Origin of the sequence: Aliikangiella coralliicola, from assembly GCF_007004725.1 — a bacterium.
GTDB classification, from domain to species: Bacteria; Pseudomonadota; Gammaproteobacteria; order Enterobacterales; family Kangiellaceae; genus Aliikangiella; species Aliikangiella coralliicola.
The window spans coordinates 493,272-549,423 of the sequence record NZ_ML660163.1 but is presented as its reverse complement, the minus strand read 5'-3'; the positions used below and the strand labels follow the sequence as shown (position 1 = coordinate 549,423).

Annotated in this window: 67 protein-coding genes and 1 riboswitch (2 of these 68 only partly in view); of the genes, 58 read left to right on the top strand and 9 right to left on the bottom strand. The window is 40.9% G+C overall.

Going from position 1 to position 56,152, the window contains the following annotated elements; genetic code table 11:
• The 4 genes from FLL46_RS11130 to FLL46_RS11115 form a co-directional block, all read left to right on the top strand.
• Positions 1-4,924, top strand: the 3' portion of a protein-coding gene (locus FLL46_RS11130) for an FG-GAP-like repeat-containing protein (protein ID WP_142893585.1). It extends 2,366 nt beyond the left edge of the window; the window shows 4,924 of its 7,290 coding nt (coding positions 2,367-7,290); its start codon lies beyond the left edge, outside the window; it ends in the stop codon at positions 4,922-4,924.
• Positions 4,924-5,610 carry a hypothetical protein gene (locus FLL46_RS11125; RefSeq protein ID WP_142893584.1) on the top strand — a complete coding sequence of 229 codons (687 nt, stop codon included), beginning with the start codon at positions 4,924-4,926 and terminating at the stop codon, positions 5,608-5,610. The genes FLL46_RS11130 and FLL46_RS11125 overlap by 1 nt, the downstream gene beginning before the upstream one ends.
• 366 nt (positions 5,611-5,976) lie before the next feature.
• The gene (locus FLL46_RS11120) at positions 5,977-6,273 is read left to right on the top strand and encodes an antibiotic biosynthesis monooxygenase family protein (protein ID WP_142893583.1); all 297 of its coding nucleotides are present in this window, start codon (positions 5,977-5,979) and stop codon (positions 6,271-6,273) included.
• 86 nt (positions 6,274-6,359) lie between these two features.
• A complete protein-coding gene (locus FLL46_RS11115; protein ID WP_210418667.1) occupies positions 6,360-6,908 on the top strand; it encodes a nucleotidyltransferase family protein in 549 nt (182 codons plus the stop codon).
• Here the strand turns inward: FLL46_RS11115 and FLL46_RS11110 are convergent.
• Positions 6,905-7,228 carry a cupin domain-containing protein gene (locus FLL46_RS11110; RefSeq protein WP_142893582.1) on the bottom strand — a complete coding sequence of 108 codons (324 nt, stop codon included), beginning with the start codon at positions 7,226-7,228 and terminating at the stop codon, positions 6,905-6,907. The genes FLL46_RS11115 and FLL46_RS11110 overlap by 4 nt on opposite strands.
• A gap of 189 nt (positions 7,229-7,417) precedes the next feature.
• Between FLL46_RS11110 and FLL46_RS11105 the strand changes: the two genes are divergently transcribed.
• Complete coding sequence (locus FLL46_RS11105) at positions 7,418-7,783, top strand: cupin domain-containing protein (RefSeq protein ID WP_142893581.1); 366 nt, start codon at positions 7,418-7,420, stop codon at positions 7,781-7,783.
• A 14-nt stretch (positions 7,784-7,797) separates the two neighbouring features.
• Here the strand turns inward: FLL46_RS11105 and FLL46_RS11100 are convergent, their stop codons facing one another.
• Both FLL46_RS11100 and rapA read right to left on the bottom strand, forming a co-directional pair.
• Positions 7,798-8,211: a gamma-glutamylcyclotransferase family protein gene (locus tag FLL46_RS11100; protein ID WP_142893580.1), complete on the bottom strand. Its 414-nt coding sequence runs from the start codon at positions 8,209-8,211 to the stop codon at positions 7,798-7,800.
• 130 nt (positions 8,212-8,341) lie between these two features.
• Positions 8,342-11,209 carry an RNA polymerase-associated protein RapA gene (gene rapA / locus FLL46_RS11095; protein WP_142893579.1) on the bottom strand — a complete coding sequence of 956 codons (2,868 nt, stop codon included), beginning with the start codon at positions 11,207-11,209 and terminating at the stop codon, positions 8,342-8,344.
• Positions 11,210-11,453: 244 nt separating this feature from the next.
• Here rapA and FLL46_RS11090 point away from each other — a divergent pair, with 244 nt between their 5' ends.
• Positions 11,454-11,915, top strand: coding sequence for a DUF4442 domain-containing protein (locus FLL46_RS11090; protein WP_142893578.1), 462 nt, complete (start codon positions 11,454-11,456; stop codon positions 11,913-11,915).
• 258 nt (positions 11,916-12,173) lie between these two features.
• Entirely contained in the window at positions 12,174-12,680 is a 507-nt protein-coding gene (locus FLL46_RS11085; RefSeq protein WP_142893577.1) for a GNAT family N-acetyltransferase, read from the top strand.
• 108 nt (positions 12,681-12,788) lie between these two features.
• Here the strand turns inward: FLL46_RS11085 and FLL46_RS11080 are convergent, their stop codons facing one another.
• Positions 12,789-13,775, bottom strand: a complete 987-nt coding sequence (locus FLL46_RS11080) for a threonine ammonia-lyase (RefSeq protein WP_142893576.1) — start codon at positions 13,773-13,775, stop codon at positions 12,789-12,791.
• A gap of 197 nt (positions 13,776-13,972) precedes the next feature.
• Here FLL46_RS11080 and FLL46_RS11075 point away from each other — a divergent pair, with 197 nt between their 5' ends.
• The 5 genes from FLL46_RS11075 to FLL46_RS11055 all read left to right on the top strand — a co-directional run bounded on the left by FLL46_RS11075 (position 13,973) and on the right by FLL46_RS11055 (position 19,773).
• A complete protein-coding gene (locus FLL46_RS11075) occupies positions 13,973-16,039 on the top strand; it encodes a TonB-dependent receptor (RefSeq protein ID WP_142893575.1) in 2,067 nt (688 codons plus the stop codon).
• Positions 16,040-16,242: 203 nt separating this feature from the next.
• On the top strand, positions 16,243-17,214 hold the full coding sequence (locus FLL46_RS11070; protein ID WP_142893574.1) for a MipA/OmpV family protein: 972 nt from the start codon (positions 16,243-16,245) through the stop codon (positions 17,212-17,214).
• Positions 17,204-17,608, top strand: coding sequence for a DUF3019 domain-containing protein (locus tag FLL46_RS11065; RefSeq protein ID WP_142893573.1), 405 nt, complete (start codon positions 17,204-17,206; stop codon positions 17,606-17,608). Before FLL46_RS11070 ends, FLL46_RS11065 begins: the two co-directional genes overlap by 11 nt.
• Positions 17,609-17,760: 152 nt before the next feature.
• The gene (locus tag FLL46_RS11060) at positions 17,761-18,468 is read left to right on the top strand and encodes a response regulator (RefSeq protein ID WP_142893572.1); all 708 of its coding nucleotides are present in this window, start codon (positions 17,761-17,763) and stop codon (positions 18,466-18,468) included.
• A 3-nt stretch (positions 18,469-18,471) separates the two neighbouring features.
• Positions 18,472-19,773 carry a sensor histidine kinase gene (locus FLL46_RS11055; RefSeq protein ID WP_142893571.1) on the top strand — a complete coding sequence of 434 codons (1,302 nt, stop codon included), beginning with the start codon at positions 18,472-18,474 and terminating at the stop codon, positions 19,771-19,773.
• 60 nt (positions 19,774-19,833) lie between these two features.
• Here the strand turns inward: FLL46_RS11055 and FLL46_RS11050 are convergent, their stop codons facing one another.
• On the bottom strand, positions 19,834-20,451 hold the full coding sequence (locus FLL46_RS11050) for a hypothetical protein (RefSeq protein ID WP_142893570.1): 618 nt from the start codon (positions 20,449-20,451) through the stop codon (positions 19,834-19,836).
• A 305-nt stretch (positions 20,452-20,756) separates the two neighbouring features.
• Between FLL46_RS11050 and FLL46_RS11045 the strand changes: the two genes are divergently transcribed.
• From FLL46_RS11045 to rplQ, 34 genes are all read left to right on the top strand, one after another.
• A complete protein-coding gene (locus FLL46_RS11045) occupies positions 20,757-21,803 on the top strand; it encodes an ABC transporter ATP-binding protein (protein WP_210418666.1) in 1,047 nt (348 codons plus the stop codon).
• Between the two features lie 63 nt (positions 21,804-21,866).
• Entirely contained in the window at positions 21,867-22,637 is a 771-nt protein-coding gene (locus FLL46_RS11040) for an ABC transporter permease (RefSeq protein ID WP_142893569.1), read from the top strand.
• Positions 22,637-24,487, top strand: a complete 1,851-nt coding sequence (locus FLL46_RS11035) for an amidohydrolase family protein (RefSeq protein WP_142893568.1) — start codon at positions 22,637-22,639, stop codon at positions 24,485-24,487. The genes FLL46_RS11040 and FLL46_RS11035 overlap by 1 nt, the downstream gene beginning before the upstream one ends.
• A 92-nt stretch (positions 24,488-24,579) precedes the next feature.
• Complete coding sequence (locus FLL46_RS11030) at positions 24,580-25,599, top strand: sensor histidine kinase (RefSeq protein ID WP_168204129.1); 1,020 nt, start codon at positions 24,580-24,582, stop codon at positions 25,597-25,599.
• Complete coding sequence (locus FLL46_RS11025; protein WP_142893566.1) at positions 25,596-26,219, top strand: response regulator transcription factor; 624 nt, start codon at positions 25,596-25,598, stop codon at positions 26,217-26,219. The genes FLL46_RS11030 and FLL46_RS11025 overlap by 4 nt, the downstream gene beginning before the upstream one ends.
• Positions 26,220-26,428: 209 nt before the next feature.
• A riboswitch (cyclic di-GMP riboswitch) is annotated at positions 26,429-26,513 on the top strand.
• A gap of 178 nt (positions 26,514-26,691) precedes the next feature.
• Positions 26,692-28,005: a cyclic di-GMP phosphodiesterase gene (locus FLL46_RS11020; RefSeq protein ID WP_142893565.1), complete on the top strand. Its 1,314-nt coding sequence runs from the start codon at positions 26,692-26,694 to the stop codon at positions 28,003-28,005.
• 456 nt (positions 28,006-28,461) lie between these two features.
• The gene (rpsJ, locus tag FLL46_RS11015) at positions 28,462-28,773 is read left to right on the top strand and encodes a 30S ribosomal protein S10 (RefSeq protein WP_142893564.1); all 312 of its coding nucleotides are present in this window, start codon (positions 28,462-28,464) and stop codon (positions 28,771-28,773) included.
• Positions 28,774-28,887: 114 nt separating this feature from the next.
• Positions 28,888-29,520: a 50S ribosomal protein L3 gene (gene rplC / locus FLL46_RS11010; protein ID WP_142893563.1), complete on the top strand. Its 633-nt coding sequence runs from the start codon at positions 28,888-28,890 to the stop codon at positions 29,518-29,520.
• 14 nt (positions 29,521-29,534) lie between these two features.
• The gene (rplD, locus tag FLL46_RS11005) at positions 29,535-30,152 is read left to right on the top strand and encodes a 50S ribosomal protein L4 (RefSeq protein ID WP_142893562.1); all 618 of its coding nucleotides are present in this window, start codon (positions 29,535-29,537) and stop codon (positions 30,150-30,152) included.
• Positions 30,149-30,442, top strand: a complete 294-nt coding sequence (rplW, locus tag FLL46_RS11000) for a 50S ribosomal protein L23 (protein WP_142893561.1) — start codon at positions 30,149-30,151, stop codon at positions 30,440-30,442. Before rplD ends, rplW begins: the two co-directional genes overlap by 4 nt.
• A 16-nt stretch (positions 30,443-30,458) precedes the next feature.
• Positions 30,459-31,286, top strand: a complete 828-nt coding sequence (rplB, locus tag FLL46_RS10995; protein ID WP_142893560.1) for a 50S ribosomal protein L2 — start codon at positions 30,459-30,461, stop codon at positions 31,284-31,286.
• A gap of 14 nt (positions 31,287-31,300) precedes the next feature.
• A complete protein-coding gene (gene rpsS, locus FLL46_RS10990) occupies positions 31,301-31,576 on the top strand; it encodes a 30S ribosomal protein S19 (protein ID WP_142893559.1) in 276 nt (91 codons plus the stop codon).
• A gap of 9 nt (positions 31,577-31,585) precedes the next feature.
• Positions 31,586-31,918, top strand: coding sequence for a 50S ribosomal protein L22 (gene rplV, locus FLL46_RS10985; RefSeq protein ID WP_142893558.1), 333 nt, complete (start codon positions 31,586-31,588; stop codon positions 31,916-31,918).
• An 11-nt stretch (positions 31,919-31,929) separates the two neighbouring features.
• The gene (gene rpsC / locus FLL46_RS10980) at positions 31,930-32,622 is read left to right on the top strand and encodes a 30S ribosomal protein S3 (protein WP_142893557.1); all 693 of its coding nucleotides are present in this window, start codon (positions 31,930-31,932) and stop codon (positions 32,620-32,622) included.
• Between the two features lie 11 nt (positions 32,623-32,633).
• Positions 32,634-33,041, top strand: coding sequence for a 50S ribosomal protein L16 (gene rplP, locus FLL46_RS10975; RefSeq protein ID WP_142893556.1), 408 nt, complete (start codon positions 32,634-32,636; stop codon positions 33,039-33,041).
• The gene (gene rpmC / locus FLL46_RS10970; RefSeq protein WP_142893555.1) at positions 33,041-33,268 is read left to right on the top strand and encodes a 50S ribosomal protein L29; all 228 of its coding nucleotides are present in this window, start codon (positions 33,041-33,043) and stop codon (positions 33,266-33,268) included. The genes rplP and rpmC overlap by 1 nt, the downstream gene beginning before the upstream one ends.
• A complete protein-coding gene (gene rpsQ / locus FLL46_RS10965; RefSeq protein WP_142893554.1) occupies positions 33,268-33,528 on the top strand; it encodes a 30S ribosomal protein S17 in 261 nt (86 codons plus the stop codon). Before rpmC ends, rpsQ begins: the two co-directional genes overlap by 1 nt.
• A 124-nt stretch (positions 33,529-33,652) precedes the next feature.
• Positions 33,653-34,021, top strand: coding sequence for a 50S ribosomal protein L14 (rplN, locus tag FLL46_RS10960; RefSeq protein ID WP_142893553.1), 369 nt, complete (start codon positions 33,653-33,655; stop codon positions 34,019-34,021).
• Between the two features lie 11 nt (positions 34,022-34,032).
• Positions 34,033-34,350, top strand: a complete 318-nt coding sequence (rplX, locus tag FLL46_RS10955) for a 50S ribosomal protein L24 (RefSeq protein WP_142893552.1) — start codon at positions 34,033-34,035, stop codon at positions 34,348-34,350.
• Between the two features lie 28 nt (positions 34,351-34,378).
• A complete protein-coding gene (gene rplE, locus FLL46_RS10950) occupies positions 34,379-34,918 on the top strand; it encodes a 50S ribosomal protein L5 (protein WP_142893551.1) in 540 nt (179 codons plus the stop codon).
• Positions 34,919-34,928: 10 nt separating this feature from the next.
• Positions 34,929-35,234 carry a 30S ribosomal protein S14 gene (gene rpsN / locus FLL46_RS10945; RefSeq protein ID WP_142893550.1) on the top strand — a complete coding sequence of 102 codons (306 nt, stop codon included), beginning with the start codon at positions 34,929-34,931 and terminating at the stop codon, positions 35,232-35,234.
• Positions 35,235-35,252: 18 nt separating this feature from the next.
• On the top strand, positions 35,253-35,648 hold the full coding sequence (rpsH, locus tag FLL46_RS10940) for a 30S ribosomal protein S8 (protein ID WP_142893549.1): 396 nt from the start codon (positions 35,253-35,255) through the stop codon (positions 35,646-35,648).
• A gap of 11 nt (positions 35,649-35,659) precedes the next feature.
• On the top strand, positions 35,660-36,193 hold the full coding sequence (rplF, locus tag FLL46_RS10935; protein WP_142893548.1) for a 50S ribosomal protein L6: 534 nt from the start codon (positions 35,660-35,662) through the stop codon (positions 36,191-36,193).
• A 9-nt stretch (positions 36,194-36,202) separates the two neighbouring features.
• A complete protein-coding gene (gene rplR, locus FLL46_RS10930) occupies positions 36,203-36,556 on the top strand; it encodes a 50S ribosomal protein L18 (RefSeq protein ID WP_142893547.1) in 354 nt (117 codons plus the stop codon).
• Positions 36,557-36,566: 10 nt separating this feature from the next.
• Positions 36,567-37,073 carry a 30S ribosomal protein S5 gene (gene rpsE / locus FLL46_RS10925; RefSeq protein ID WP_142893546.1) on the top strand — a complete coding sequence of 169 codons (507 nt, stop codon included), beginning with the start codon at positions 36,567-36,569 and terminating at the stop codon, positions 37,071-37,073.
• Positions 37,074-37,076: 3 nt separating this feature from the next.
• Positions 37,077-37,262: a 50S ribosomal protein L30 gene (rpmD, locus tag FLL46_RS10920; protein WP_142893545.1), complete on the top strand. Its 186-nt coding sequence runs from the start codon at positions 37,077-37,079 to the stop codon at positions 37,260-37,262.
• Positions 37,263-37,264: 2 nt separating this feature from the next.
• Positions 37,265-37,702: a 50S ribosomal protein L15 gene (gene rplO, locus FLL46_RS10915; RefSeq protein WP_142893544.1), complete on the top strand. Its 438-nt coding sequence runs from the start codon at positions 37,265-37,267 to the stop codon at positions 37,700-37,702.
• A 39-nt stretch (positions 37,703-37,741) separates the two neighbouring features.
• Positions 37,742-39,079 carry a preprotein translocase subunit SecY gene (gene secY, locus FLL46_RS10910; RefSeq protein WP_142893543.1) on the top strand — a complete coding sequence of 446 codons (1,338 nt, stop codon included), beginning with the start codon at positions 37,742-37,744 and terminating at the stop codon, positions 39,077-39,079.
• Between the two features lie 26 nt (positions 39,080-39,105).
• Positions 39,106-39,219 (top strand): 50S ribosomal protein L36, encoded by a 114-nt coding sequence (gene rpmJ, locus FLL46_RS10905; protein ID WP_142893542.1) that lies wholly within the window; start codon positions 39,106-39,108, stop codon positions 39,217-39,219.
• Between the two features lie 150 nt (positions 39,220-39,369).
• Positions 39,370-39,726, top strand: coding sequence for a 30S ribosomal protein S13 (gene rpsM / locus FLL46_RS10900; RefSeq protein ID WP_142893541.1), 357 nt, complete (start codon positions 39,370-39,372; stop codon positions 39,724-39,726).
• A 6-nt stretch (positions 39,727-39,732) separates the two neighbouring features.
• Positions 39,733-40,119 carry a 30S ribosomal protein S11 gene (gene rpsK / locus FLL46_RS10895; RefSeq protein WP_142893540.1) on the top strand — a complete coding sequence of 129 codons (387 nt, stop codon included), beginning with the start codon at positions 39,733-39,735 and terminating at the stop codon, positions 40,117-40,119.
• A gap of 27 nt (positions 40,120-40,146) precedes the next feature.
• Positions 40,147-40,767 carry a 30S ribosomal protein S4 gene (gene rpsD / locus FLL46_RS10890; protein WP_142893539.1) on the top strand — a complete coding sequence of 207 codons (621 nt, stop codon included), beginning with the start codon at positions 40,147-40,149 and terminating at the stop codon, positions 40,765-40,767.
• Between the two features lie 19 nt (positions 40,768-40,786).
• Complete coding sequence (locus FLL46_RS10885) at positions 40,787-41,773, top strand: DNA-directed RNA polymerase subunit alpha (RefSeq protein ID WP_142893538.1); 987 nt, start codon at positions 40,787-40,789, stop codon at positions 41,771-41,773.
• A 168-nt stretch (positions 41,774-41,941) separates the two neighbouring features.
• Positions 41,942-42,340, top strand: a complete 399-nt coding sequence (gene rplQ / locus FLL46_RS10880; protein ID WP_142893537.1) for a 50S ribosomal protein L17 — start codon at positions 41,942-41,944, stop codon at positions 42,338-42,340.
• 27 nt (positions 42,341-42,367) lie between these two features.
• Here the strand turns inward: rplQ and FLL46_RS10875 are convergent, their stop codons facing one another.
• On the bottom strand, positions 42,368-43,129 hold the full coding sequence (locus FLL46_RS10875; protein ID WP_142893536.1) for a prolipoprotein diacylglyceryl transferase: 762 nt from the start codon (positions 43,127-43,129) through the stop codon (positions 42,368-42,370).
• Between the two features lie 337 nt (positions 43,130-43,466).
• Between FLL46_RS10875 and FLL46_RS10870 the strand changes: the two genes are divergently transcribed.
• The 4 genes from FLL46_RS10870 (at position 43,467) to FLL46_RS10855 (ending at position 46,570) form a co-directional block, all read left to right on the top strand.
• Positions 43,467-43,730 (top strand): type II toxin-antitoxin system HigB family toxin, encoded by a 264-nt coding sequence (locus FLL46_RS10870; protein ID WP_142893535.1) that lies wholly within the window; start codon positions 43,467-43,469, stop codon positions 43,728-43,730.
• Between the two features lie 15 nt (positions 43,731-43,745).
• The gene (locus FLL46_RS10865) at positions 43,746-44,162 is read left to right on the top strand and encodes a helix-turn-helix domain-containing protein (protein ID WP_142893534.1); all 417 of its coding nucleotides are present in this window, start codon (positions 43,746-43,748) and stop codon (positions 44,160-44,162) included.
• Between the two features lie 344 nt (positions 44,163-44,506).
• Positions 44,507-45,682: a DUF3667 domain-containing protein gene (locus FLL46_RS10860; protein ID WP_142893533.1), complete on the top strand. Its 1,176-nt coding sequence runs from the start codon at positions 44,507-44,509 to the stop codon at positions 45,680-45,682.
• 141 nt (positions 45,683-45,823) lie between these two features.
• A complete protein-coding gene (locus tag FLL46_RS10855) occupies positions 45,824-46,570 on the top strand; it encodes a DedA family protein (RefSeq protein ID WP_142893532.1) in 747 nt (248 codons plus the stop codon).
• Between the two features lie 179 nt (positions 46,571-46,749).
• Here FLL46_RS10855 and phaR read toward each other — a convergent pair whose 3' ends face one another.
• The 3 genes from phaR to FLL46_RS10840 all read right to left on the bottom strand — a co-directional run bounded on the left by phaR (position 46,750) and on the right by FLL46_RS10840 (position 50,046).
• Positions 46,750-47,217 (bottom strand): polyhydroxyalkanoate synthesis repressor PhaR, encoded by a 468-nt coding sequence (gene phaR / locus FLL46_RS10850; RefSeq protein WP_142893531.1) that lies wholly within the window; start codon positions 47,215-47,217, stop codon positions 46,750-46,752.
• Positions 47,218-47,499: 282 nt separating this feature from the next.
• Positions 47,500-49,428: an acetate--CoA ligase gene (gene acs, locus FLL46_RS10845; RefSeq protein ID WP_142893530.1), complete on the bottom strand. Its 1,929-nt coding sequence runs from the start codon at positions 49,426-49,428 to the stop codon at positions 47,500-47,502.
• A 225-nt stretch (positions 49,429-49,653) separates the two neighbouring features.
• Positions 49,654-50,046, bottom strand: coding sequence for a hypothetical protein (locus FLL46_RS10840; RefSeq protein ID WP_142893529.1), 393 nt, complete (start codon positions 50,044-50,046; stop codon positions 49,654-49,656).
• Between the two features lie 216 nt (positions 50,047-50,262).
• On the opposite strand from FLL46_RS10840, the gene FLL46_RS10835 reads away from it, so the two are divergent.
• The 8 genes in view from FLL46_RS10835 to FLL46_RS10800 are tightly spaced (at most 3 nt apart) and all read left to right on the top strand, a layout consistent with a single transcriptional unit that may run on beyond the window.
• Entirely contained in the window at positions 50,263-51,009 is a 747-nt protein-coding gene (locus FLL46_RS10835; RefSeq protein ID WP_142893528.1) for a beta-ketoacyl synthase chain length factor, read from the top strand.
• Positions 51,009-51,791 (top strand): lysophospholipid acyltransferase family protein, encoded by a 783-nt coding sequence (locus tag FLL46_RS10830; protein WP_142893527.1) that lies wholly within the window; start codon positions 51,009-51,011, stop codon positions 51,789-51,791. Before FLL46_RS10835 ends, FLL46_RS10830 begins: the two co-directional genes overlap by 1 nt.
• The gene (locus tag FLL46_RS10825; RefSeq protein ID WP_142893526.1) at positions 51,784-52,047 is read left to right on the top strand and encodes a phosphopantetheine-binding protein; all 264 of its coding nucleotides are present in this window, start codon (positions 51,784-51,786) and stop codon (positions 52,045-52,047) included. The genes FLL46_RS10830 and FLL46_RS10825 overlap by 8 nt, the downstream gene beginning before the upstream one ends.
• Positions 52,047-52,295 (top strand): acyl carrier protein, encoded by a 249-nt coding sequence (locus FLL46_RS10820; protein WP_142893525.1) that lies wholly within the window; start codon positions 52,047-52,049, stop codon positions 52,293-52,295. The genes FLL46_RS10825 and FLL46_RS10820 overlap by 1 nt, the downstream gene beginning before the upstream one ends.
• Entirely contained in the window at positions 52,295-52,855 is a 561-nt protein-coding gene (locus FLL46_RS10815) for a COG4648 family protein (protein WP_142893524.1), read from the top strand. Before FLL46_RS10820 ends, FLL46_RS10815 begins: the two co-directional genes overlap by 1 nt.
• Before the next feature lie 3 nt (positions 52,856-52,858).
• A complete protein-coding gene (locus FLL46_RS10810; RefSeq protein WP_142893523.1) occupies positions 52,859-54,229 on the top strand; it encodes an AMP-binding protein in 1,371 nt (456 codons plus the stop codon).
• Positions 54,229-54,567 (top strand): ApeI family dehydratase, encoded by a 339-nt coding sequence (locus FLL46_RS10805; protein WP_142893522.1) that lies wholly within the window; start codon positions 54,229-54,231, stop codon positions 54,565-54,567. The genes FLL46_RS10810 and FLL46_RS10805 overlap by 1 nt, the downstream gene beginning before the upstream one ends.
• Positions 54,568-56,152, top strand: the 5' portion of a protein-coding gene (locus FLL46_RS10800) for a glycosyltransferase family 2 protein (RefSeq protein WP_142893521.1). 122 nt of this gene lie beyond the right edge of the window; 1,585 of the gene's 1,707 nt are visible here — the first part of the coding sequence; it begins with the start codon at positions 54,568-54,570; the stop codon falls past the right edge of the window.

The window sequence follows — 56,152 nt, the reverse complement described above, 5'->3', positions numbered from 1 at the left end:
AGAAAAACATACCGCAAATATGAAAAATGCGGCTGGTGTTGATATCAATGGTGATGGCCGCAGTGATCTGATTTTTAAAGTTACCGATACAACGTCCACTTGCTATGTTAATGGTAACTCGGTGCCTGCGGGAAGCCGAAACGAATGTGAAAATGATATTGGCGGCACATGGTCTAGTTATACGACGACAAACTGGAAACTCTACACTTCCACTGGCACCAGCTTGGTTGAAAAACAGAGCCTCGGTAATTATGAAGATGTGCGGGTTGCAGATCTGAATGGCGATGGTCTGACAGATCTTCTTCAGTACAGTAGTTCAAGCAACTGGAGTTATCGATTATCGAATGGTCAGACTTTTTTGGGTAGTAAAAGCTTGCCTATAGGAGCCACTACCGACACATTTAAAGACAACAGCTATTTTATTGACCTGAACAAAGATGGTGCAGCTGATTTTCTTAAGGCGACGACCAATACTCACTGGGCCGTTTATTTGAGTGAATATAAAAATGCTGAGGAAGTTCAGTATATTTCGCGTGGAACCTTAACTCGTGAAGCCGATGCGGTTGCTCAATTCGGTGATGCAGACGGTGATGGTAAACTTGATTTATTTGAAGGCAAAAATGGCTCACATGGCTGGCGGATTAGTTATGCGCCTAAAAGCAGTAAACCTGACTTTGTGATTAAAAAAATTACCAATGGTTTTGGGGCGAATACCTACATTAACTATCGGCCGATGACCGACTCGAATGTCTATATTTCCAATAGCGCAGCCGATGATGTTGATCATAAAACCTTCTCACCAATGTCCGGGATGGCATTGGTTAGTAGTGTGCAAAGTGATACTTCTGCAACCACTAAAGTTGAAGTGAAGTATCAATATGGTGGCTTCTTAGTTCACCGACAGGGACGCGGAATGCTCGGTTTCGAATTGGCGCGGACGATTGATGCGACAACGGGGATTAAAACGGAAACCACTTATGATCAATCTTTTCCTTTTATTGGAATGCCATTGACAACCAGGCAATATACTGCCACTAATGTCGAGCTGAATAACGCCACTAATGTTTTACATACCGGGCCAACAAGTAACGGTGGTGTGTTTCCATATATTGCCTCGAGTTCTGAATATGCGTACTCAATTGGTACCGACAACACTCGATATCAAATTAACCGAACCGACAGCAGTTTTGGTTATGATCCACACGGTAATTTAACCAGCTCAACGGTTATTGTCAGTGATCATAATGCCAATAATGCGTTAACCACCAGCACAAATAATATTTACGGCACAAGCACCTGGGAAAAAGAAAAAGGCCGCTTATCACAAACGACTGTAACCAAATCAAGATCGGGGAGTACACAGTCCCGTAAAACCACTTTTGGTTATTATCCTCAAACTCATACTTCGGTTCCCGGATTACTTAAGTGGAGTACAGTTTGGCCGGATAGTTCGACCAAATCCCTAACTACTGAATATGAATATGACAGTTTTGGTAATAAGAATAAAGTCACCAAAACTGGTGCAGAAAATAGCGATGGTAGTAACACACAAGCGCGTATAGCGAGTAGCTCTTATAGTAGCAATGGACGGTTGTTAGATTATTCGATTGATGCTGCTGGGGTTAGAACCGATTATCGCTATAACGGGGTTAAAGCGAATAGCTTGAATGGCCGAATTTCAAGCACCTCAAGCATGGTTAACGGGTTAGCTTTTACAAAACAATATAATAGTTTTGGTCAGGCTACCGTAGAGTCTGCACCGGGTAGCGCTAGTGTTAACACTCACCGAGAATTTTGTACTAGTGTGAGTTGTGGCAATGGTGGAGCGCATTACCGAATTAGAGCCGTTCAGTCTGGCGCACCTGAAAAGCAAGCTTACTTTGATTTTCTGGGAAGAGAAATAGAAACTCGCACTAAAAACTTTTCCGGTGGTTGGACAAAAATTACTAGAAGTTACGATAGCCGAGGAAGAGAAGATAAAGTTTACGAACCATTTATTGGCACGATTGGTAGTTTTTATTCTCAATCAACTTATGACTTGTTTGACAGAGTCATTCAAATTAAACAGCCGAAAGGTGAGTTGGTTAAAACAGAGTATTACGGCTTAAGAACTGAAACAATTGACGCGAAAGGTTATCGTACTAAATCCTGGAAAAATGAGCAGGGAGAGCTTGATAGAGTCGAGGATGTTAGGGGGAATAAGCTTGATTATACCTATGAAGCTTACGGCAATTTAAAGATGGTTGTTGCCACGAATAGCTCAGGTAGTGTAACCACCAGAGCTTCGAATATTTTTGATGCTTACGGCAACAAAACTCAATCAGTCGATCAAGATAAGGGCACCTGGAATTATGCACATAACGCGTTTGGCGAACTCGTTGTACAAACAACAGCAAAAGGCGATCAAAGCTATCTGGACTATGATGTTGCAGGTCGTTTAATTCGACGCTATGAAAATGAAGGAACGAGCTGTTGGAATTATAGTAATTCAACCGGCCGTTTGCTAAACGAAAAAATGTTTGATGGAAGCAATAAAAGCTTAAGTGAATGTGGCACTGACTCTACCGCTAACTTTCAGAAAAATTATATCTATGACAATGATGGACGGATAAACAAAACTGACACAATCATCAGTAGTGTTAACAGCCATGTTAATGATACTTATACGACCTCAACCAGTTTTGATAGTTATGGTCGGGTCAGTTCCGTTACCTACCCCAATAATTTATCGATTACGAATGTTTACCAAAACGGTTACCTGGACCAACTGAAAAATACGCAAACTGGACGACTGTATCAAAATGTTGATGCAATGAATGTCTATGGACAGGTAACACAGGTCACTTACGCTAATGGCGCTAAGGAAACTATCGGTTATAGAAGTGAAGACGGTAAAGTGATGAATCATCAACTAAACATCGGCTCCACTGTTAAGCATTATCTCAATTATGGTTATGACAATAATCATAATATCAATTTAAGAGAGCATCACTTCTATGATCGTGGGTTTACCCATTGGAAAGAAAATTTAACGTATGACAACTTAAACCGCCTAGATTTCCGTGATGCAACGGTTTATGACAACAGTGATTTAACCAGCGAGTTTCAGACCGATCAAAATTATGATTATGATGATTGGGGGAACCTGACATATCGATATGGAACCGGTTACTACAAATACGACGGAACCAAGAAAAATCGATTACTCAGTATTCATCAAACCAGCGGTTTTGGTGGTACGCAATATTACGGCATGAGTTATGACGGCAATGGAAATATTGTCAATGATGGTGCCGGTCGAACCTTCAGCTACTTTTCCTTTGACAAGGTTAATCGAATCAGTCAAAGCAACCAGTACTCTGAGTTTTTATATGGGACTGATCGTTCGCGTTATTTCAAACATGATCGCAGAACTGAGAATAGTCAAACCACTGACTATTATACGACTTATATTGGTGCGTACGAAAAAATACATCGTATTGGTGGTGGGAAATCTGCCATTACTGAACATAAAGTGAGTTTAGGTAATATTGTCATTACAGAGCGTAGTAATGGAACGGATGACGAGCATTATTTGCATAAAGATCATCTAGGCAGCCCCATTTCGATTACCGATAAAAGCGCGAGTGTGGCACAGCAATTTGTTTATGACCCCTGGGGGAAACAGACCAAAATTTATCAGGCAAGCGATTTTGCAAGTTTGGTTTATAGTCAACCGACTAATCGTGGATATACTGGCCATGAGCATATTCGAGACTTAAATATCATTCATATGAATGGACGGATTTATGATGCGAATATCGGACGGTTTATGCAGGCCGATCCTCACGTGCAAAGCCCAGGGAACTTCCAGAATTATAATCGGTATAGTTATGTGCTGAATAATCCACTGAGTATGACGGACCCAAGTGGATTCTTCTTTAAGAAATTGTTTAAGGCGATTAAGAAGTATTGGAAACAGATTGTCTCTATTGTTTTAACTGTTTACCTAGGGCCTCTTGGCGCGTTCATTGGAAATTATTTGACGACAGGGTCATTGCGAGGCGCAATTATCGGTGGTCTAACAAGTATGATTGGAGGCGTTGACTTTGGAGGGTTTGTGGCAAATGGAATTGTTGGTGGAGTAATTAGTAAAGCCCAAGGCGGTAACTTCGGCCGAGGGTTTATGTCTGCTGGAGTTGGTAGTGCACTTGGGGGAGCCGTTAAAGGCGTAAAATCTGCTTGGGGAAAAGTGATTGCGTCCGCAGTTGTAGGTGGAACGGTTTCTAGAATTTCCGGTGGAAAATTCGCAAATGGTGCCTACAGCGCTGCCTTTGCCACAGCCTTGACTGCTGATTGGTCAACGAAGAATGGTTTCGATGGAAATCAAAAAGCAGGCCCAAGTGGTGGAGAGAAAACGAGTGGTTCGATTAAAGTTGGAGAAAATACTTTTTCTTATACAACCGAAGGTCCTGAAGGGTATGCTGATTCGATTTCTCAGCAATTATCCTCAATTTCGACCACTGAAGCAGGACGAGAATTACTGACTGGTTTAGCAGTTAGTGAAGGAGAGTTTACGTTCAAATATAGAGCTAATACATTTGCCGTAGAAACACCATTTTTTGGAAATGATATTACGATCCATTTTGACCCAAATTATTCAGTACCTTTCTACTCAACAGCCTCTGCTGGATACACCGCTTATGAAAATTCAACTTTTGCGTTGGCACATGAACTGTATCATGCGTGGAATAACTCGACAGCAAGTTGGTTCGGAGGGAGTGACGCTAGAAAGATTGGAGGGCGTGTTATTGGGATTAATATGCAGGAAGTTTATGCGACTAGATTCACCAATCTCATTCGAACACAAGCAGGATTAAATTATATTAGAACCCATTATAACACCAAGCGTGGACAAGTTTGTGTAGACGGAGATGGTTGCTGATGTGGAACAAATATTTCTTCAGTTTTGTTGTTAGCTTATTTGTTGGAATGATACTGTCTTCTTGTTCGAATGAGTCATCTATTCAAGAGCTAAAAGATCACAGTGATATTCCTATTCTTAACCGTTGTGCTGCTGGATGGGATATTAATTATCCCTCTTTACAAAAAACAGCCGATGCAGTTAGCTCAGTTGATATGGCTATAGAAAATTTTATTGTTTTAAAGTCGGGGGCAGAATCTCAAGCGAGATATAGTTTTATCGCTTTAGGTAGTTCTGATGAAAGCGGTATTATTATTATTAATGGATCCAATTTGAAACAGGTTGTCATTAAAGATATTTCCGTTAGCACTGTACGTGACTGGATTAAGCGTTTTCAAAATATTACTAATTCAAAGTCATTAATAGTTCGAGGAGAAGTGGCGAATATTAGCCATGTTCCTTGTGAGCTATTTATGGCGAAATATAACTCTGAAGAGACAAATTTATTCATGGTTGGTATACAAAAGCAGGAGCTGTACGCTGATTTTATTAAAGAATTTAACGCGCTGGCAAATAATTATATAAAGAATGCTTATAAAACAGGGGAAGAGGAAGTTTTGCCATTACCGACAGATTCAGAGTTAAAGGAATTTAGGAGTGCGACTAAAAATGATTTATTTATTGAAATGCGAAGTTGGAGAAAATAAAATCCGTTGCAATTTCAGATAAAATGCTACTGTCGAAGAATGATGTCTAAACTAATAAAGGTAATCCACGTTGTAGATAAATATATAAAACACTAAAAAATTCAGGTTTATTGCTGTGCCATAGAGTCAAACCTATGTCAAAGCCTCCTCAATATAAAATAAATTACAACATTGCTTTACTGGTTTATTGCGAAATAGTTTTTACTAGTGATATAGAATATTTTACTCGGTACTTTTTCAAGATTGACTGTGTGCTTAAAGCCTTGCTTCATGTTAGAGGCATAAAACAAACCAGGTAAACAATAATATGCTTTTCAAAAAGTCATTTACCCAATATCTGGTCGTTGGAATAAAGAGGTAGTTTTTATGATAACAAGAGTATTTCGAATTCAAGTGCACAAGGAGTATGTCAATGAGTTTGAACATGACTATAAAAATATATCTGTACCGTTAGTAAAGTCTCAAAGAGGACTACTGTCAGTTGAAACTGGAAAGACTTTAAGTGAAGGCATTGATGAGTACATTATGATTAGCCGCTGGCAGGATATTGACATGTTAAAAGCATTTGTTGGCGAGTCATGGCAAAAAGCTTTGATACCAAGCGGTATGGAGAAATACGTACAGCAATGCTGGGTTGAGCATTATGAAACTGAACAAGCATGATCCTGTATGTTGTAACTGATCATTCATCTATGAGTAATTCAGCAAGTTTCAATTTCGGCTATAACTCAAAAGAGGGTTGGAGCTAAGTGACTTCTGAATTTTACAAAGAAAAAATCTTAAGTCTAATTAAGTCAGATTCTCAGAGAATGGATGCTTTGACTTCTCTGAGAACGCTCAACCTTCCTGACTGTTATATTGCGGCCGGTTTTGTTCGAAATCTTATCTGGGATTATTTATTTAGTGTTAAAAGTTCATTGAACGATATTGATGTCATTTATTTTTGTCCTCGAGACATTTCGGAACAACGCGATAAAAAACTCGAAGAACAACTATCAGAAATAGAACCATCGCTCCCCTGGTCGGTTAAAAATCAAGCTAGAATGCATATCAAAAATGGTGACAGACCCTATAAAAACTCGCTTGACGCAATGAGTTACTGGCCGGAAAAGCAGACATGTATCGGAGTTCGGTTAAATCATAATGATGAACTGATTCTGGCCCATTGTTTTAGCTTGTCAGAACAATTTAACGGTAAGATTACTTTTAATCCAAAACGAAATATCCAGGTTTTTCGAAATAGAATCTCTCGAAAAACCTGGCTAAAAACATGGCCTGATTTGGTTATTGAGGATTAATTACTTTCCCCACCCTCAGGTCCATAGAAGAATACCCAGGTAGAAAAATCATCGGTGAAGTCTTCAAATCGATGCTCTATACCCGCGGGTACAAATAGCACTTCACCGGTTTCGAACTTTTCTCTTGAATCACCATTAATAAAGTAACCACTCCCACTGGCAATAACATAGATTTCGTCTCGGCTATGTGGCTGTTGTCGGTCAATTTTTTCTGGCTTGTAAATCTCCACCATGAGAGAGCCGTGTTTAAATAGCTCTAAAAATGGCTTTTCTTGTTTATCTAAAGCGGTCAAAGCATTATTAACTGTAAGTCGTTTCATCGATTTTGTGTGGCTCTTTCGAAGTAAATTGGGTACCTGACAGTATTATCACTAAGAACGAACCTGACAAATAACTCATTCGTATGGTTCTTTCTTTGGGGGTAGTTTGCCTGCGATATCGTGTTTATAATTTAAAGGTATCGAGTAACTGGTTTATTCGCGTTCAATATTTAACTTTCGGAGGTGAATGTGGAGAAGATAAACTTAAAGGATAAGTTTCAACTGTTTGATAACTATTGGTCTCCAAGAATTATCGGCGAGCTTAACGGGCAATATGTCAAATTAGCTAAACTTAAGGGAGAGATGGTGTGGCATTCTCATGCCAATGAAGATGAGTATTTTCAGGTTGTTAAAGGAAGTATCATTATTCATTTAAGAGACAGGAGTATTACACTCAATGAGGGTGAATGTTTTATTGTTCCCAAAGGTGTAGAGCATTTACCGGAAGCTAAAGAAGAAGCGCATGTTCTGCTTTTTGAACCTAAAGAAACTGCGCACACTGGCACGACCGAAAGTGAATTGACAGTTGCGGTGGAGAAGCAAGACTGGATTTGAGTTCTGTTCGAATACTAAGAAATAGAGGTAATGTATTCCGATGGAAAATTTAATCTACTGAGAACTGTCCTGAGGCTCGCTGCATATTCTGCATTGGCTTCGTTTGCGCCCGGAGCTTCGCGTAGGTTGTAACATAATGCAGGGAAGTTTTCGCCTTCCAATGATTGGGCGAGTATGGCTTCTGGCCGATATTGCTCTAAGCCTGGCGCATTATAGAGTTTATCAAGCTCGTCGTGGGTCAGCGCAAAGAGCATACCGTAAGCTCGCTCCCCAGGAGTAGGAACCAGTGTCGCCCGTTGACCAATGCGTAACCCATAGTCATCAACATATGCTCGGCGAGGAGCCACTGCCGCGATATGATTTTTTTTGAGAATGTTGCTGTCCATAAACAGCCCGTAAAAAAATCCGTCGATTCGTCGTTCAGTCATGTGCTACCAAATTTCCTTGCAGATTACTCGGAGTTATTCTGTCAATCGTAAAGTATTCCTTAATTATAATTAAGGTTTCTGACTAACAGGTGCTTTTTACAGGTACTTTTTTACTGAAACAAGTTTTAAACTAAACGGCGACTATCACCCGAACCGCCTCCAGTTGCAGTTGAGTATCTTTCAAATACTTTTCAAGCAACTGTGTTTGGGTTTTTATGAACTCGATTTCATCGTTTCGAATGTTTGGATTTTTCTTCTGCAATGAAATTAAACGATTCAACTCATCAGACTGTGAAACCTGCATATTAGTCAGCACAGAATCTAAAACTTTTGCCGCCTTCACATCGGCTTTTTTATCGGCAGAGGCCAGCATTTTGCGTAGAATTTTTTCTTCGCTTTTGAGTACCTGACGAGAAGTGTTTTTAGGGATCTTCTGGCACTGTTTACTCAAATTGGTATGGTTTACTTTTTCAGCCAGGTCATTGCCATTAACATCAGTGAGTACCCTGATTGCTGTGTAAGGCAGAAAGCGTTGTGCCTGAAGGTATTTGGGAGCAACACAGTCAATGTGATATAAAACTTCCATCAAAATTGTGCCTGCTTTAATGGCTTTGTTTTTCAGGATACAAACGCTGGCGTTCCCTTTATCTTCAGATAAAACCATATCGACAGCGCCACTCACCATTGGATGTTCCCAACTGATAAATTGAATATCGTCTCTTGATAAGGCTGTTTTACGGTCATAAGTAGCGGTAATGCCGTCTTCGGGCAAGGCTGGGAATGATCCGATAAACATGTGATCGCCAGGCCTGATGACATAGGTTTTTTCTGAATGATCTTCAACTTGAACGCCGAATCGATCCCAGCAAGATTCCATAAAGGCACGTGGTGCGAGACTGTCTCTTTCTGCTACATATTCGACTAATTGGTCTGCAGCTTTTTGGTTAAAAGAAGCCAGCTCTAAAAGTTTATCGCGACCGGACTCCATTGCTTGATTAATTTCTGCAGTAATTTCCTGGGTTTCTTTGATCAAAGCTTCTTGTTGGGATTGATCACTGTGATTCACTAAAGCATCGAATAATTGGGCTTTGGTTCGCTTAAAAATTGCAGACCCGGCTGAATTGGTTTTTTCGAAGGCATTCATTCCCAGGTGATACCAGTTGAAAATGACTTCTTGCGCGCTTTGTTGCATAAACGGGACATGTATTTCAATATCCTGATTTTGCCCAATTCTATCCAGTCGCCCAATTCGTTGCTCTAGCAAGTCGGGGTTTAGGGGCAGGTCCATCAACACTAGCTTATGACTAAACTGAAAGTTTCGGCCTTCACTTCCAATTTCCGAACAAAACATCGCTTGAGCGCCGTCTTCCTGATCGGCAAAATGCGCGGCTGCTCGGTCACGGCTAATAATGTCCATATCCTCGTGGAATGTGCAACAGTTAATGCCTTGCTTGAATCGACAATGTAAATCTAACGCTATCGCAGTATCTTTGTGTGCACAAATAATCAGGATTTTTTCGCTGCGATTTTCTTTCAGGAAATTTTTTAACCAACCAATACGCGGGTCAAACTGAGTCCAGGATTCATCGGCATATTGGGTTTCAGGGTGCAGTAGATACGCAATTGTTTCGTTGAGATCATTGCCTACATCATCAAAATATTTTTCACAGTTATCGACTGGATGAGCAATAACCTTTCGCTTCGGGAAGCCTTTGATGTTTTTACGGGTATTCCGATAAAGTACACGGCCAGTGCCATTGCGATCCAGCAACTCACTCAAAATGCGGTCTCGGTTGTCTTCGCAAATTTCTACATCGTCCAGGTATTGACTAATTTGTTGTTTTAGTGAAGAAGTCCAGGTCTCTTGCTCGACAATTTGCGAGACCAATTCTGCAATTGGTTGATAAGCTTGCTGTTCTTCAACAAATGCTTCCAGGCTGTGGAAGCGGTCTGGATCTAAGAGCCTCAATCGAGCGAAATGACTTTCCTGACCCAATTGTTCAGGAGTGGCAGAAAGTAGTAATAATCCGGCGGTGTCGCGAGCAATGGTTTCTATGCGCAGGTATTCCTTACTGGGTTGTTCCGGTGACCATTCAAGATGATGTGCTTCGTCAACAACGAGTAATTCCCATTCGCCATCTTTAATTAGATTTAAGTCACACTCGGCCAAAAACTCACTACTACATAAAACCAGTTGCTCTGATAAGTAGGGATTTTCAACTTCAATATTGTTCAGATCAATATCAACGTTCTCGCCTAATTCCAGATCATCTAAACTAATTAACGAATCAATTCGCGCTTGATCGAAAATACTAAAATGTAAGTTGAATCGACGAATCATTTCAACGAACCACTGATTCACTAGCGCTTGAGGAACAACAATTAAGACTCGCTGGGCTCGATGATTAAGCAATTGTTGATGAATAATCATACCGGCTTCAATCGTTTTTCCTAAACCGACTTCATCTGCGAGCAAAACGCGCGGGGCGAAACGGTTTCCAACTTCGGAAGCAATATAAAGTTGATGGCCGATGAGGTCCACTCGTGGCCCTTGTAACCCATTCACTTTACACAGCTGTTGTTGCTCTTTCGCTTTCATGGCGGCGTATCGAAGCTCAAACCAGCGCAGCGAATCTATTTGACCGGAAAACAAACGATCAGAAGCTTTATTCAATTCTAGATGATGACTGAGCTGAGTTTCAGGAACAGGAATCAATTCATCGCCACCGCCGGTTTGTTTACCCATATAAACGAGAATACCGTTGAGTGGTTCAATTCTTTCCACTTTCAACATTTCGCCATGCATGGTTTCAATTTGTTCGCCGACTTCAAAGGCTACTCGAGACAACGGAGCATTATTTTTTGCGTAGGTTCTTTGATCGTCACAAGCTGGGAAATAAACAGTGACCAGACGATGATCAACATTTTGGACAAGTCCTAATCCTAATTCCGTTTCGTTTTCACTGAGCCAACGCTGGCCAATGGTAAAATCAGTCATAGTGTATGTGGGTGTAATCCGAACTTAGCTACTTAATTAATAAGTATAGGTGGGTTTTCTAAAGGCGCGGATTATAGCACCACTATTCTGGGTAAATAAGTGCTTTTTGCGGTTTATTGGCGATTTGATATTTTATGTTATTATCTGGTAAGACCACTTGTATCGTTTTTTCCTGTTCGTTTTATTAGCGAGTGAGAAAGAGGATCGTACTAGCGCAATCAATGCCTGATAGCGAGGATGAGAGATGAAATTTACGCCGAAAGGGCTTAAGCGCCTACTTAACATTTACCCCCCTTACCTTGGAGCGGGAGTAAAGATCACCCACATTAGCGATGATTGGAAACAGATGGGAGTCAGAATGAAGTTAAGATGGTACAACCGCAATGCGGTTGGAAGCCACTTTGGCGGCAGTTTGTACTCAATGGTCGATCCGCAAATAATGCTGATGTTAATGCAAATTCTGGGGCCTGAATATTTTGTTTGGGATAAAAGTGCGACGATTGATTATCTGCAACCGGCCACATCGGAGGTAACGGCGGAAATACTAATCGAAGACGATATGTTGGCGCTGATAAAGGAGGAAACTCATAACGGTGAGAAGTATTTACCAACATTTGAGGTTTTGATCAAAGATAAAGAGCAGAACATTATCGCAAGGGTTGATAAGGTGCTGTATATCAGGAAAAAGCCCAAGCACCGAAATTAAAGGTGTGCAGGCTTACAGCTGAACCAATATCAGCAAAATATAGCAAGGATAAGGGATAATTTGAGATAAATATTGATTAATTAAAGTGAAAATTGGGTGATGATTGACAATTCTGTCTTTTTTTGAACAAAACTTCTGGTAAGCTGTATTGATGTTTCCGGTTCTCAATACTAATTTCTGGAGACTAGGCACATGAGATATCTGTGCTAAAAAGAAAATAAATTAAGATCGAGAAACTTTGCAGGAGGACTAATCAATATGGCATTGATTGAAACTGATAGGCTTGCTCTGCGCGAGTTCAATTTAGACGATGCAGACTTTATCCTCAAGTTAGTGAATGAGCCGTCCTGGATTAAAAATATCGGCGATAAGAATGTTCATACGATAGCTGACGCACAAAATTATCTTTTACAAGGCCCGATAAAAAGTTATCAGGATAACGGCTTTGGCCTTTATATGGCTGAACTTAAATTGAAAGGAACACCTGTGGGAATGTGCGGCCTGGTGAAGCGCGATGGACTGGAAAACCCCGATATCGGATTTGCAATGATGCCTGAATTTTGGGGAATGGGGTTAGCTTCAGAAGCCGCGAGAGCTGTTCTGGTGCACGCCAAAGAAACGCAAAAGATTGAGCGTGTACTGGGTATCACTTCGTTAGAAAACTCGAGTTCTATGCGAGTGCTTGAAAAAGCCGGGTTGAAGTTTGATAAGATGATCAGCCTTCCCGGATATAGCGAGCCCAGCCGACTTTTTATTCCGAATTAGCTATTTCAAACTGATTATTCTGAACTGGTTATTCAAAACTGATTATTCAGAATTGACTATTTCGGACGAGTTAATTTTAAAAGAGATTTTTGGCGCTATTTCCGCGAATTAAATTTCCACCGTTTTTGTCAATTCTAGTATTTTTTCGGGATTGACATTATCCCCTGAACAAATCGCTGCAACATTTTTACCGAGCTTTTCTGGGGGGATTGTCATCAATAAAGCAATACTTGCCGCGCCGCCGCCTTCAAGAACCAGCTTCTCTTTTTTAAAAGCGTGCACCATTGCTTTGGCTATCAGATCATCAGAGACAGGAATTATTTCGTCGACTAAGTCTCGACAAATTTGAAATGTATATTGATTATCTTTCGGAATAGGACCTGGAAGCGCGTCAGCTAAGCTGACAGGTTCATCCACAGTTACTATTTTTCCGGCTTTAATGCTCTCATAAATCGCAGCACCTTTTTCACTAGTTACACCAATAATTTTAATTTTCGGGTTGATACTTTTAGCCGCAATCGCGATGCCGCTCATTAAGCCACCTCCACTCACCTGTACAACGAGTGTGTCGATGTCCTGGTTTTCCTCGATTATTTCCAAGCCAATAGTTCCTTGACCGGCAATGATATGTGGATCATCAAATGGTGGGACAAATGTAAGTCCTTCTTTCTGCGCCAGGGTTAGCGCTTTTTCACTGGCTTGATCTTGATTGGTTCCGTGTATGATGACGTTAGCGCCGAGCATCTTTATCTTCTCGACTTTTTCTTGCGGAACAATTTCAGTCATACAAACTGTGGCCGGTATATTGAGCTTTGCGGCAAGATAAGCTACGGCGCGCCCATGATTTCCACTCGATGTTGTAATCACACCGTTAGAACGAAATTTCTCATCCAGACTAAGAATTTTATTGGCTGCGCCTCGGATTTTGAAAGCGCCTGTGGGTTGCATGTTTTCTAGTTTTAGCCAGATATTTCTATTGAGTTTTGCTGATAACTCGAATGACTGTTTCAGTGGTGTATTAAACGCTATTCCTGAGATCTTTTGATGGGCTTTTAAAATATCTGATAATGTAATGCCATATTGTTTTTCAATCATAATAAGCCCGCTTCTTTGCCTGGTTAATGAATTCGCGTAACTACTATTTTATTATTTATTTCTCTTTGAATACTTACATTTATTCCGTTGTTTGTACATTTTAATACTCTCACCTACAGTTACACTACAATTTTGTCACAGATCTCACTGCCTTGATAATTCAAAATATCGTTAATAATGAATAACAAGGTATCACGATGAAACAGAGTTTATTGTCCAATTTATGTGTTTTGGGAGTTGTCATCTTTTCGGGAAACTGTTGGTCTGAATCTGCAGAGAAAGAGGGCAGTCAAGCAGCTAAGGAAACGGCGCCAGACGAAAAAAAAATAAAAGTGATTGGCAGGCGAAACTTGGCTAACACAGAGGTTGATGAGGACACTCAGAAACTACTTAAAATTCCAGGTATCGCCGGCGATCCATTAGCCGCTGTCTATAGTATGCCGGGTGTTGTGATTGCTGGTGGTGATGTCGGCGGAGAACCTGCAATAAGAGGGTCTTCTCCTGACGATAACGCTTACTATATCGATTTTATGCCCGCAGGCTATATTTTTCATGCATTTGGTCCGAGTATCTTTAATGAAAACCTGGTGCATAAATTCGAGTTATTGCCTGCGGCATTCGGCGCGCAGTTCGGTGAGGCGACCGGTGGAGTTATTGATGTAACTTTAAGAGATCCCCGCAATCAGGATTTCGCTGGTACATTTGACTGGAGCTTTCTACAAACTGGCGTCATGTTGGAATCTGGGATAACTGAAAACCAGGCGTTTTATTTTTCCGCGCGAAAAAGTTTACTTCACCTCTATTATGATGAAGGCGAAGAAGACGAAGGGATCACTGTTTATGAAGCGCCGCAATCTGACGACTACCAGCTGAAATATCAGTGGCTGATCGGTGATAACCAGAAGTTCACTTTTGGTGCGCTAGGTGCAAGCGATAATGCGCGCGCTAATATTTCCAGAGAGTCCGAGGAGGGCCGTGCTGACCCAGAAATAATAGGGGACATTCGTATCAAACAGGATTTTGACAGCATCGGTGCGAGATGGGAGCTTTTCGCAGAAAACGGCGGTTATTTGAGCCTCGCGGTTTCACGGCTGAATGATAGTGAAGTTGTGTCATATGGTGATGGACAGTTTATCGATTCCAGCTATGAAGAAGATTTTTTTCGTGGTTATTATCAGAGAAATTGGTTTAAAGATCACAAGTTAACGATTGGTGCGGAGATTCGAAAATTCGATTTCGATTACCGATTCGATATTATTCCTTACTTTTGTACCGATCATCAGCAAGATTGTAATGAGCAGCGCGGCGATAGAATTCAAGATTCCGCGGTATTAAATCAGACGACTAATGCCGTTTATGTAACCAATATGTGGCAAGTTGATTCTGACCTGACGCTCGAGTTGGGCGTACGTGGAGAATATAACGACTACACAGAAGAAAAAATCTGGATGCCTCGCGCAGCGGTGACCTGGCAGGCGACAGATGCGTTATCGTTAAATACTAAGGCCGGTAAATATAGCCGTTTTCCAAATGCTGATACGGCAATTCGAAAGTTAGGGAATCCTGATATCAAGTCGCCTCGGGCTGACCATTTCTCTATCGGTGGGAAATATGAGTTTTCACCATTGTGGCAATCCTCGGTTGATTTGTATCTGAAGAAAATGACTAATTTACCCTTGGCCCTAACAGAGGACGACCCGGATTTTGCCAAGCACTACAGCAATGATATGTCTGGGCGAGCACATGGTGTCGAGTTTTTGGTCGAGCGAGACAAAGCGGATGGTTGGTATGGTTGGGCTTCACTGAGTTGGTCTAAGTCAGAACGAACCAACGATCGAACCAACGAAACCAAAGAGTATTACCTGGATACACCTTTAATGTTCAACTTGGTGGCTAACTACGAACTTAACTCTCATTGGGAATTTGGTGCCAGATTAACTATTCGAAGCGGCCAGAAATACACCCCAATTATTGGTTTGAGGGATAATGAAAATTTTGAAGGGCATTACTTGCCTGTTTACGGTGATTTGAACTCAAAAACGCTACCTAATTATCAAAGATTGGATCTTCAGGCGGAATACAAATTTTTACTTTGGAAGATGGAAGCGGCCTGGACATTTGCGATTATTAATGCGCTAAATCACGAAAACGTAGAAGGATATTATTACGCGCCGGATGGTAATGAAACCATTGATAACTTCAAAATCGCTAAGGAAGAGGGAATCGGTATGTTTCCAGCCATCGGTTTTAAATTGCATTTCTAATGCGAAATCAAATAGTTGGCGGTCAGGAAAGCGAATAATATTTGAGAGATCATTCGCTTTCTGGAATTGAATTTAAATATTACAGATTTAATACGGCGGAGGGTGCTACATTTTCTGACAAATTAATGACATTCTGGACGGTTATCGTTTTGCGCAATTTGGTATGATTACCGAGTGAACAATAAAAATCGATATAGGCTGGAATGAAATTAAAAGTAGTTTTTATTGGGGGGTGGCTGATTGGCTCAGTGTGGGGGGGACTTGCACCAGTTGAGGCTGCCGAGATTCCGTATAGCGTACCTGAGCCAATAATTGGTTATAACTTTCAACCAGAGAATGATGGGATCATCTCGGGTGAAAATGACGTTGTCGCTAGTAACATAGAATCGGATATAGAGCCGGGGATAGAAAGTGATGAGGCGGAATCGTCCAATACGCTGCTGTATGATTTTAGTGTGTTGTTGGGAGCAGGTGTAAGAAATCGTTACTTTCTGGGGGATGATACGAATGAATCCGTGCCAATTGTTGCAGTGGTTTTCGACCTTGAATATCGTAATTTTTTCTTTGAGGCTAACCGTAAAAATCGGATTAATGCTGTCTTAGGCAGGGCTTACGCAGGCTATCACATATGGGCAGATGAAGATTCAAGTATCGACCTGATAAGCGGCAATTACATTACGGGTATTGAAACGCAAGATAAAGACAGCCAACCGATACCAGAGTTAGTTAATCTTAAAAAACGCAAAGATGATTACAATTTTGGTGTTCGTTATAGCAGATTTAAAGATGATTTATATTTTTCGACAGAGCTTGTTTACGATGTATTTGCTACCAGTCATGAAAGCTGGATTGCCGATACCTATGTTGGAAAAGTTTTAACGCAAGGCAATTGGGATATAACCGTTGGCGCGAGTTTAATTTTATACTCAAGTAAGGTCACCAATTATCACGCTGGGGTTACGCCGGAAGAAGTTGCGCCAGGAATTAGCAGTTATCACACCGGATCGTCATACACGACTAATTTTGAGTTTTCAGCCCAGTATCCGGTAAGTGAAAGTTGGGTATTTGAAACCGGCATTAATTACAACCACTTTTCAAGTAATATCAAAGATAGCCCCCTGATTATTGCGGATCACATGGTTGTGGCATATTTGGGGTTGGAATATGTCTTTTAAGCGCCTTATTCCGTTACTAGGTATTTTACTCAATGTTGGCTGGCTGCAGTCGGCTGATGCTCAAGTGAAAAATAGTTTGAACTTTCGACTTGGATTAACCCCCAACAAATGTGTTGCGTTAAGAAAGGGGCGAGAGTGTTTTGCGACGGTAGAGGTCAAATGGCAAGTTCCAGATGTCGGTAACTATTGTTTACGGAGGCAGTCCGATAAGCTTCAGATTACTTGTTGGAGAGGCCAAGCTCAGGGAGAATTTTTGTATGTCTTCCGTTCTCATGATAAGGAAGTGTTGAATTTAGTATCAGAAAATTCTGGTGAGACGTTGGCTTCGGCAACTATTAATGTTAGTTGGGTTTATAAGTCTAAGCGACGTAAAGGGCGTTGGCGTATGTTTTAATACCGACTTAATGTTTTTTAAGTTGAATCGGTTGAAGGTAAATTGAAACTTGCCTTAAAAGTTTGAGAAAGACCCGCTTTAAAATCTGACAAGATGAACGATAAGTGCGACACAGGCAATAAAGTGATAAAGAGTAATAAAGAGGTACCACGATGGAAAGTTATGGCAAAGTTTTACTGGTAGAAGATGATCTGTCGTTAGCTCAGTGGATAAAAGAATATCTACAAGAGCATGGATACCAGGTTACCCACACTGAGCGCGGAGACAATGCTGTCTATCAGTTTAATAAAGTGATGCCTGATCTCGTGTTGCTTGATGTGATGTTACCGGGAATGGATGGTATTCAAGTTTGTCGCGAGCTGCGGACGCTGACCAATATTCCTATCGTGATGTTAACGGCGCGAGGCGATGAGCTGGATGAAGTCATAGGTCTTGAAGTCGGCGCCAATGATTATGTTGTAAAGCCTGTTAGACCACGTGCGTTGTTAGCGAGAATTAAAACGCTAATTCGAAATCAGAAAGATACACTCGAAAAAAATACTGACTCTTTAGTTTTATCTTTTGGTCAACTGAGTTTGGACTCCGAAGCCAAAAGAGTTATTTATATGGAAAATGAAATTAATCTGTCCTCGGGAGAGTTTGACTTTCTGTGGTTTTTAGCAAGAAATGCGGGAAAGGCTGTCAGCCGGGATCAAGTTTTTGTTGCGCTAAAAGGTAGAGAATATGATGGTCAGGACCGACGTTTTGACTTAATGATTTCAGGTATTCGAAAAAAGTTTGATGATAACCCCCAACATCCACAAAAAATAAAAACCATCTGGGGAAAGGGCTATCTATTTGTAGCAGACGCGTGGGATTAAGATTTGAAACGTATTTATTTCAGTATTTTAGTCACTGCGCTAATTTCACTTTTCCTTCTTGGAAAGTTCATCGATCTCTTATTTGATTCCAATGATGAAAATATTCCTCGTAGTGAGTTTGTCACCGAGCGGCATTTAGCGAATGGTATTCGTAATGCCTTAAGTCAACATGCGGAAAGTGATCTTCAAGCGCAGGTGGAACATTATTCCAGGCAATTTCAAATCAATCTGTCGTTGGAGAAAAAAAGCAACCTGTCGCTTTCCACTGAATTAGAAAAAAGCGTCAATTCTAAAGAGGGATTGCTGATCGATTTAGATCCTGGTGTGCAGTTAATTGGTGGTATTGAAAATCATCCAGAGTGGTTGATCAGTTATCCCATTGAACATGAGCAACCAATAGATAATGATGCCAGGTTCGAAGTTTGGCTAACCATTTTATTTTATTCCGGTTTTTGTATTATTTTGCTGCTGTGGGCATTGCCTTTAACGCGCCGGCTTTCCAAGCTAAATCGGTTGGCTTCTGATTTTGGTGAAGGTGATCTGAGCAGCCGTGCTGTTGTTAGTCGATTCTCTTACATCAAAGAACTCGAAGTTAGTTTTAACCGAATGGCTAGCCAAATTGAAGAACTATTAGCTGAAAATAAATTATTGGCGGGTAGCCTGTCCCATGATTTGCGCTCGCCATTATCTTGCTTAAGATTTGGTGTTGACGCCGCGTTAGAAACGGGAGAGGCCACCAAAAAAGACTACTACCTGGAAAGAATGGATGGCGATCTCACTCGGATGGAAACCATGCTTGAAGCATTTCTTGATTATGCCAGTCTGGAGCGTAAAAGATTTCAATTAACGAAGCGCTCTACCGATATTGTCATGATGATTAACTCTGTGGTGAATGCCTGTTACCCACTACTTCAAAATGCTAACGTGCAGGTGGAGACCAATTTTGATTTTGAGTCTGATAAGTTGATGGTTGAGCTTGATACCAACTGGATTGCCAGGGCTTTATCTAATTTAATAACCAACGCGATTTATCACGGTAATAACATTATTTTTGTGAATTGCGAAGTTAACGCTCGTGGCGTTGATATTTCAGTTGAGGATGATGGTGCCGGGATCCCGGAAAGTGAAATTGAAAACATTTTTAAGGCATTTGTAAAGTTGGATAAAAGCCGAACTAAGAGCAATCGTTATGGTTTGGGGCTGGCAATTGTCGCTCGAGTTGTCGGTTGGCATAATGGCGAAATTAGTGTGTCGAAATCTGATAAATTAGGTGGCGCATGTTTTACCATTCGACTTCCTCATTAGTGATTATTTCCCAAAACACAAAAGATTTTTCAGGCTAATTTTTTTTCTGTTATTCAAGCTTTATTCCGGCGGATCAGATTTTCCTAACAATATAAAAATAAATCCTAAAAATGCCGATGGTATGGGGAGCCAGCGAATCCCCGTCAGATCTATTATTTCTAAATAATAGAGTCCATAATCCGCCAGCCCAAATACGATTAGTAAAAAACCAATTGCAATAAAAATCGGCATTCCTGCTGATTGACCTGACGGAAGAATATTAGATTCATTGAGTGGCGTGCCACAATTGGTACAATAAGGGGCTAACAGTTGTTCTGTGTGACAATTGCCGCAAGTAACAATTTCTCCGTGCCCCTGTTTTTCAGCAAGCTCTTCATAAGGAGTGGTTTCTTCGCCCTCAGGAACTAATGTGAATGTGGTTTCTTTCTCTTGAACTACAATGCGATGAATTTGCGTTTCGGCACCGTTTTTTTCGAGTAGCTGTTGGTAATGGTACGCTTTTTTATGGGGGATATCGCGTTTAATAACCGTCGGATTGCCATTGAGCAGTGGAGATATCTTTTGCGGTGACGTTTTAAACAGGTTCGCCACCCCGGTTTTGACATCTTCAATGTCAAAACCTTGTTTAATACTACCTGTCAAAATGACATTGTAATGATCATAAATTTTTTCTGTCACAGCCAACCTCTTTCGGTTAGTTCTTTCTTGATTCTAATTCAACATAGGCCATGTATGCCAGCTAATTCTGCCTGTTTATCTAAGGGCTATCAATAATTATCCGTTTAATACCATCAAAATTCGCACCCTGTTCTTAAATACTGCATCTGATGACAAATGTCATATGGAATTGATGACATTCCTCTATTACGCGCTTTAAGGATTTCGCTCACAATAGGTTCACGTTAAATAACATTGCTTCTTCGAAATTATCATTGTTCAGAGTAGAACAGATTTCAAAGGTGCCCTCACCGAAAGAGACGGTTATGAATAATTTAAACATGGATAAAGTGGGTACGGAAAGGCCTGGTTGGAGTGATTTGCAATTGAGTTCGGCTAACTCGATTAAGCCTGGCGAAAGTAATCAGAGCATCGATGTACGGGAGAATCAAATCGTGGCCAGTGTGGTCGATGTGAGTAAGCATTATGGAAAAAATAAAGCGCTCGATAAGGTTTCTCTCAATGTTCATTGTGGTGAAGTTTTATCAGTACTTGGACCCAATGGTGCCGGAAAAACAACCCTCATTAACATACTGCTGGGTCGCCTGAGCGCGGAGCATGGTACTGTTAGTGTGATGGGGAATTTACCAGGTGAACTGCGCACAAAACGCCGTTGTGGGGCGATGCTTCAAGTGTCGGGATTGCCGGATATGCTGACAGTGAAGGAGCACATTGAATTGTTTCAAAGTTACTATGTGAGTCCGATTGCTTATACCAAAGTTATTGACTTAGCCGGGTTAGAAGAGATTCAAAATCGCTATAGCAAGAATTTATCTGGCGGGCAAAAACAGCGACTTTTGTTTGCTTTGGCTATTTGTGGAAATCCCGATCTATTGTTTCTTGACGAACCCAGTGTTGGTATGGATATCACAGCCAGGAAGTCCTTATGGAGCGCGATTGCACAACTCAAGAATCAGGGAACGAGTATTATTTTAACCACACATTATCTTGAAGAAGCAGACCAACTTTCTGACCGAGTTATGATGTTAAATAAAGGAAGCATTATTCAACAGGGAACGCCGGAAGAAATTAAGTCACGAATGCGTTTTAAGAAAATTTCCTTCACCAGCGAAGTGCCAATTCAGAAACTGTTATCACTGAGCGCGATTGAAAGAGTTGAGCTTGCGGGCAATCTTTACGAAATCCAAACGGACAAGCCGGTAAAAGCGCTCAAGCAACTGTTTGAGATGACTGATGATATTTCTAATTTGACCGTTACCGGTGCCGCGCTTGAAGACGCATTCATTCAACTTAACCGCTCACATGAAACAAAATCTGAAGAATCAAGTGATACCTCTGAAGTTGCAAACTAATTTTAGGCCTGATAGCGAAAAGCTTTTCTAACATCATTACTGAATTATGAGAGAGATCTAACAATGAATATAGTTGCTACAGAGTCACAGCCTGACTTAATAAAAATATATCTTCTGGAATCAAAAGCGGAAATTTTAAAGGTGATTCGTTCTCCTGGATTTACTTTACCGTCGCTATTATTTCCAGTTATGTTTTATTTATTCTTTGGTGTTATTTTTACCATGAATGCCGCATCAATGCCGACCTACCTTTTAGCAACGTATGGAACTTTTGGCGTGATAGGGCCAGCGTTATTTTCTTTTGGAGTGGGGATCGCTATTGAAAGAGGTCAAGGGTGGTTTGAACTAAAAGAAGTTTCTCCGATGCCTGCTTCGGCTTACATTTTGGGAAGAGTTGCGGTGACTTTTCTTTTTTCGGTATTCACAATTATTTTGTTATTTACAATAGGGGCAATATTTGGCGAAGTTCGACTGCAAAGAGAACAATGGCTGCTGTTAGCTGTAATTTTGACATTTGGTAGCATTCCTTTTTGCGCAATTGGAATGGCTTTAGGGTTGTATCTGAAATCTAATAGTGCTCCGGCAGTGGTCAACTTATTGTATTTACCGATGGCTTTTTTATCTGGCCTTTGGGTTCCGATTAACTTTTTCCCCGAGTTAATGCAGTCTGTGGCAAACTTTTTACCCGCTTATCATCTAGCTCAACTTGGACTAAAGGTGGTTAGTATGGACTCGGGCCAAAGTGTCTGGTTACACATAGGCATATTGAGTTTATACCTTGTGGTATTTTCAATACTTGCATTGAAAGCTTACACCAAAAAGGACAAACAATAATGAAAATTAAAATCGGTGTTGGTATTCTGATTGTTGTGTGTTTTTTCTTTTTATTGCCTGAGCCTGAGCATATATCTGTTTCAAAAAAAACGACTTCAAATGATACTTTTCATCAATCACTAAGCGAACTCAATAGTGATTTTATTCTTCGAAACATAAACCTTTACGACGGTGAAAAGTTACATCATCAAGTCGATATTCGAATAGAGAAAAGTAGAGTTGTGATAGTGGGAATCAATGTATCGAATGAAAACAACTTATTTGAGGTTGACGGGGCGGGCAGAACCGTCATTCCTGGCTTAATTGACTCTCACACGCATACTTGGGGGAATGCACTAGAGCTGGCACTCAATTTTGGGGTGACAACTGAGTTGGATATGTTCACCATGCCTGACTTTAGCCGGCAGCATCAAAAACTAAGAGAACGGTTAGACAATGATCAGCAAGCTGATCTATTTTCTGCAACAATTTTAGCGACTGCACCTGGTGGACACGGAACTGAATATGGATTCAATATTCCTGTAATTGAAAGTGTTGAGCAAGTTGAAGATTTTGTTACTGCACGAATAGCAGATGGCGCTGATTATATAAAAGCGGTTTATGATGCCCCTGAAAACCCACGAAAGCATTTTCCTTCGATTAGCCGGGATATTTTAAAGGAGTTAATACGGACCACCCACAATAAAAATAAAATGTTAGTGGTTCATGTTGATAACCTGGTATCGGCTCATCAAGCCATTGATGCTGGTGCTGATGGGATCATTCATAGTTTTATGGATAAAGTGGCAGATGATGCTTTCGTTAAACTAATGAAGAGACGTAATGCTTTTATTATTCCCACTTTATTGGTGGAAGCATCGATGGTTGGTCTTAAGCCTGGCGAATTTATTCTAAATGATAGTGAGTCAGCTGATTATTTGAGTAGGATGCAGCGTCAACAGATTTCCGCAAGTTTTATGGATTTTGGAATCGAGGAAAATGCCTTTCAGCGAGCGTTAGCAAGTGTCGCCAAATTATCGAAAGCGGGCGTTACCATTTTAAGCGGCTCAGATGCGCCCAACCCCGGCACAACACATGGCGCGAGTATTCATGCAGAAATGATGATGTTAGTCGATGCAGGGCTTACGCCCGAGCAGGCTCTGCATAGCGCCACGGGGGCCGTTAGTCAGACATTTAATATTGGCTTGCGGGGAACGCTAAAAGTTGGCGCGCCTGCTTCGATGGTTTTGCTAGAGGGCAACCCGTTAGAGAATATTGAGCAAACTCGAAATATTCGGGCTGTCTGGAAAAATGGAAAATTTTATGCGAGAAAAAAATACTTATCGGAACAAGATTTGTCTCCAGCGATAAAGCCGCAAATGATTAGTGACTTTAACTCTGACGAAAAAAACACTGCGTTTGGCGCCGGTATTACTCCTACGACCGATCAGTTTGCAGGTGGTAAATCGATTGTTGCTCTTAATTGGGAAAGAAAAGCCGATCAACCTAAAGACAAATATTTACGAGTTGTTGGGGAGGTTAAGGCTGGATTTGCTTTTCCCTGGAGCGGTTTTTCTTTTATTCCCGGCGAAGATTTTAGTTCGGGAGCCAATTTATCCCAAATAGAGTCGCTTTCCTTTGAAGCAAAAGGCGTTAAAGATATGCAAACCTTGTCGGTGCTTGTTTTTCAGGAAGGAAGTTTTCAGCCGAGTTCTTTGAATATTCCTTTGGAAAAGGAGTGGAAAACTTTTACAATCGAATTCTCTCAACTCCAAGGCATCGATCTTTCATCCATTACTAATATTTCCCTGGTTGAATCAGGCAAAGTTGGCGAGTTTGAATTTATGATCGATAACTTACGCTTTGATTAATAAATATGCGAGCATTCTTCAAAAAGATAGACCGGTTCCTGCTGCCTCCAACTGAGGAGTATCGTTTAGCAGCATACGTTTGGCTGGTCTACTTGTCTATTTTTTATGTCAGTCTGTTGTCGTTTAATCGCTCACCTGAGAATTACATTTATGGCGTAGTCGGGACTCTCGTTTTCCTACCGCTCTATTTTTCGGGGTATTGGATAATATCTAAGAAAATAATTTTCAACATTGCGGGCATTTTGGTTCTTGGCACTCTGCTTGCGTTGATTACACCTGGCGCGAGCGTTTTTTTTGTTTATGCGGGCGCTTTTTGTTGTCGGCTAGGCACGCCGAAAAATGGGTTCTTGGGACTGCTAGTCATTATAATCTGGATTGCCATTGTTAGTTTGTCCTTTGATTTGATTCCTTACTTCTATATACCTGCTGCGTTATTTACGCTATTGATTGGTGGTGTCAACATTTACCAGTTTGAAATGGATAAAAAGCGGAAAGAGTTGATATTGTCCAGAGAGGAAGTAAAGGCCTTGGCAAAAACCGCGGAAAGAGAGAGGATTGCAAGAGACCTTCATGATTTAATCGGGCATACCTTTTCTGTTATTACATTGAAAGCGGAGTTAGCCGGAAAGTTAATTGATAATGAGCCCGTTAGAGCGAAAACCGAAATTAAAGAGCTTGAAGGTATTTCTCGCGATGCACTAAAGCAGGTGAGAGAAGTGGTTACCGGCTTTCGCAGTAGCGATTTGAACACCGAGTTAGCTCACGCTAAATACGTACTGGAAAGTAATGAAATTAACTTCGACTACACTTTACAAGATGTTGATATGAGTGATGAAATCAACAAAGAGCTCGCTATTATCATTAAAGAGTTGGTTACTAACGTGCTTAAACATTCACAGGCTAGTCGAGTAAATGCTTCTGTCATTGGAGATAATGAAAGCATTACGCTTAAGTTAGCGGATGACGGTAAAGGTATTCATTGCGATCAATTTGAAGGCTTCGGATTGCAAGGGATCCAGGAAAGAGTTGATAAATTTCAGGGTAAATTGGTGATAGAGTCTGTTAATGGTGCCTGTTTCACCATAAGTATTCCACAGGGATCAGCCGTATGATTGGTAAAACCATTCGTGTGATGATTGCGGAAGATCAAACTATGCTCTTGGGCGCTTTAGCGGCGCTATTGGATTTGGAAGAGGATATTTCAGTGGTATACCAGGCAAGCAATGGCGAACAGGCACTGAATTTTTTAGCCGATGAGTCGAAAGATAATGTCGATATATTAGTGACCGATATTGAAATGCCGGAAATGACCGGGTTAGAGCTTGCCGAGCAGATAAAGCGCAAACAATTGTCAGTAAATACTATTATATTAACGACATTTTCCCGTGCCGGGTATTTAAGACGCGCGATGGACTTGGGCGTAAAAGGATATCTGTTGAAAGATTCTCCTTCCGATGAGCTGATATTGGCCATCAGAAAAATAGCAGCAGGCGGCAAGGTGATAGCACCTGAGCTACTTCAGGAAGCCTGGATTGAAAAAGATCCGTTAACCGACAAAGAGAGGCAAGCGCTAAGGCTCGCCAAAGAAGGTGATACGACTGAGCAAATTGCTGAAAGGCTCCACCTCTCAGCAGGGACCGTTCGAAATTATTTATCGAGCGCTGCTAACAAATTAGATGCAAAAAACCGGGTTGAAGCGGCGCGTATCGCCCATCAGAATGGCTGGTTGTAATCGACGGCTTGATGTTTTGTCATTTGAAAAGTCTCGGTCATTCGAAAAGTCTTGAATAAGTGAATTACCTAAAATAATTGACTTGCAGTTAGAGTGATTTGAGATTCCCCTTATTTGTTCTTATCTAAAATTAAATTTTTATATTCAATTCCTGGCCGTTAGTCATTGAAGCATAGACAAAATCGCGGTCTCGATGTATGCTTAAATTGTGTTGAAAAAGGCAAGCTTGAACGAAAGTTCTTGTACGCAAAACCACCGGTCTAAGGGGAACCCTATGGCGGCGGGGTTACCGAGACAGACTCTCCCCAAACCTCTCCGTTTTTTGTTTCTACTCAGTACCGATTTGAACGACCAAATGTTGCTTGCATTCATGGCTAAGCCGCTTTTTAGTGGTGCAGCAAAGAAAAATGCCGAGCGTTGCGCACATGGAGGTTTGTAACTGAATAATTGATGCGATCATTGACTTATAAAAATGTCGAAACATATTGAAACAAGAAGACTAAACGTCGCCGAATTGAGAATTGGCATGTATGTCACTCGACTGGAAACGCCGTGGAGTGCGACGGAGTTTCCACTCGAAGGTGTTTTGATCAAGTCCCGAGAAGACATATTAAAAATATCTCGTTATGGAAAACAAGTAGAGATTGACCAGGCTAAAAGTCTGTCTGGCGGGCAGCTAAACCTGATATCTCAGATTGCTGGCAGTCGAGACAGTTCCAAAAAAAGAAATCAGCAAGTTGGCCAAGTGCGGCCATGGCGAAAATTTTGCACTCAAAGTTATTCTGATCAAAGACCCATTTCAAAAGAAATAGCACACGCCTACAAACTGTTGCAGCGAGCCGATCAGCTATTGAATGAGCTGAAGCCCGGCTTAAAAAACATTAATGCTAAATTCGTTAGTCAAATAAGTACCGTCAGCGATGAAATTGTTGCTTCATTAATTGAAAGTCCTGATGCCTTGCTTTGGCTTACTAAAGTGAAAGTCCGTGCAGGCAAAGTCTATGATCATGTGGTACGAACTTCTATTTGGGCGACCTTAATGGGGCGCTCTATGGGAGTTCAACGGTCGTCTCTAAGTGTCATGAATCAAGCGATTTTGCTCTCCAGTGTTGGGAAGTCTTACTTGAGAAAGAATGACTGGCTAGCTTTTCAGGGCGCTGAGCTCCATCCTGACTTTGCAAAGTGGTCGCAGTTGACACTAGAAAAGCTAAGTCATTGCCGTATCGAGCCGAGAGTTTTAACCATTATCGCCAACATGACTGAGCGCTTCGACGGGAGCGGTTTCCCGCAGCAAAAATCGGGAAAAGCGATTCCTTATTTATCCCAGGTTGCAGGTCTTGCTGAGGCGTTTGATTTAATTTTGCACCCCATGTTGACCCGCAAGAGAAGAACTGTAGGGCAAGTGCTTTCGCGTTTATACTGCTATCGAGACTCGGCGTTTGACGGAGAGTTAATCGAGGAGCTAATTCAAGCAACAGGCCTTTATCCGCCAGGAACACAGGTTTTACTCTCAAGCGGATGTTCCGGAATTGTGGTCGAACAGTCAAAAGATAGAAGAATTCGAGCGACGGTAGCCTTGACCCATGATCCCGAGGGCTACCGGCTATTAAGTTATAAAATCATCAGGTTAGGCGAAGGAGATTACAAAGATGTAATCATCAGACAGGAGGGCAGTATGCATAAGGTGACAGAAGATGACTTGCAAAGAATTAACCAGGAAATAAGAAACTACCAACGAAGCAGGTTTGCACAAGCCTTTTCCGGGCTGAGCGGTATATTTAATTAGTCAGGACCTGAGTAGTTCGAGCTATGCAGCAGGGTATTGTAGAGGGGATTTCCCTGTGTTTGTAAAAATAATGCCATCAACAGCGGATAGGTTGAGCTAAACAAAATTAATCAACACCAAAGCCCTTTCTCCTATCCTTTTGATTTTAAAGAATAAATATTCAACTTTTGCGTGTCAGGTAAAGCGCAAAAAAATATATTTTCAGTCATTCTATATTTGGGTTGTAATCGACCTTTCTTTTCTCTATAATGCCGCTCCCAATTTGGATAAGTCCAATTAGGGTGGTTCATTTCAATAACAGTGATTGTAAAAGATGACTGGAACCAAAAGTAAATAGTGATATTTGCGGCTCGACAACCGACCTAATTTTGGTCGAAAAGAATTTTAACCGCACTCCTTGAAAGCTAGGAGAGGCGGCTTTTATATGTTTAATTTTTAACTTTGGAGATTCTTTGCATGGCTAAGCAGCGAATCCGAATACGCTTAAAGTCGTTTGATCATAAGCTGATTGATTTATCAACAGTTGAGATTGTTAATACTGCAAAGCGCACCGGTGCACAAGTTCGTGGTCCTATTCCATTACCGACACGCAAAGAGCGTTATACGGTTTTGATCTCTCCGCACGTTAATAAAGACGCGCGAGATCAGTATGAAATTAGAACTCACAAGCGAATGGTTGATATTGTCGAACCTACCGAAAAAACAGTCGATGCTTTGATGAAGCTTGATTTGGCGGCGGGTGTAGATGTTCAAATCAGCCTTTCTTAAGGGTTGTTTGAGGAATGTTTGTAAGTCGATTTAAGTCGCGTTTAGCGTTTTTAAGTTGACAAACATGTTGGTTGCACAGGTCTTAGTGTGCAATGTATTTAGAGGGTTTTTAAAATGGCAATCGGAATCGTTGGTCGCAAATGCGGCATGACCCGAGTGTTTGATGAAAATGGTGTTTCAACACCGGTTACTGTAATTGAAGTAGCACCAAATCGAATTACTCAGGTTAAAACACAAGAAAACGACGGCTACCAAGCGATCCAGGTGACAACCGGTGAGCGCAAAGCCAACCGTGTTAACCGCCCTGAAGCTGGTCATTTCAAAAAAGCTGGTGTAGAGGCAGGTCGTGGACTTTGGGAATTTACCTCAGATTCATTAGATGGTTTTGAAACTGGTGGTGAAATCAAAGTTGATATCTTTGAAGCTGGTCAGGTTGTTGACGTAACTGGCACATCAAAAGGTAAAGGTTTTCAAGGCGGTGTTAAGCGTTGGAACTTCCAAACTCAAGATGCTACTCATGGTAACTCGCTAGCTCACAGAGCTAATGGTTCGATTGGTCAAAACCAATCGCCTGGTAAAGTTTTCAAGGGTAAGAAAATGTCTGGTCATATGGGTGCTGAGCGTGTCACAACACAGAATCTTTCTGTTGTTCGTGTCGACGTTGAGCGAAATATTCTTCTAATTAAAGGCGCCGTACCTGGGGCCACTGGCGGCGACGTTATCGTTCGTCCAGCGGTTAAGGTTTAGGGGGAGATTAGAGAATGGAAATTAATTTAGCTGTAACTGGTGGTGAAAAAGCACCTGCTCTACAAGTATCTGAAACGACTTTCGGTCGTGAATTCAACGAAGCGTTGGTTCATCAGGTAGTTGTTGCCTACATGGCTGGAGCACGTTCAGGTAGCCGAGCTCAAAAGAACCGTAGTGATGTTAGCGGTGGTGGTGCTAAACCTTGGCGTCAAAAAGGTACTGGCCGAGCACGTGCTGGTACTATTCGTAGCCCGATCTGGAGAACTGGTGGAGTGACATTTGCTGCACGTCCACAAGATCACTCGCAAAAAGTTAATCGTAAGATGTATCGCGGAGCAATGCAGTGCATTTTGTCCGAGTTGATTCGTCAAGATAGATTGCTTGTGGTTGAGTCTTTCGGTGTTGAGTCTCCGAAAACTAAAATCTTAGTAAATAAACTTTCAGATTATGGTGTAGCTGACGCGCTTATCGTTACTAACGATGTCGAAGAGAATCTATATCTTGCGGCAAGAAACCTTCACAAAGTTGATGTTCGTGATGTTCAAGCCTGCGATCCGGTAAGTCTTATTGCTTTCGATAAAGTAATTATGACTGTAGACGCCGTGAAAAAATTTGAGGAGATGTGGGGATGAACCAAGAAAGAATCATGAGCATCTTGTTAGCTCCACATGTGTCTGAAAAAGCAAGCTTAGCAGCCGAACGCGGTGAGTTTGTTTTTAAGGTAGCAATTAACGCGACAAAACTTGAAGTGAAAAAAGCTGTAGAACTTATGTTTGACGTAAAAGTTGACGACGTAAGAACTTCAGTTGTGAAAGGTAAGACAAAACGTACCGGAGCAGTTTCAGGTCGTCGTTCGAATTGGAAAAAAGCCTACGTGTCTCTGCAAGAAGGGCAGGACATTGACTTTGTAGGCGCCGAGTAAGCGAAGGGGTAAGATAATGGCTCTAATGAAAGCTAAACCAACGTCGCCGGGTCGTCGCTTTGTAGTCAAAGTTGTGAATCCAGACCTGCATAAAGGTGCTCCACATGCGCCTTTGTTAGACAAGAAATCAAAAAGTGGTGGTCGTAACAACAATGGTCGAATTACAGTTCGCCATGTTGGTGGTGGCCATAAGCAACACTACCGTATTATCGATTTCAAGCGTAACAAAGATGGCATTCCAGCCACTATTGAGCGCTTAGAATATGATCCTAACCGTAGTGCAAATATTGCGTTAGTTTTATACGCTGACGGTGAGCGTCGTTATATTATCGCTCCTAAAGGCTTAAAAGCTGGCGATCAAATTCAATCGGGACAAGATGCACCTATTAAACCGGGTAATACTCTTCCGATGAGAAACATTCCAGTAGGTACCACAATCCACTGTATCGAGATGAAGCCTGGTAAAGGTGCTCAAATCGCTCGTAGTGCTGGTGCTTACGTCCAATTGGTAGCACGAGAAGGTTCTTATGCAACACTACGTTTAAGAAGTGGCGAAATGCGTAAAGTTCTAGCTGATTGTCGTGCGACCATTGGGGAAGTTGGTAACGCTGAACATATGCTACGTTCACTCGGTAAAGCGGGTGCAACAAGATGGCGTGGTGTACGACCTACTGTTCGAGGCGTTGCTATGAACCCAGTCGACCATCCACATGGTGGTGGTGAGGGACGTACCTCAGGTGGTAGACATCCTGTAACTCCATGGGGTGTACCAACTAAGGGCAAGAAGACTCGTAGTAACAAGCGTACAGACAAGTTAATTGTCCGTCGCCGTAACCGTAAGTAATAGAGGAAGCAATCGTGCCACGTTCACTTAAAAAAGGCCCATTTATTGATCTTCATCTTTTAAAGAAAGTTGAAGATGCTGTGGCCTCAAATAACAGAAAGCCGATTAAAACCTGGTCACGTCGTTCAATGGTCTCTCCGGAGATGGTTGGATTGACCATTGCAGTTCATAATGGTCGTCAGCATGTACCTGTATTGGTTAATGAAGACATGGTTGGTCACAAGTTGGGCGAATTCGCACCAACTCGTACCTACAAAGGCCATGTTGCTGACAAGAAAGCGAAGCGATAGGAGATGACGATGGAAACTCAAGCTGTTTTACGCCATGCGCGTATCTCCCCACAAAAAGCTCGCTTAGTGGCAAATCAGGTTCGCGGTCTTTCGGTAGAAAAAGCTTTAAACATACTGAAATTCAGTAACAAAAAAGCAGCCGATTTGATTAAGAAAGTTCTAGATTCTGCAATCGCAAATGCTGAGCATAACGATGGCGCAGATATCGACGAGCTAACTGTTTCTACAATTTTTGTAGATGAAGGCCCTACGTTAAAGCGGATCAAAACGCGTGCGAAAGGTCGAGCAGATCGCATTTTTAAGCGGTCTTGTCATATCACCGTTAAAGTTTCGGATAACTAGGAGATAGATCCATGGGTCAAAAAGTACATCCAAATGGTATCCGTCTTGGCATCGTAAAAAAGCATAGTTCTATTTGGTATGCGGAACGCGGTGAATATGCGGATTTCCTGGCAAGCGATATTCAAATTCGTGAATGGCTGATGAAGACTCTTTCGCGTGCTTCAGTATCAAAAATTGATATTGAACGCCCTACGAAAGCACTTCGCGTAACCATCCACACTGCCCGTCCGGGTATTGTGATCGGTAAAAAAGGCGAAGACATCGAAAAGTTACGTAAAAAAGTATCACAAATGACTGGCGTACAAACTCAAATTAATATTGAGCAAGTTCGTAAGCCAGAATTGGACGCGCAATTAGTTGCTGACAGTATTGCACAGCAATTAGAGCGTCGTGTTATGTTCCGTCGTGCTATGAAGCGAGCGGTACAAAACACTATGCGTGTAGGCGCCGAAGGTATCAAAGTTCAAGTAAGTGGTCGTTTAGGCGGTGCAGATATTGCTCGTGCTGAATGGTATCGTGAAGGTCGTGTACCTTTGCACACACTTCGTGCAGACATCGATTATGCGACTGCGGAAGCTGCGACCACCTACGGAATTATTGGTGTTAAGGTCTGGATTTTCAAAGGTGAGGTATTTGGTGATCAACCGCAAGCTATTGCTGAAGAAAAACCAAAAAAGAAGCCTTCCCGAGCTAAGAAACAGTAGGGGAATAGACCATGTTACAACCAAAAAGAACGAAATTTCGTAAACAGCACACCGGCCGTAACCGTGGTGTTGTAAACCACAATGTTAGCTTTGGTGAGTTTGGTCTTAAGTCTGCGGCTCGCGGACGAATGACTGCTAGACAAATCGAAGCCGCACGTCGTGCTATGACTCGTCATATGCGTCGTCAAGGTAAGGTTTACATCCGCGTATTCCCTGATAAGCCTATTACTAAAAAGCCATTAGAAGTTCGTATGGGTAAAGGTAAAGGTAGTGTGGAATACTGGGTTGCACAAATTCAACCAGGACGTATGTTGTTCGAAGTTGAAGGTATTGCTGAAGATTTAGCGCGCGAAGCATTTGCATTAGCTGCAGCTAAACTTCCTTTTAAAACAACTTTTGTTAAGCGGACGGTATTGTAATGAATGCTTCTGAGTTGAGAGATAAAAGTGTTGAGGAGCTCCAAAATGAGCTGCTTGAACTACGTAAAGAGCAGTTTAACTTACGTATGCAGAAAGCGACTGGTCAGTCGAACCAGACTCACACATTAAAAAATGTGCGTCGTGATATTGCACGCGTTAAAACTGTACTAAATCAGAAGGCTGGTACTTCAGCAAATGAAGCGCCTTCTAATGGAGAGCAGAACTAATGAGTGAGCAGAAAGTAATTAAGCGTACTCTGACTGGTAAAGTCATCAGCGACAAAATGGATAAAACCATTACCGTCAAAGTTGAGCGCCAAGTAAAGCATCCTATTTATGGGAAATTTATTAAGCGTTCTACTAAGGTTCATGCTCATGATGAAGCTAACGAGTGCAAAATAGGCGATACTGTCACTGTTGTTGAAAGCAGACCGCTTTCAAAGAGCAAATCCTGGCAGTTAGTTGAGGTAGTTGAAAAAGCTAACTAAAGATACGGAATTAGTATATTTTCGTTAGCTGAATCAATTGAATGATGGTATACTCCCGCTCCTTTTGCGCGGCACTACTATAAAGTGTGCGTATATTTAGTGCGGGAACTATTGGAGAAAACCAATGATCCAGATGCAAACTACGCTTGACGTTGCTGATAACAGCGGTGCGCGTCGAGTTCAGTGTATTAAGGTTCTTGGAGGTTCACACCGCCGTTACGCAAGAATCGGTGATGTGATCAAAGTCAGTGTTAAAGAAGCTATTCCTCGTGGTAAAGCGAAGAAGGGTGATGTTCTTAACGCGGTTGTTGTTCGAACCAGAAAAGGTGTTCGTCGTCCTGATGGGTCTTTGATTCGTTTTGATGGCAATGCTGCGGTTCTTCTTAATACTAACTTACAGCCTATCGGTACTCGTATTTTTGGACCTGTTACTCGCGAACTTCGCGGTGATAAGTTCATGAAGATCGTATCTTTGGCTCCGGAAGTACTGTAGGAGAGATTGACATGCAAAAGTTAAAAACTGGCGATGAAGTCATCGTTCTTACAGGTAAGAGTAACGGCCAACGCGGTAAGATTTCTAAAATCATTACTGACAAGAACCGTGTAGTTGTGGAAGGTGTTAACATGATGAAAAAACATGTTCGACCTAACCCACAGGCAGGTATTCAAGGCGGCATCGTTGAAAAAGAAGCTGCAATGGATATTTCCAATGTTGCAATTTTTAATTCCAAGACCGGCAAAGCTGATCGTGTTGGAATTAAAGTTGAAGAAGACGGTAAGCGCGTTCGTATTTTTAAATCGAACGGCGAATTGATCGATTAATCTAGTTTTTCATTAATTGGTGTAAGAAATGGCGAAACTGCAAGACCACTATAAAGAAAAGGTAGTCAGCGCTTTAACTGAAAAGTTTGACTACAAGTCTGTCATGCAAGTCCCTAAGATTACCAAGATCACATTAAATATGGGTCTGGGTGAAGCTGTTGGGGATAAGAAAGTTCTAGAGAACGCTTGCGGAGATCTGACAGCAATCTCGGGCCAAAAGCCTGTTGTTACAAAAGCTCGCAAATCAATTGCTGGTTTTAAAATTCGTGACGACTACCCTATTGGCGCAAAAGTAACACTTCGCGGTGAGCGTATGTGGGAGTTTATGGAGCGCTTAATCTCTATAGCAATTCCTCGTATTCGTGACTTCCGAGGTTTAAATCCTAAGTCGTTTGACGGCCGTGGTAACTATTCCATGGGTGTTAAAGAGCAGATTATCTTTCCTGAAATCGATTACGATAAGGTTGATAAGATACGCGGTATGGATATCACTATCACTACCACTGCGACTACAGATGAAGAAGGACGCGAACTTTTAAGCGCGTTTAACTTCCCGCTTAAGAGCTAAGGGGTAATTTATGGCTAAAGTATCAATGGTACAGCGCGAAAACAAACGCGCACGTATGGTTGCAAAGTACGCTAAGAAGCGTGCTGAACTAAAGGCAATTATTGCTGACCTCAGCAAAAGTGATGAAGAGCGTTGGGAAGCACAGGTAGCGTTGCAAAAACTACCTCGTGATGCAAGCCCCGTACGTCAACGTAATCGTTGTCGTGTCACTGGTCGCCCTCATGCTTACCTTCGTAAGTTCGGTTTATGCCGAAATAAGTTACGAGAGCAAGCGATGAAAGGTAATGTACCCGGCTTGGTTAAAGCTAGCTGGTAATTTGTTGGGAGAATCAATATGAGCATGCAAGATCCTATTGCTGATATGCTGACTCGCATCCGTAACGGACAATCAGCAGGCAAAAAAGTTGTTTCCATGCCTTCTTCAAAACTCAAAGTGTCTATCGCTGAAGTATTGAAAGCAGAAGGTTATATCACCGAAATTTCTCGATCAGAAGACGGTGGGAAAGCAGAATTATCAATTGAATTAAAATACTACCAAGGCCGTCCAGTTATCGACACAATTAAACGTGTTAGTCGCCCTGGGTTACGTATTTATAAAAAGTCTACTGAGCTACCTCGTGTACTAGATGGTTTAGGTGTCGCTATCGTGTCTACTTCTAAAGGAGTTATGACCGATCAAGCTGCGCGTAAGCAAGGTCACGGCGGCGAAGTTCTCTGTATCGTGTCTTAAGGAGAACCATTATGTCTAGAGTAGCAAAAAATCCAGTAGCAATTCCTTCAGGTGTAACTGTTGACCTTAAAGGTCAAACTATTGCAGTTAAAGGTGCAAAAGGTGAATTGAAGCAAGATATTCATACTTCAGTTGACGTCAATGTTGAAGACAACCAGGTAACATTTGCGGGACGAGATGGTGTTGACGGAGCAAAAGCGATGTCAGGAACTATGCGTTCATTAGTCAATAATATGGTTACAGGGGTTTCCCAAGGTTTTGAAAAGAAGCTGTTGTTAGTGGGAGTTGGATACCGAGCTAAAGCTAAAGGTAAAGTTCTCGATCTTACACTTGGCTTTTCACACCCTGTGAATTACGAACTACCAGAAGGTATTACGGTTGAAACACCTTCTAATACAGAGATTCTGGTTAAGGGTGTTGACAAGCAATTAGTTGGTCAGGTTGCAGCAAACATCCGAGCTTATCGTCCACCAGAGCCTTATAAGGGTAAAGGTGTGAAATACGCGGACGAAACTATCCGTCGTAAAGAAGCTAAGAAAAAGTAGGGCAGCGTCATGAATAAGAAACAAGCTAGAATTCGTCGTTCGACTAAAGGTCGAATGAAAATGAAAGAGCTAGGTGCCACTCGTTTAGTTGTTAATCGTACACCTCGCCATATTTATGCTCAGGTTATTTCCGCAGAAGGCGGAAAGATTTTAGCGACTGCATCAAGTGTTGAGAAAGACATCAAGGCAGCCGGTAGTGCAACAGGAAATGTAGATACAGCGAAAGCTGTTGGTGCATTGGTTGCGAAACGAGCTACTGAAGCGGGCGTATCAAAAGTAGCTTTTGATCGCTCTGGTTTTAAATACCATGGTCGTGTTAAAGCATTAGCTGATTCTGCACGCGAAAATGGTCTTCAGTTTTAAGGGTTAAAAAATGGCTAGACAAGAAGCAAATAATACCGAAGGTCTTGTAGAGAAATTAGTTAACGTTAACCGCGTTTCAAAAGTGGTTAAAGGTGGACGTATTTTCTCTTTCACAGCTTTGACGGTAGTTGGCGATGGTAATGGTAAAGTCGGTTTTGGTCGTGGTAAGGCGCGTGAAGTTCCTGCTGCAATTCAAAAAGCGATGGAACAAGCTCGTCGTAATATGATTCAAGTTGAATTAAAAGATGGTCACACGTTACAACATCCTATTAACTCAAGACACGGGGCTTCAAAAGTATATATGCAGCCTGCGTCTCAAGGTACAGGTATTATCGCCGGTGGTGCGATGCGTTCTGTATTTGAAGTAGTTGGTGTTGAAAATGTTTTGGCAAAAAGCATCGGTTCAACAAATCCAATTAATATCGTGCGTGCAACAATCCGTGGCTTAAGCGAAATGTTCTCTCCAGAGGCAGTCGCAGCAAAACGCGGTAAATCTGTTGCTGAAATTATGGAGTAAATCATGGCCGCTAAGAAATACATGAAAGTTACTCAAACCAAATCGTCAAGCGGTCGGTTAAAGAACCATAAGGCTTGTTTGATGGGTTTAGGATTGCGTCGCATAGGCCATACGGTTGAGGTTGAAGATACACCTTCAACTCGAGGTATGGTTAATACTATAAGCTATATGATTCGAGTGGAGGATTGATCATGCGATTAAATACTCTAAGCCCTGGCGAAGGTGCTAAAAAGAAAGCAAAGCGAGTTGGTCGCGGTATTGGTTCTACACTAGGTAAAACTTGTGGTAGAGGCCATAAGGGTTTGAAGTCTCGCTCTGGCGGAAAAGTAAAACCTGGTTTTGAAGGCGGTCAAATGCCTTTGAAACAGCGTTTACCAAAATTCGGTTTTACATCGAGAAAATCTTTGGTTTCAGCTGAAGTTCGACTTGGTGAACTAAATAAAATTGAAGGTGAAACGGTTGACCTCTTGTCTTTACGTGCTGCTGGCCTTATTAATAAGAACATTCAGCAAGTAAAAGTAATGTTATCTGGTTCTATCGACCGATCTGTAAGCATTGGTGATGGAGTTAGAGTGAGTAAAGGCGCTCAAGCAGCTATTGAAGCTGCTGGTGGGAAGGTTCAAGCGTAGTCTTGTTTAACTACGTAAGTGTAAGGGTTAACAAAAGAAATGGCTAAAGCTCCAGTAGAAAAAAAATCAGGCGGCGGATTAACTGAGCTCAAACAACGCTTGTTGTTTGTGCTCACTGCTATTGTTATTTTCCGTTTGGGATCCTTTGTTCCTGTTCCAGGAATAGATTCGGGCGTTCTGGCCCAATTAATGGAACAGCAATCAGGTACAATTTTGGCTTTGTTCAATGTATTTTCTGGTGGAGCATTGGAAAGAGCGAGTGTTTTTGCTCTGGGAATTATGCCATACATTACCGCATCCATTATCATTCAGGTAATGAGTTTTGTTGAGCCGAAACTTCAGGAAATTAAGAAAGAAGGTGAGGCTGGGCGACGTAAGATAAACCAATACACTCGGTATTTGACCTTTTTCCTGGCTTGCGTACAAGCGATTGGAATTGCAACGAATTTTCCAAATTTGATGCCAGGATTGGTTCCAAATCCTGATTTTGGTTTTTACTTCGGCGCCATTGTTAGTTTGGTAACTGGAACCATGTTCTTAATGTGGTTAGGTGAGCAGATTAATGAGCGTGGTATTGGTAACGGTATATCGGTATTGATCTTTATCGGTATCGTGGCTGGCTTGCCGACTGCTTTAGGACAAACTTTTGAGCAGGCAAGACAAGGCGATATGAATGTTCTTGCGCTGTTGTTAATTCTTGCAGTTGTTTTGTTGGTTACAGCATTTGTTGTATTTATGGAGCGTGGACAGCGAAGAATCGTTGTAAATTATGCGCAAAAACAGCAAGGTCGCCGCATGTATCAGGCACAATCCTCTCATTTACCGCTAAAAGTTAATATGGCTGGTGTTATCCCCGCAATATTTGCATCAAGTATTATTCTATTCCCGGGCACAATTGCTCAATGGATAGGTGCAAGTAAAGGTGATGACTGGTTGTGGTTGCAAAATGTTGCACAGCAGATGCAGCCTGGTAATCCACTATATATATTGATATATGGTGCAGGTATCATGTTCTTCTGTTTTTTCTATACCGCATTGGTCTACAATCCTCGTGATACAGCAGATCAATTAAAACGATCTGGAGCGTTTATTCCCGGCATTCGTCCTGGCGAGCAGACCTCTAAATATATTGATAAGGTTATGACGCGGCTAACTTTGGTTGGAGCACTCTACATCACTGCAGTTTGTCTTCTTCCTGAGTTCATGATCTTATTCTGGCAAGTGCCTTTCTACTTTGGTGGAACTTCATTGTTGATAATCGTGGTCGTCATTATGGATTTTATGTCGCAAGTACAAGCGCATCTAATATCTCGCGATTATGAGTCAGTATTGAAAAAGGCCAATTTTAAAAATTATGGCGCAACCGGTATCCGGTAAAGCGCTATTTTATTTGGAGTACGAAGATGAAAGTTCGAGCTTCTGTTAAAAAAATCTGTCGTGAATGTAAAATAATTCGCAGAAACGGCAGTGTAAGAGTTATCTGTTCTGACCCTCGCCATAAACAGCGTCAGGGATAAGAAAAGACTTCCTTACTATATCTTGTTAGAGAGATTAAATTAACAGGTTGATTTTTAATCGTTTCAAGGCTATTATGTCGCGCCTTTTTATAAGGTGTTTTAGATTAGAGAATATAAAGCACTTGAAACTGAAATTTGGGAGTTAGTTAAATGGCCCGTATCGCTGGTATTAACATTCCAGTTAGCAAGCATTCGGTAATTGCATTGACGTCGATTTATGGCATAGGCCGTTCTCGCGCTAAAGCTATATGTGGTAGCGCTGGAATCGAAGAAAATCGCAAAATAAAAGATTTGACCGAATCTGAAATTGAATCACTTCGTGGCGAAGTTGCAAAATTCACTGTTGAAGGTGACTTGCGTCGTGAAGTTTCCATGAATATTAAACGTTTGATGGATTTAGGTTGCTTTCGTGGCATTCGTCACAGAAGAAGTTTACCTGTTCGTGGACAGCGCACTAAAACTAATGCGCGTACGCGAAAAGGTCCGCGTAAACCAATTAAGAGATAGACAACTATGGCAAAATCACCTCGTTCTCGTAAAAAGGTCAAAAAGCACGTAGTTGATGGAATGGCTCATATTCACGCGTCATTCAATAACACTATCGTGACAGTAACTGACCGTCAAGGAAACGCACTTGCTTGGGCCACTGCCGGTGGTTCTGGATTTCGCGGATCTAGAAAAAGCACTCCATTCGCCGCACAGGTTGCCGCTGATAGAGTTGCAGAAATGGTTAAAGAAATGGGCATGAAGAATATGGAAGTATTCGTCAAGGGCCCTGGACCAGGTCGTGAGTCAGCAGTTCGTGCATTAAACAATGCCGGATTCAAGATCACTAACATCACTGATGTTACGCCGATCCCTCACAATGGATGTCGCCCGCCTAAAAAGCGACGCGTGTAACTTTAGGTATTGCTGGAGAATTAACAGATGGCAAGATATATTGGACCTAAGCTTAAGTTAGCACGTCGTGAAGGCGTCGATCTGATGCTGAAAAGCGGCGTACGTGCTATTGAAGATAAGTGTAAAATTGATCAACCACCAGGAGTTCACGGCGGAAAACGTGCTCGCCTTTCGGACTATGGTCTACAATTACGTGAAAAGCAAAAAGTACGCAGAATTTACGGCGTATTAGAAAAGCAATTCCGAAATTATTATAAAGAAGCTGCTCGCCTTAAAGGTGCGACAGGTGAAAACCTGCTTCAACTATTAGAGACTCGATTAGACAATGTTGTTTACCGAATGGGATTTGGTACAACTAGAGCTGAAGCTCGTCAGTTGGTAAGTCATAAAGCGGTGTTGGTTAATGGGAAAACCGTTAACATTCCGTCTTATAACGTGTCTGCATCGGATGTGATCTCTATTCGTGAAAAGTCAAGAACTCAAGCTCGTATTGTAGCGGCTTTAGAACTGGCTTCGCAAAAAGAGCGTCCTACATGGGTTGAAGTTGATGATAAAAAGATGGAAGGGACTTTCAAAAACGCTCCTGAGCGTTCTGATTTACCATCTGACATTAACGAAAATCTAATAGTGGAATTATACTCTAAGTAACACTTGAAGAGGATTATTTATGGGCAATGTCACTGAGCTTCTGACTCCGCGTCAGATCAAAGTGGAAAATCTTGGTGAGAGAAAAGCTAAAGTCGTATTAGAGCCTTTTGAAAGAGGATTTGGTCATACTTTAGGTAACTCACTTCGTAGAATTTTACTTTCATCAATGCCTGGTTGTGCGGTAGTCGAAGTTGAAATTGACGGAGTGCTTCACGAATACACAACGATTGAAAGTGTTCAAGAGGATGTAATCGATATATTGCTAAACCTTAAAGGTTTGGCAATTCGATTAGAAGATAGAGACGAAGCGACTCTTGTTCTTCAAAAGAAAGGCGAAGGCGCTGTTACCGCTGCAGATATCGAAGAGCAAGCTGGTGTAGAGATAATCAATTCTGACCACCATATCGCGACTTTGACTAAGAAAGGTGCATTAAATATGCGGCTTTATATCAAGAAGGGTCGTGGGTATGAGCCAGCAGCACTTCGTAAAGGTAGTGATGAAGATGACATGAGCATTGGACGTCTTCAGCTTGATGCTTCATTTAGCCCTGTTCGCCGAGTATCTTATGTTGTTGATTCCGCTCGTGTAGAACAGCGCACCAATCTTGACAAGCTAGTCATTGATTTGGAAACAAATGGAACAATTGAGCCTGAAGAAGCAATACGCCGATGTGCAACTATTCTTCAGCAACAATTAGCTGCTTTTGTTGATTTGAAAGATGAAAAACAAAGTGAACCAGAAAAAGAAGAGCCAGAAGTTGATCCAATTCTTCTTCGTCCGGTTGACGATCTTGAGTTAACGGTTAGAAGTGCTAACTGTCTTAAGACTGAAAATATCCACTACATTGGTGATCTTATCCAACGTACGGAAGTTGAGCTGCTTAAAACACCTAATTTGGGTAAAAAGTCGCTAACAGAGATTAAAGATGTTTTAGCTTCTCGTGGTTTGTCACTGGGCATGCGCCTGGAGAATTGGCCACCATCAAGTATTCTTGACGAAGCCTAAGCACTAATCTTTTAAGAAGTATTCGGTAAAACCCTATTCAGATTGAGTAGGGTTTTATTGTTTAAGTAGTAACACAGATAGGTTTGCTCAAAAAATCTATTTGTTAATAACATAAACCAAAGAATATCAGTACTAATGCAGGCTGGTAAGTAAAAAAGGTAATTTAAAATGCGTCATCGTCAAAGTGGTCGTCAATTAAATCGAAATTCTAGCCATCGTCAGGCTATGTTTCGTAATATGTCAGTTTCTTTAATCGAACATGAACTGATTAAAACTACAGTTGCTAAAGCGAAAGAACTTCGCCGAGTGGTTGAGCCACTAATTACTTTAGCTAAAGAAGATTCAGTTGCTAATCGCCGTTTAGCTTTTTCTCGTACAAGAAGCAAAGCTGCTGTCGGCAAATTGTTCGATGAGCTAGGTCCTCGTTATCAGGAGCGTCCTGGAGGATACCTTCGAATAGTTAAAGCTGGCTTTAGAGCTGGTGATAAAGCGCCGGTCGCGTACGTGGAGTTAGTTGACCGCCCAATTATCGAAGAAGTTGAAGAAGTTGAAGAAACTGAAGAATAAGTATTAAACGAATTTTTGAGCCGGGATTTATCCCGGCTTTTTTTTGCCCGTTTGAAAGTAACTAACAGCAAAGAATGTGCATGCAGACAGGAGCATTAGTAAAGCACCGAATTGCGAACCAGACATTCCTAGTACTTTTACTGGGTTAGTGCTAATAAATTCAACCAGAAAGCGACATACCCCCCAGGTTAATAGCAAAGTAAAAAAGACGAAATAAGGTTTAGGTTTTTTTAGCTGATATTTCTTCAGCGAGTACCAAATGACTAATGAGTACAAAGCTTCGTAAAGCGGAACCGGGTGAACTTTGTCATTAGTTGCGGCAACGCCGTGAGGAAAGCTCATTGCCCAGGGAAGTTCTGATTTAACGCCGTAGCAATCATCTCCTGCTAGAAAACATCCTATTCTGGCTATCGCATATGCGAAAGCAGCGGCAGGAGCTGCTGCATCCAGAAGAAGACTTAACTTAATTTTGCTTAATTGTGAAAATAATACTGTTACCAGGATTGCTGCGACAATCGCACCCTGGCTGGAAAAACCGCTTCCAGATAATAGAGAACTCCAATCAGAAAAGTCAGCTTCGTGGGGATTTTTAACCATGAACATTAATTTTGCGCCGATCACGCCAAAAATAAGCAGAGAAATAATCAGTATTTCGGTATTGATCGGACGCTTTGAAACTTCATTGATACGCACAATATACATATGGCGGCCTATCAGATAGGCTAGCGCTAACATCACACCGTAGGTACCGATAGTCAGAGTATTAGATTGATATAAATACGGATACATTTGCTTTTAATATGGCTAAAGCATCAGAGTGTAGAACGACACCACCCGCTTGTAAACTATAACTACCCGTTAGTGAGTTATCTGCTTGATCCAGTTAGATATTACAGTTTACTGTCGTTATTGGTTATGAGCTTTAAGTAATGCTTCTGTAATTGCGAATGGGTATAATTAACTTCCAGTTTTGAGACTTATTTATTTGAAATATGAATATTAATAGGCTATTTTTATATTCTTTATTATTATAAAAATTGGGCTCTCAGATAACAATAGCCTTATTCAATACCAGAATACTTACCAATGTGCCAAATACAGATCTAAAATAACATGGAGGTTGAAGTTGAAAGTTGTTGCCATAAACAGGCTTAAAGAAGCCCAAATCAAATATCCTGCTGCTCACAGGCACTTGTATGGCTGGTATCAGATATTACGGCATGGTGATTTTTTCTCGGAGAAAGCGCTAAGAGCGACTTTTGGCGATATGCGCGGATTTAATTATCAATATAAATTTCCAATACCTGAAACAACGCTATTAGTGCACACTTTGATTAATTTCGAATCTCAGGTTGCCTTTATTGAAGACATCAAGCCCGGAAATCACTAATGAGGGAACGATAAAATGCAAGAAGCCTTAGAAAAAGCTGTACAACATTGGAATATGGTTGCTCCAGTTGTAGACACTCCTAAAACTCCCGATGATTATGAAGTATTGCTGACGAATCTAAGAGATGCAATTGAACTAGTGGAGAACAGAGGGAATAGCCCTTTGTCAGGTTTAATTAAAGCGATGGCTACCGCGGCGCAAGAATATGAGCGAAATTTTATGCCTGAACACCAGCAAATTGCTGGCGGCGCTTTGTTAGCTTTAAAGTATTTGATCAAGTTACATGGAATTAAGCAATCTGAACTCAAGGAAATAGGGAGCCAGGGCGTGGTGTCAGAAGTTTTAAGCGGAAAGCGTTCATTAACTATTCGCCATGTTCGTGAATTGTCAAAAAAGTTTAATGTCTCTCCAAATGTTTTTATTGACGATTAAATTTGTTTCGTTTCAGATTGAAGGGTAGTCACAACTATTCTACGAAAACAGAATAAGCTCAGTTTGGGTATTCAGTTCCCGAATGAATAAGATTTGATTCATTTATCCGCGCTGATGTAGGAATGCCATTTAAAAGTAAATCCGTCATTGCTAGTTAAAGAAATAACTGTGGCTCCAATATGTCAATTCGAATTTCCCACTTGTTTTAAACTCTCTTAATCGCTTGAAACATCAAAAAGCGCCCGAGTTAGATAAAAATATTGATTATGCTATTATCTTCGGTTTCGCAGTTTCAATTTAAGCAACTGTTATTCAGCTAATTCTGTCCGTTGTAGGAGCATTTTTTGTCTGACACAGATTCGGAACAATTAATAGTGAGTTCGATTCAACCAAATAAGGAACTATCGAAGTCCTTAGTAGACTCGCCGGACTCAGAGACTGGTGAAGATCAAGTTTGTTCTAATTGCGGCACCCGGCTTGCGGGTCGCTTCTGCCACGAATGTGGTCAGTCGTCTCGCAGCATGATTAAATTCTTTGGTGAATTAGTGCGAGAACTAACAGTTGATGTTATTGGATTTGACTCTCGACTTAAACATACAATTGCGCCTCTTATATTTAAGCCAGGAAAAATTACCATTGATTACATTTATGGTAAGCGATTTTTTTATGTGTTGCCCTTAAGGCTTTATTTATTTACCAGTCTCCTTTTCATTCTATTTTTAAAATTTAACACAGATCCTTCTACTGTTATAAAAACTAGCGAAAAGGAAGCGGAAGTCATCGAGGAAGTGAGTGAATCAATTAAAAATATAGAATTACCAGAAGAGACAGTAATTCCGGGTAGTGACCCAATAAGCCCACCAGAAAATCAGTTTGTAGCGAACAAGAAAAATAGTGATGAAACTGAAGGGAAGGTTACTGATAAAACACCTGCGAAGGATAATATAAAAAAAGAAAGTGAAAACTTCGGAATTCAAATAAACGGGGAAAATATTTCCTTTCAGGGGGAAGAATTTAAACAAGATGGCTTTCTCAAGGATTTTGCAGACAACGTCACTTTGAAATGGGAAAGCTGGAAAAAAGATCCCTCTCCTTTAATCAAAGAGATCTACGAGCTTCTCCCTTATATGATGTTTATTTTATTGCCTATTTTTGCTGTCGTGTTAAAGGTATTTTATCTGTTTTCAAAGCGATTCTACGTAGAGCATCTAATTTTTCTTATTCATAATCACTGCTTTATTTATGTGGCGATAATGTTGCAGATGAGCTTATGGTTAGTTGAAGAGCAATTTAAGAATAGTTCGCACTGGCTATTAGAAAGCATTGCATCGCTGTCGGCTTTTATTGCCATGGTTTTAGGTTTTTGGATTCTAATATATATTTTATTGGCGATGAAAAAAGTTTATCGTCAAGGATGGCCTTTAACTCTGCTGAAAAGTGGTGTGTTAGGGACTATTTACATCCTTCTGATTACAGTCGGGTTTATTACCACTATTTTGGTGAGTGCTTATTTTGCCTAATCACTACAATTCGACAAAATTAACCAAAAATTTTGTTACATGGCTTAAGCGACGAATATCAGCTACTTACTAGTTTGATTTCTTATTTTGAGGGAAGAGTTCGTGATTGTTACGCTAATCACGAAATATTATTAACTTATTATGATAGAGAATATTCTAAGTTTTGTTGAGCAAAATGCCCACTGGGCTGGCGTCATCATATTTTCAGTCGCATTTTTAGAGTCAATGGCGATTGTCGGACTATTGATCCCAGGGTGGATTTTATTGGTCGGTATTGGGACCATGATAGGTGCCGATGCACTCTCATTCTATCCCGTAGTGTTTGCCGCTTATCTCGGCGCAGTCATTGGCGAGTATATTAGTTTTTATGCTGGATACCATTATCATGAAAAAATACTCAGCTGGTCATTTGTCGCTAAGCACCAAAAGATTATCGAAAAAAGTCGAGTCTTTTTCGAAAAGCACGGTGTCGGTGGTGTGTTTATTGGCCGTTTCTTTGGGCCAACAAGAGCGGTTGTTCCATTAATCGCCGGCATTTCAGAAATGAACAAAGTGACCTTTTTTTGGGTAAATCTTATTTCTGGGATTATTTGGGCGCCATTATATTTAATTCCGGGCATTTTAGTTGGCGCTGCCTTTTCACTAGACAAAAGTCAGGGTTACGAGCTGATCTTCATATTAGTTATCATTGTGGGGACTCTTGGTTTCGCGATTAAAGCAAGTAAATCCTATTGGCGAGAAAGATACAATAATGATGACACGTTGGCCTCTGTCCTTAAGCCTGCACTCTGGTGGTGTATCGCTTTAGTATCTTTATTGATTTTTGTTCGCAGCCCCTATTGGAATTTGTTTACCGACATTCTTTCAATTGTGCTCGATAAGTTATAATGAACAGATGGGAGATAGTGTGGATTAATGCACTAGTCGATATTCAGCTTAATATAAGCTTTTAGCGAAATAAACGTTACTCTAATCAAATATGAAGACATGCCGTTCAGAAATTAGTTTGCTCAATTCTTATCTGCAAGCAAATTGCTTTTTGTAACGGCGGTGATCGGCTCGTCTTTTTAGTAATGACTTGCTTGTGTTGTCGAAGATTCCTTTTCTTCTACCGTTGTTGATTTAGCTTTCCATGAATCCATATTTTGTTCAGCAATATTCTGCATAAGAGAAACTGGGTTGGCTCCGAGAATTGTATTTAGCGGGCTTTTAAGCCCGGCACGCCGCTCCATAAACAATTTGATGCTGTGCTCAAGAAAGCGGCTCATCATTGCTTGCATTGAGTCACCATAAAAACGAACAAATTCTTTTAAAATTTCAGACGTCATTATTGGATGACCGTTGGTTTCTTCCTCTGCAATAATTTGCATCAAGGTGCAGCGGGTCAAATCTTCGTTGGTTTTGGCATCAACGACTTTGAAGTCAGTGTAGGACATGACTAGATCTTTTATGTCATTAAGAGTTATGTAGCTACTGATTTGGGTATCGTATAAACGTCGGTTGGGGTATTTCTTAATAACTCTCATTTCAGACATAGTTTTGATCCTGTTGTTTTTATGAGTTATTGCACTAGTTGATTATTTATAGCTGACAACTTGTTACCTGTGCTTAGGAATTCTTATTATTTGATTTTTCAGCCTTTTGAGTGTAACCCGAACTGATGCTGCATGACAACAAAAACTCCGCTTCAAATGGTTAAACTTGGAATTTTTATTGAATTAGAGATGAGCAAAGTAGCAAAAAGCGGTATATCAAAAAACATACCGCTTTTTAGGTTAATTATTTATCGATTATCAAATAAAAAAAGAAAGGCTAAGTTACCTGTTTTTTGTTAAGTGTTCGACCACTGAAGGATCGGCTAATGTCGAAGTGTCGCCTAAGTTGTCAAACTCATTGGCTGCTATCTTCCGTAAAATTCTTCGCATAATTTTACCTGAACGCGTTTTGGGAAGTCCGGGCGCCCATTGAATGACTTCCGGCTTGGCAATAGGCCCAATTTCTTTTGCGACAAATTGAGTCAGCTCCTGTTTGAGAGAGTCTGTTTGCTCAACACCAATCATTAAAGTCACATAAGCGTAAATGCCTTCTCCTTTTATTTCATGAGGAAATCCAACTACAGCGGCCTCTGCCACTTTAGGGTGAAGAACTAACGCGCTTTCTATTTCTGCGGTTCCCAACCGATGACCTGACACATTGAGTACGTCGTCCATACGGCCTGTTATCCAGATATAGCCATCGGCGTCTCTTCTGGCACCATCGCCAGTAAAATAGTAACCAGGAAATTGAGAAAAGTAGGTATCAAAGAATCGTTTATGATCGCCATAAACAGTTCTCATTTGACCTGGCCAGCTTTGAGCCATCACCAGACTTCCTGCTGCTTCACCCTCAAGAGGATGACCGTCGTTATCTAACAACATTGGCTTAACGCCGAAAAAAGGTTTACTCGCTGAGCCCGGTTTTAATGCGTGAGCGCCGGGCAGTGGAGTAATTAAAATACCACCTGTTTCTGTTTGCCACCAGGTATCAACTATTGGGCAATTTTCGCCGCCGACAACTTTGTAATACCATTCCCAAGCTTCGGGGTTGATTGGCTCACCAACGGTACCGAGTAGCCTTAAACTTTTTCGGGAAGTTAGATCTACAGGTTCGTTGCCCAAAGCCATCAGCGCCCTGATGGCTGTTGGCGCTGTGTAAAAAATGGAAACCTTATGCTCATCTACTACTTCCCAAAATCTGGATGCACTCGGATAGTTAGGTACACCTTCAAACACCAGTGTTGTCGCGCCGTTGGCCAGAGGCCCATAGAAAATATAGGAGTGGCCGGTTATCCATCCTGCATCAGCAGTGCACCAATAGATATCGCCTTCTTGATAATCAAAAACATATTTGTGAGTGATGGCTGCATAGAGAATATATCCGCCAGATGTGTGTAAAACGCCTTTGGGCTGCCCTGTGGAACCGGAGGTGTAAAGGATAAAAAGAGGATCCTCTGCTTGCATGATTTCAGGTGCACATTCAGTTGAAGCGGATTGATGAAGCTGTTTGTAGTCAACATCAATGTCACTATTCCAATCTGTCGCATTATTGGTATGTTTAATCACTAATACTGTATGAACATTAGGACAACCGGCGATAGCTTCGTCGGTGTTTTTCTTCAAAGGTATTTTCTTGCCGCCTCTGACTCCTTCGTCAGCAGTAATCACCACTTTGCAATCAGAGTCGAGTATTCTGGTTTTGAGAGATTCCGGTGAGAAGCCGCCAAACACAACCGAGTGAACGGCACCGATACGTGCACAAGCCAACATGGCGTAACCGACTTCGGGAATCATCGGCATGTAAATACATACGCGATCACCTTTTTTGACTCCCCGTTGTTTCAGAATATTGGCAAATCGACAAACCTCATCATGTAGCTCCTGATAGGTGATATGCCGAGAGTTACCCGGTTCATCGCCTTCAAATATAATTGCGGTTTGATTGGCTTTTTCAGGAAGGTGTCGGTCAATGCAATTATAGCTCACATTAAGTTCTGCGCCTTCAAACCATTTGATACTCGCCTGATGATAATCAACTTCACTAACTGTATCCCAGGGTTTATACCAGCTTATAAACTTTTCAGCTTGCTCCGCCCAGAATCTATCAGGGTCGGTAATTGATGCCTGATACATTGCTTGGTATTTTGGATTGTCGACTAAGGATTTTTCAACGAAATTATCTTTTGTTGGGTGGAGATGTACCTGACTCATTTATAAGTTCCTTTTCGAAAATATTATTATTTACTTTAAATAATATTCGACATCCTGTCCAATTAGAGATTATCTCATTTAAATACGGAAAACAGGTTATTTGAAAAGATGAAAATGACTTTGTAGTCGAATTGAAAAAACTAGAAAGAAATGGGCTACCCATTAATGCTCTGGGCAGCCAATCTTAGGTCGAGTGTTTAATTGATTTTGAAGACGACCTGGGAATTAATCAGAAACAGAAAATGCGTTAATAGAATTAATCAGGTTTTTGACCCAGTTGCCATATTGCCGATGGATTTTCTTGCCATCATACTTCAAATTGACAGAGTCTTTATATTTAATTGAGTAGGATTTATCATCATGGGTAATATCAACCACTAACTGGTGCTTTCTTATATTCAAAGTCGCCAGGATTTTTCCTTTTTCGATCACTTCGGTCTTCCAACCCAAAGATATGGCCGCTCTCATGATGGCTTTTTCTACACTTTCGACAGTTGATTTTTCCTGTGCATAATGCGGAATTTGTTGCCCTGGGTAATCTTGAACTAGCATTGTTTTTTTACATCCCAGAAGCGTCATGGTCAGTAAAAACAAGCCAAAATATGAAACTTTTCGCATACTAATTTCCTTTTTGTTTAATCTTTCTAGTTGATTGGATCATATTGGAGCTTTTTTTCAATGTAAAGTACTATTTATTAAGCATAAATTGACTACTTACCTGTTGTTTTTAGCTGCAACAATAATGGTCCATAGCGCTTGTTAGACAACTCAAATCTATTGTAATAGTCTACTAATTGTGTGAAAATTGCGCGTTTTCTGCAAGAAGTCGGCAAAATGAGTAAAAAAATCAATTTTTCCATAGAATCGTGGTCCGCGTGGTCCTCGTCGAAAAGGCTGCGATCGGATTGGATAGACTGGGCTTGCGGAAATAGCTTTTCAACTTCGTCTATACCACCTGATTTCTCTCAAATACCAGCGATGAAGCGCCGTCGGATGAGCAGCTTAAGCAAAATGGCTGTTACAACCGGGATTAACTGTTTAAGCGAAAGCCAATCACATCCAAAATGTGTATTTGCTTCCCGGCATGGAGAGTTAACTCGAACGGTTAAAATATTAGAATCAATTGCAAATCAAGAGGATATATCACCTACTGACTTTAGTCTTTCGGTACATAATACTTCGCTTGGTTTGTTCTCAATTCTTACTCAGAATAAGCAACCGGCTACTACCGTAGCTGGTGGTGTAGATACATTTGGCTATGGGTTGCTAGAATCTTGCGTTCTTATGTCTCGTTTTCCTGATAGCAAAGTGCTATTTGTCTATCATGATGAACCATTACCCGATAAGTATTCTGAATTTAAGTTTGGCCCGAAGGAGTCGATATGTATTGCGTTACTATTGTCTTGGAACGAGAATGTGCTATCTGGCGCTAATACTAATGTAAGCATGTCTATGAAAGAAAGAGCAACTGGCAGTGATGAAGAGCGTGATTTAGGAGAGAGCTTTCTAAAACACTATTTATCGGGTGCTGAAAACTCTGTCGTAGATGGTCAGTCTCGACAATGGGTTTGGGGACGGTAATGTTTAGTTCTATAAACTATGTCTGGCGGTTGATAGCGACTGCGTTTAGTTTTTTTGCTTTCGGAGTTGGTGGGCTGCTGTTAACGTTAGTTGTGTTCCCATCACTCAATATATTTTGCAAAAATAAACAAAAGAGAACCAAACTCGCCAGGCATATTATCCATAAGAGTTTTCGCTTTTTTATCACGATGATGTCCAACTTTGGAATGTTTCACTTCGACATCGAAAAAGCGGAGCAAGAGTTAACCAAATTTCATGGAAAGCTAATTATTGCCAATCATCCTTCGCTAATCGACGTGGTTGTTTTAATTGCGATATTGCCACAAGCAGATTGTATTGTTAAAAAAGGTTTGTGGGATAATTTTTTCTTAAAGGGAGTTGTCAAAGCTGCCGGTTATATTAAGAACACCGAAGATCCAGAGCGTTTATTTAGCGCTTGTAGCAAATCGTTGCAGTCGGGGTATTCACTGATTATCTTTCCGGAAGGAACTCGCACTAAACCTACACAACCGCTTAAGTTCCAGCGTGGTGCGAGTAACATCGCTATCAGATGCAGTGTTGATCTAGTGCCAGTTGTTATTCACTGCCATCCGTCAACGCTTACTAAAAATGAGCCATGGTATAGTATCCCTTATAAAAAAGCCGATTTTTCAGTTAGGGTGGGTAAACCGGTAGAGGTTGATAATTTTGTGAGCTCAGAACAAAGCTTATCGGTTAGTGCCAGGCGTATGACATCCTTTATTCAAGACTATTTTGTTGAGGAAAACAAAAATTATGCATGAGTTAGAAGTTGAAATAAAATCCCTGATTATTGAATCACTGGAATTGGAAGACATTTCCGTCGAGGACATTGAGTCCGAAGAAGCGTTGTTTGGTGAGGGATTAGGTTTAGACTCAATCGATGCTTTGGAATTAGGATTAGCTTTGAAGAAAAAATATAACATTAAATTAGAAGCAAGTTCAGAAGAGTCGAAAAAACATTTTTATTCCGTGGCTAGTCTGGCCGCGTTTGTTAAAGAGCAGAGAGAAATAGCTTAATGAAAGATAAGAAAGAAATACTCGAACAGCTAACAAGCATTTTGGTTGAAGAGTTTGAAATTGAAAAAGAAGAAATAACCTTGGAAGCAAATCTTTACCAAGAGCTCGATCTTGATAGTATTGACACTGTTGACTTAGTCATTAAATTGCAGGAAATAACAGGCAAAAAGATACAACCTGAAACTTTTAAGTCTGTAAGAACAGTGAATGACGTTGTTGATGCAGTAGACCAATTAATTAATAGCTAATGAAAATTGCCGCGACTGCTTTTGCAGCCATATTGGTAGTATTATATCCCTTGGTTATATATTTTGGGCTCAATCATTTTGAGCCTAAGTTCATGGCTATCATTCTTGCGGCTATTTTAGTATTAAGATATTTTTCAAGAAAAAAAATGAGAAGTAATGCTGAGAGCAATACGCTAATTATTGTTACTTTTCTCGGGATTACGCTCGTTGTAATTACAGTAATTAGCAATTCTGTTCAAGGCTTGAAACTTTATCCTACTATCGTTAGTTTTTCGTTTCTTGTCGCTTTTGGGTATAGCCTGAAAAATCCGCCCTCAGCCATAGAGCGAATTGCCAGACTGAGTGAACCTGAATTGCCGCAAGAGGCAATTGAGTATACTCGCTTAGTTACGCAAATATGGTGCGTATTTTTTCTACTAAATGGACTCTTCTCACTATTTACTACTTTTTTTTCAAGTATTGAGTTTTGGACCTTATATAATGGTTTAATTTCGTATTTGATTATGGGTTGTATATTTGGCGGAGAATTCATATATCGGAAGCTATTCTTAGTTAAGTAAAAAATGTTAAGTCAATTGAATCAAATTTTGAGTCAAAAACATCAAAGTGGCTGTTTCGATGTTTGTTTTGATTTATCCTCCAATAAAACAATTAGTTCAGATAAGTTTCGTCAGGATCTTGCCCGACTTTCTAATAAAATCTCATTAAATAGTGCATCAAAATGGCTATTAAGCATTGAAAGCTCTTATTGGTTTTTGGTTGCATTATTCGCATTGTTGACTCAAAAAAAAGAAGTCATTATTTGTGCTAACAGAACGCCTAGGTGGTTGGATGAAATTAATAGTGAGTATGATGCAATAATCAGTGAAAGTGACTTGGATATTGATAATAAATTATCGATTAATCTCGATTGTGGTACTGAGTCATTTAACGAGTCTCAGTATCAATTGAGTGGAGCTGAAGTTATTACATTTTTTACTTCGGGTTCTACCGGAGCACCAAAGGCTATTAAGAAAAAGCTAATATCATTGTTGAATGAAGTAGAAACTCTAGAAGAAGCCTTCGGTTTGCTAGTTCAAAATAAAACCGTTGTCGCCAGTGTTTCTCATTCGCATATTTATGGTCTTTTGTTTAAATTACTATGGCCCTTTGTTACCGGTAGAAGTTGGGCTGAACAGCAAATTGAGTACCCTGAGCAGCTACTAATGGCGAAGCGTTCTGAGAGACCGTTTGTCTTTGTTTCGAGCCCCGCTTTTCTTTCAAGAATAGATCTTGACCTTAATGGAATAGAACCCACTGTGACCTTTTCGTCGGGTGGGCCTCTGTCGCTTGCGGCGGCACAGTTGGCGAAGAATTATTTTAAGAATGTTCCAATTGAAATATATGGTAGTACCGAAACTGGAGGAATTGCACATAGGCAACAGACGGAATTGACTACGCCATGGAAGCCGTTTAAAAAAGTCGTACTAGAGATCAATAATACTGACACAATATTGCGTTCCCCCCATATCGCTGAAAAATATGGGATTGTATTAGATGATCAATTAGAGATTTTTTCAGATGGCCAATTTATTTTAAAAGGCCGAAAAGATCGCGTGGTAAAGCTGGAAGAAAAGAGAGTTTCGTTAACAGAAATTGAATCCTATCTGGAAACTATGACTTCTGTTGAGAACTCTGTTGCTTTATTACTTTCCGGCGAGCGTCATGTTTTAGGTGTTGTGATCGTTTTATCTTCCGAAGGGCAATTGCTTTTAGAAGAAAAAGGTAAGCGGTATTTGGTTGAACACTGGAAACGGCAAATGCGGCAGAGGTTTGAACCAGTTACCATCCCGAGAAAATGGCGAATCGTTGAGTGCATACCGTTGACTTCTCAAAGTAAACTCGACACAGATTCGTTACTACAATTATTCTGTCATAGTGAGAAAGCGAGCTAATGGAATTTCCAGAAGTAGTTGAAGTAATTAAAGAAGACTCTACCATGCAACTGGTATTGGACATTAATGAGAAACTCCAGGCCTTTGAAGGTCATTTTGACTCAGTACCTATCATTCCCGGAGTCGTGCAAATTCAATGGGTCATTGAGTTCACAAAACGCTACTTTTCGGAATTAAACTCAATTGAAGTTAACCGAATGGACGCCATTAAATATCAGCACGTGATTCAGCCAAATTGCAAAATTAGTTTGAGAGTCGAGCATAAGCAAGGCAAACTTTGGTTTGCGTTTGAGTCGGATGGCAAGAAACACTCTTCAGGCAAATTAGTGATTGAATAAATGACCCAATACTCCGCCTGTTTTATTATACCTAACTACAATCACACAGCTGTTTTTGAGCCCATGCTCAAAGAGCTTGGCGATTTCAACATTCCTATTATTGTGGTTAATGATGGTAGTGATGAGCATACGACTCAGCTTTTAAAGAAGATAGGCGAATCTAACGAAGCTATTACTGTTTTACATTTGCCTGAAAACCAGGGTAAAGGTGGTGCGGTGATGGCTGGGATGCGACACGCTTTTAATCAAGGTTTTTCACACGCATTGCAGGTTGATGCTGACGGGCAACATAACCTGGAAGATATTCAAAAGTTTCTTGAATGCAGCGAGCGTTTTCCGCGGGACACTATTTGCGGATATCCGGTATATGACAAATCTGTACCATTAGGTCGGTTGCTACCTAGATATATTACTCATTTCTGGGTTTGGGTCGAAACATTGAGTTTTGAGATCAAAGATTCGATGTGTGGGTTTCGAGTTTACCCACTTGCCAGCTGTATAGAAATAATTGAGAACAATAAGCTAGGTAAAAGAATGGATTTTGACGTCGAAATTTTGGTTCGGCTTTATTGGGAATCTGTTGACATAAAATTCATACCGACAAAAGTGATTTACCCCGAAGATGGTGTCTCGCATTTTCAGTTATTTCGAGATAACTGGCTGATAAGTAAAATGCATACGCGTTTATTTTTCGGTATGTTGAGACGGTTCCCATCATTATTGGTGCGTAAATTTCGCTCGGAAAAACAATCAAAAATGCGTGTCAAACATTGGGGGGCGGAAAAAGAAAAAGGAAGTCTCCACGGGTTAAACTTCTTGATTTGGGTTTATAAAGTATTTGGACGTAATATTTTTCTGATTTTATTGCATCCTGTAATTAGCTACTTTGTATTAACCTCGAAAGTAGCGCGGGAGTCCTCCAGAACTTATTTGCAGCAATTAGCCAAATATCAGGGAGAACCAACTGACGTTAAATTACGTCAAATATACCAACATTTTTACCAATTTGGTGTTTCCGCAATTGACAAAATTGCATGCTGGATGGGCGACCTTGATGAAAGCGAAATTAAAGTACACGGTAAAGACTTATTTGAAAAGGTGGCGGCATCAGGAAAAGGTGCTGTATTTATCGGTTCACACTTGGGCAACCTGGAACTTTGCCGGGCCGTTGGCGTGAAAAATAACGAGCTTAAAATTAATGCCATAGTTTTTAATAAACATGCATCTAAGTTTCAACAAGCTCTTAGTAAGAGCAATCCAAATGTAGAAGTCAATCTAATTCATGTCGAAAAAATTAGCATTGATACAGCAATTCTCTTAAAGCAAAAAGTAGAGCAGGGAGAAGTGGTTATTATTGTTGGTGATCGTACATCGGTCAGTAGTATCGGTCGTGTTCAATATGTCGACTTTCTCGGTAAAAAAGCACCTTTTGCCGAAGGGCCACATATTTTGGCCGGTATTTTAGAGTGCCCTGTCTATTTGTTATTTTGTATTAAAGAACAAGGTGTACATAACATTTACCTTGAACACTTTGCAGATTCATTAAAGTTTTCGCGTAGTACGCGCAAACAAGAGTTAGAAGGTG

Coding starts and splice junctions, on each gene's coding strand:
- rpmC (WP_142893555.1), top strand. CDS start 33,041: ATGAATGCTTCTGAGTTGAGAGATAAAAGTGTTGAGGAGCTCCAAAAT.
- rpsK (WP_142893540.1), top strand. CDS start 39,733: ATGGCAAAATCACCTCGTTCTCGTAAAAAGGTCAAAAAGCACGTAGTT.
- FLL46_RS10820 (WP_142893525.1), top strand. CDS start 52,047: ATGAAAGATAAGAAAGAAATACTCGAACAGCTAACAAGCATTTTGGTT.
- FLL46_RS10855 (WP_142893532.1), top strand. CDS start 45,824: ATGATAGAGAATATTCTAAGTTTTGTTGAGCAAAATGCCCACTGGGCT.
- rpsC (WP_142893557.1), top strand. CDS start 31,930: ATGGGTCAAAAAGTACATCCAAATGGTATCCGTCTTGGCATCGTAAAA.
- FLL46_RS11090 (WP_142893578.1), top strand. CDS start 11,454: ATGAAATTTACGCCGAAAGGGCTTAAGCGCCTACTTAACATTTACCCC.
- rplR (WP_142893547.1), top strand. CDS start 36,203: ATGAATAAGAAACAAGCTAGAATTCGTCGTTCGACTAAAGGTCGAATG.
- rpsD (WP_142893539.1), top strand. CDS start 40,147: ATGGCAAGATATATTGGACCTAAGCTTAAGTTAGCACGTCGTGAAGGC.
- FLL46_RS11060 (WP_142893572.1), top strand. CDS start 17,761: ATGGAAAGTTATGGCAAAGTTTTACTGGTAGAAGATGATCTGTCGTTA.
- acs (WP_142893530.1), bottom strand. CDS start 49,428: ATGAGTCAGGTACATCTCCACCCAACAAAAGATAATTTCGTTGAAAAA.
- rplX (WP_142893552.1), top strand. CDS start 34,033: ATGCAAAAGTTAAAAACTGGCGATGAAGTCATCGTTCTTACAGGTAAG.
- rplD (WP_142893562.1), top strand. CDS start 29,535: ATGGAAATTAATTTAGCTGTAACTGGTGGTGAAAAAGCACCTGCTCTA.
- rplV (WP_142893558.1), top strand. CDS start 31,586: ATGGAAACTCAAGCTGTTTTACGCCATGCGCGTATCTCCCCACAAAAA.
- rplE (WP_142893551.1), top strand. CDS start 34,379: ATGGCGAAACTGCAAGACCACTATAAAGAAAAGGTAGTCAGCGCTTTA.
- rapA (WP_142893579.1), bottom strand. CDS start 11,209: ATGACTGATTTTACCATTGGCCAGCGTTGGCTCAGTGAAAACGAAACG.
- FLL46_RS11040 (WP_142893569.1), top strand. CDS start 21,867: ATGAATATAGTTGCTACAGAGTCACAGCCTGACTTAATAAAAATATAT.
- FLL46_RS11070 (WP_142893574.1), top strand. CDS start 16,243: ATGAAATTAAAAGTAGTTTTTATTGGGGGGTGGCTGATTGGCTCAGTG.
- rplC (WP_142893563.1), top strand. CDS start 28,888: ATGGCAATCGGAATCGTTGGTCGCAAATGCGGCATGACCCGAGTGTTT.
- rplN (WP_142893553.1), top strand. CDS start 33,653: ATGATCCAGATGCAAACTACGCTTGACGTTGCTGATAACAGCGGTGCG.
- FLL46_RS11120 (WP_142893583.1), top strand. CDS start 5,977: ATGATAACAAGAGTATTTCGAATTCAAGTGCACAAGGAGTATGTCAAT.
- FLL46_RS10835 (WP_142893528.1), top strand. CDS start 50,263: ATGAGTAAAAAAATCAATTTTTCCATAGAATCGTGGTCCGCGTGGTCC.
- rplP (WP_142893556.1), top strand. CDS start 32,634: ATGTTACAACCAAAAAGAACGAAATTTCGTAAACAGCACACCGGCCGT.
- FLL46_RS11125 (WP_142893584.1), top strand. CDS start 4,924: ATGTGGAACAAATATTTCTTCAGTTTTGTTGTTAGCTTATTTGTTGGA.
- FLL46_RS10865 (WP_142893534.1), top strand. CDS start 43,746: ATGCAAGAAGCCTTAGAAAAAGCTGTACAACATTGGAATATGGTTGCT.
- FLL46_RS10805 (WP_142893522.1), top strand. CDS start 54,229: ATGGAATTTCCAGAAGTAGTTGAAGTAATTAAAGAAGACTCTACCATG.
- FLL46_RS11025 (WP_142893566.1), top strand. CDS start 25,596: ATGATTGGTAAAACCATTCGTGTGATGATTGCGGAAGATCAAACTATG.
- secY (WP_142893543.1), top strand. CDS start 37,742: ATGGCTAAAGCTCCAGTAGAAAAAAAATCAGGCGGCGGATTAACTGAG.
- FLL46_RS11080 (WP_142893576.1), bottom strand. CDS start 13,775: ATGATTGAAAAACAATATGGCATTACATTATCAGATATTTTAAAAGCC.
- FLL46_RS10815 (WP_142893524.1), top strand. CDS start 52,295: ATGAAAATTGCCGCGACTGCTTTTGCAGCCATATTGGTAGTATTATAT.
- rpsJ (WP_142893564.1), top strand. CDS start 28,462: ATGGCTAAGCAGCGAATCCGAATACGCTTAAAGTCGTTTGATCATAAG.
- rplW (WP_142893561.1), top strand. CDS start 30,149: ATGAACCAAGAAAGAATCATGAGCATCTTGTTAGCTCCACATGTGTCT.
- phaR (WP_142893531.1), bottom strand. CDS start 47,217: ATGTCTGAAATGAGAGTTATTAAGAAATACCCCAACCGACGTTTATAC.
- FLL46_RS11035 (WP_142893568.1), top strand. CDS start 22,637: ATGAAAATTAAAATCGGTGTTGGTATTCTGATTGTTGTGTGTTTTTTC.
- FLL46_RS11110 (WP_142893582.1), bottom strand. CDS start 7,228: ATGAAACGACTTACAGTTAATAATGCTTTGACCGCTTTAGATAAACAA.
- FLL46_RS11100 (WP_142893580.1), bottom strand. CDS start 8,211: ATGACTGAACGACGAATCGACGGATTTTTTTACGGGCTGTTTATGGAC.
- FLL46_RS11065 (WP_142893573.1), top strand. CDS start 17,204: ATGTCTTTTAAGCGCCTTATTCCGTTACTAGGTATTTTACTCAATGTT.
- FLL46_RS10875 (WP_142893536.1), bottom strand. CDS start 43,129: ATGTATCCGTATTTATATCAATCTAATACTCTGACTATCGGTACCTAC.
- FLL46_RS11085 (WP_142893577.1), top strand. CDS start 12,174: ATGGCATTGATTGAAACTGATAGGCTTGCTCTGCGCGAGTTCAATTTA.
- rplQ (WP_142893537.1), top strand. CDS start 41,942: ATGCGTCATCGTCAAAGTGGTCGTCAATTAAATCGAAATTCTAGCCAT.
- rplF (WP_142893548.1), top strand. CDS start 35,660: ATGTCTAGAGTAGCAAAAAATCCAGTAGCAATTCCTTCAGGTGTAACT.
- rpmJ (WP_142893542.1), top strand. CDS start 39,106: ATGAAAGTTCGAGCTTCTGTTAAAAAAATCTGTCGTGAATGTAAAATA.
- FLL46_RS10830 (WP_142893527.1), top strand. CDS start 51,009: ATGTTTAGTTCTATAAACTATGTCTGGCGGTTGATAGCGACTGCGTTT.
- rpsH (WP_142893549.1), top strand. CDS start 35,253: ATGAGCATGCAAGATCCTATTGCTGATATGCTGACTCGCATCCGTAAC.
- rpmD (WP_142893545.1), top strand. CDS start 37,077: ATGGCCGCTAAGAAATACATGAAAGTTACTCAAACCAAATCGTCAAGC.
- FLL46_RS11020 (WP_142893565.1), top strand. CDS start 26,692: ATGTCGAAACATATTGAAACAAGAAGACTAAACGTCGCCGAATTGAGA.
- FLL46_RS10840 (WP_142893529.1), bottom strand. CDS start 50,046: ATGCGAAAAGTTTCATATTTTGGCTTGTTTTTACTGACCATGACGCTT.
- rplB (WP_142893560.1), top strand. CDS start 30,459: ATGGCTCTAATGAAAGCTAAACCAACGTCGCCGGGTCGTCGCTTTGTA.
- rpsN (WP_142893550.1), top strand. CDS start 34,929: ATGGCTAAAGTATCAATGGTACAGCGCGAAAACAAACGCGCACGTATG.
- FLL46_RS10810 (WP_142893523.1), top strand. CDS start 52,859: ATGTTAAGTCAATTGAATCAAATTTTGAGTCAAAAACATCAAAGTGGC.
- rpsQ (WP_142893554.1), top strand. CDS start 33,268: ATGAGTGAGCAGAAAGTAATTAAGCGTACTCTGACTGGTAAAGTCATC.
- FLL46_RS10825 (WP_142893526.1), top strand. CDS start 51,784: ATGCATGAGTTAGAAGTTGAAATAAAATCCCTGATTATTGAATCACTG.
- FLL46_RS10885 (WP_142893538.1), top strand. CDS start 40,787: ATGGGCAATGTCACTGAGCTTCTGACTCCGCGTCAGATCAAAGTGGAA.
- rplO (WP_142893544.1), top strand. CDS start 37,265: ATGCGATTAAATACTCTAAGCCCTGGCGAAGGTGCTAAAAAGAAAGCA.
- rpsM (WP_142893541.1), top strand. CDS start 39,370: ATGGCCCGTATCGCTGGTATTAACATTCCAGTTAGCAAGCATTCGGTA.
- rpsE (WP_142893546.1), top strand. CDS start 36,567: ATGGCTAGACAAGAAGCAAATAATACCGAAGGTCTTGTAGAGAAATTA.
- FLL46_RS11045 (WP_210418666.1), top strand. CDS start 20,757: ATGAATAATTTAAACATGGATAAAGTGGGTACGGAAAGGCCTGGTTGG.
- FLL46_RS11075 (WP_142893575.1), top strand. CDS start 13,973: ATGAAACAGAGTTTATTGTCCAATTTATGTGTTTTGGGAGTTGTCATC.